General features: G+C 54.2%; 50 protein-coding genes and 1 riboswitch (2 of these 51 only partly in view). Of the genes, 17 read left to right on the top strand and 33 right to left on the bottom strand.

Going from position 1 to position 57,671, the window contains the following annotated elements; translation table 11 throughout:
* The 3 genes from ACMYSO_RS15605 to soxR all read right to left on the bottom strand — a co-directional run.
* Window positions 1–1,299, bottom strand: the 5' portion of a protein-coding gene (locus ACMYSO_RS15605; protein WP_434665751.1) for an NCS2 family permease. Its footprint begins 51 nt before the window's first position; only the first 1,299 of its 1,350 coding nucleotides appear in the window; its start codon is at window positions 1,297–1,299; the stop codon falls past the left edge of the window.
* 388 nt (window positions 1,300–1,687) lie between these two features.
* Window positions 1,688–2,353 (bottom strand): glutathione S-transferase family protein, encoded by a 666-nt coding sequence (locus ACMYSO_RS15600; RefSeq protein ID WP_434665749.1) that lies wholly within the window; start codon window positions 2,351–2,353, stop codon window positions 1,688–1,690.
* A 258-nt stretch (window positions 2,354–2,611) separates the two neighbouring features.
* On the bottom strand, window positions 2,612–3,073 hold the full coding sequence (gene soxR, locus ACMYSO_RS15595; RefSeq protein ID WP_123757765.1) for a redox-sensitive transcriptional activator SoxR: 462 nt from the start codon (window positions 3,071–3,073) through the stop codon (window positions 2,612–2,614).
* Window positions 3,074–3,157: 84 nt separating this feature from the next.
* Between soxR and soxS the strand changes: the two genes are divergently transcribed.
* The gene (gene soxS, locus ACMYSO_RS15590; protein ID WP_123757764.1) at window positions 3,158–3,487 is read left to right on the top strand and encodes a superoxide response transcriptional regulator SoxS; all 330 of its coding nucleotides are present in this window, start codon (window positions 3,158–3,160) and stop codon (window positions 3,485–3,487) included.
* A 4-nt stretch (window positions 3,488–3,491) separates the two neighbouring features.
* Here the strand turns inward: soxS and ACMYSO_RS15585 are convergent, their stop codons facing one another.
* On the bottom strand, window positions 3,492–5,075 hold the full coding sequence (locus ACMYSO_RS15585; RefSeq protein ID WP_434665747.1) for an EAL domain-containing protein: 1,584 nt from the start codon (window positions 5,073–5,075) through the stop codon (window positions 3,492–3,494).
* Window positions 5,076–5,562: 487 nt separating this feature from the next.
* Here ACMYSO_RS15585 and ACMYSO_RS15580 point away from each other — a divergent pair, with 487 nt between their 5' ends.
* Complete coding sequence (locus tag ACMYSO_RS15580; protein WP_123757762.1) at window positions 5,563–5,844, top strand: YjcB family protein; 282 nt, start codon at window positions 5,563–5,565, stop codon at window positions 5,842–5,844.
* A 35-nt stretch (window positions 5,845–5,879) separates the two neighbouring features.
* Here ACMYSO_RS15580 and ACMYSO_RS15575 read toward each other — a convergent pair whose 3' ends face one another.
* From ACMYSO_RS15575 to ACMYSO_RS15550, 6 genes are all read right to left on the bottom strand, one after another.
* A complete protein-coding gene (locus ACMYSO_RS15575) occupies window positions 5,880–6,578 on the bottom strand; it encodes a fimbria/pilus periplasmic chaperone (protein WP_434665744.1) in 699 nt (232 codons plus the stop codon).
* On the bottom strand, window positions 6,547–8,190 hold the full coding sequence (gene ecpD, locus ACMYSO_RS15570; RefSeq protein WP_434665741.1) for a fimbrial adhesin EcpD: 1,644 nt from the start codon (window positions 8,188–8,190) through the stop codon (window positions 6,547–6,549). Before ecpD ends, ACMYSO_RS15575 begins: the two co-directional genes overlap by 32 nt.
* Window positions 8,180–10,705 carry a CS1-pili formation C-terminal domain-containing protein gene (locus ACMYSO_RS15565; protein WP_434665738.1) on the bottom strand — a complete coding sequence of 842 codons (2,526 nt, stop codon included), beginning with the start codon at window positions 10,703–10,705 and terminating at the stop codon, window positions 8,180–8,182. The genes ecpD and ACMYSO_RS15565 overlap by 11 nt, the downstream gene beginning before the upstream one ends.
* A 24-nt stretch (window positions 10,706–10,729) precedes the next feature.
* The gene (locus ACMYSO_RS15560; protein ID WP_434665737.1) at window positions 10,730–11,398 is read right to left on the bottom strand and encodes a hypothetical protein; all 669 of its coding nucleotides are present in this window, start codon (window positions 11,396–11,398) and stop codon (window positions 10,730–10,732) included.
* Between the two features lie 58 nt (window positions 11,399–11,456).
* Window positions 11,457–12,041 (bottom strand): common pilus major fimbrillin subunit EcpA, encoded by a 585-nt coding sequence (gene ecpA, locus ACMYSO_RS15555; protein ID WP_434665735.1) that lies wholly within the window; start codon window positions 12,039–12,041, stop codon window positions 11,457–11,459.
* Between the two features lie 174 nt (window positions 12,042–12,215).
* On the bottom strand, window positions 12,216–12,791 hold the full coding sequence (locus ACMYSO_RS15550) for a LuxR C-terminal-related transcriptional regulator (protein ID WP_434665732.1): 576 nt from the start codon (window positions 12,789–12,791) through the stop codon (window positions 12,216–12,218).
* A gap of 455 nt (window positions 12,792–13,246) precedes the next feature.
* Here ACMYSO_RS15550 and ACMYSO_RS15545 point away from each other — a divergent pair, with 455 nt between their 5' ends.
* Together ACMYSO_RS15545 and ACMYSO_RS15540 are read left to right on the top strand one after the other, a co-directional pair.
* Window positions 13,247–14,086 (top strand): winged helix-turn-helix domain-containing protein, encoded by an 840-nt coding sequence (locus ACMYSO_RS15545; protein ID WP_434665730.1) that lies wholly within the window; start codon window positions 13,247–13,249, stop codon window positions 14,084–14,086.
* A 6-nt stretch (window positions 14,087–14,092) separates the two neighbouring features.
* Window positions 14,093–14,575, top strand: a complete 483-nt coding sequence (locus tag ACMYSO_RS15540; RefSeq protein WP_434665728.1) for a hypothetical protein — start codon at window positions 14,093–14,095, stop codon at window positions 14,573–14,575.
* A 10-nt stretch (window positions 14,576–14,585) separates the two neighbouring features.
* Here the strand turns inward: ACMYSO_RS15540 and iraM are convergent, their stop codons facing one another.
* Entirely contained in the window at window positions 14,586–14,936 is a 351-nt protein-coding gene (iraM, locus tag ACMYSO_RS15535; protein ID WP_434665725.1) for an anti-adapter protein IraM, read from the bottom strand.
* A gap of 288 nt (window positions 14,937–15,224) precedes the next feature.
* Window positions 15,225–17,648: an outer membrane protein assembly factor BamA gene (gene bamA, locus ACMYSO_RS15530; protein WP_434665723.1), complete on the bottom strand. Its 2,424-nt coding sequence runs from the start codon at window positions 17,646–17,648 to the stop codon at window positions 15,225–15,227.
* A gap of 598 nt (window positions 17,649–18,246) precedes the next feature.
* Here bamA and ACMYSO_RS15525 point away from each other — a divergent pair.
* Window positions 18,247–18,597 (top strand): helix-turn-helix transcriptional regulator, encoded by a 351-nt coding sequence (locus ACMYSO_RS15525; RefSeq protein WP_434586780.1) that lies wholly within the window; start codon window positions 18,247–18,249, stop codon window positions 18,595–18,597.
* Between the two features lie 78 nt (window positions 18,598–18,675).
* Here ACMYSO_RS15525 and ACMYSO_RS15520 read toward each other — a convergent pair whose 3' ends face one another.
* On the bottom strand, window positions 18,676–20,943 hold the full coding sequence (locus ACMYSO_RS15520; protein WP_434665720.1) for a TonB-dependent siderophore receptor: 2,268 nt from the start codon (window positions 20,941–20,943) through the stop codon (window positions 18,676–18,678).
* 640 nt (window positions 20,944–21,583) lie between these two features.
* Between ACMYSO_RS15520 and ACMYSO_RS15515 the strand changes: the two genes are divergently transcribed.
* A complete protein-coding gene (locus tag ACMYSO_RS15515) occupies window positions 21,584–23,170 on the top strand; it encodes a transglycosylase SLT domain-containing protein (protein ID WP_434665718.1) in 1,587 nt (528 codons plus the stop codon).
* Window positions 23,171–23,261: 91 nt separating this feature from the next.
* Here the strand turns inward: ACMYSO_RS15515 and ssb1 are convergent, their stop codons facing one another.
* Window positions 23,262–23,789, bottom strand: coding sequence for a single-stranded DNA-binding protein SSB1 (ssb1, locus tag ACMYSO_RS15510; RefSeq protein WP_434665715.1), 528 nt, complete (start codon window positions 23,787–23,789; stop codon window positions 23,262–23,264).
* Between the two features lie 246 nt (window positions 23,790–24,035).
* Between ssb1 and uvrA the strand changes: the two genes are divergently transcribed.
* Window positions 24,036–26,861, top strand: coding sequence for an excinuclease ABC subunit UvrA (gene uvrA / locus ACMYSO_RS15505; protein WP_434665712.1), 2,826 nt, complete (start codon window positions 24,036–24,038; stop codon window positions 26,859–26,861).
* On the opposite strand, the gene ACMYSO_RS15500 is transcribed toward uvrA, so the two are convergent.
* The 5 genes from ACMYSO_RS15500 to dnaB all read right to left on the bottom strand — a co-directional run bounded on the left by ACMYSO_RS15500 (window position 26,862) and on the right by dnaB (window position 32,421).
* The gene (locus ACMYSO_RS15500; protein WP_123757750.1) at window positions 26,862–27,218 is read right to left on the bottom strand and encodes an MmcQ/YjbR family DNA-binding protein; all 357 of its coding nucleotides are present in this window, start codon (window positions 27,216–27,218) and stop codon (window positions 26,862–26,864) included.
* Between the two features lie 302 nt (window positions 27,219–27,520).
* Window positions 27,521–28,234, bottom strand: coding sequence for an acid phosphatase AphA (gene aphA, locus ACMYSO_RS15495; protein ID WP_434665709.1), 714 nt, complete (start codon window positions 28,232–28,234; stop codon window positions 27,521–27,523).
* 276 nt (window positions 28,235–28,510) lie between these two features.
* Window positions 28,511–29,704 (bottom strand): aromatic amino acid transaminase, encoded by a 1,194-nt coding sequence (gene tyrB / locus ACMYSO_RS15490; protein ID WP_434586787.1) that lies wholly within the window; start codon window positions 29,702–29,704, stop codon window positions 28,511–28,513.
* A gap of 205 nt (window positions 29,705–29,909) precedes the next feature.
* Window positions 29,910–30,989 (bottom strand): alanine racemase, encoded by a 1,080-nt coding sequence (gene alr, locus ACMYSO_RS15485; RefSeq protein WP_434665707.1) that lies wholly within the window; start codon window positions 30,987–30,989, stop codon window positions 29,910–29,912.
* 16 nt (window positions 30,990–31,005) lie between these two features.
* Complete coding sequence (gene dnaB / locus ACMYSO_RS15480; protein ID WP_434586790.1) at window positions 31,006–32,421, bottom strand: replicative DNA helicase; 1,416 nt, start codon at window positions 32,419–32,421, stop codon at window positions 31,006–31,008.
* Window positions 32,422–32,487: 66 nt separating this feature from the next.
* Between dnaB and ACMYSO_RS15475 the strand changes: the two genes are divergently transcribed.
* Window positions 32,488–33,471, top strand: coding sequence for a quinone oxidoreductase (locus ACMYSO_RS15475; protein ID WP_434665704.1), 984 nt, complete (start codon window positions 32,488–32,490; stop codon window positions 33,469–33,471).
* Between the two features lie 468 nt (window positions 33,472–33,939).
* Here the strand turns inward: ACMYSO_RS15475 and pspG are convergent, their stop codons facing one another.
* The 3 genes from pspG to ACMYSO_RS15460 form a co-directional block, all read right to left on the bottom strand.
* Entirely contained in the window at window positions 33,940–34,182 is a 243-nt protein-coding gene (pspG, locus tag ACMYSO_RS15470) for an envelope stress response protein PspG (protein ID WP_434665701.1), read from the bottom strand.
* A 142-nt stretch (window positions 34,183–34,324) separates the two neighbouring features.
* Window positions 34,325–35,323 (bottom strand): tRNA dihydrouridine(20/20a) synthase DusA, encoded by a 999-nt coding sequence (gene dusA, locus ACMYSO_RS15465; RefSeq protein ID WP_434665700.1) that lies wholly within the window; start codon window positions 35,321–35,323, stop codon window positions 34,325–34,327.
* Between the two features lie 103 nt (window positions 35,324–35,426).
* Window positions 35,427–35,915, bottom strand: coding sequence for a cupin domain-containing protein (locus ACMYSO_RS15460; protein WP_123757741.1), 489 nt, complete (start codon window positions 35,913–35,915; stop codon window positions 35,427–35,429).
* A 114-nt stretch (window positions 35,916–36,029) separates the two neighbouring features.
* Between ACMYSO_RS15460 and zur the strand changes: the two genes are divergently transcribed.
* The gene (gene zur / locus ACMYSO_RS15455; protein WP_123757740.1) at window positions 36,030–36,545 is read left to right on the top strand and encodes a zinc uptake transcriptional repressor Zur; all 516 of its coding nucleotides are present in this window, start codon (window positions 36,030–36,032) and stop codon (window positions 36,543–36,545) included.
* A gap of 92 nt (window positions 36,546–36,637) precedes the next feature.
* Here zur and ACMYSO_RS15450 read toward each other — a convergent pair whose 3' ends face one another.
* From ACMYSO_RS15450 to ACMYSO_RS15435, 4 genes are all read right to left on the bottom strand, one after another.
* Window positions 36,638–36,847 carry a CsbD family protein gene (locus tag ACMYSO_RS15450; RefSeq protein WP_434670821.1) on the bottom strand — a complete coding sequence of 70 codons (210 nt, stop codon included), beginning with the start codon at window positions 36,845–36,847 and terminating at the stop codon, window positions 36,638–36,640.
* 136 nt (window positions 36,848–36,983) lie between these two features.
* Window positions 36,984–38,300 (bottom strand): MATE family efflux transporter DinF, encoded by a 1,317-nt coding sequence (gene dinF, locus ACMYSO_RS15445; protein WP_434665699.1) that lies wholly within the window; start codon window positions 38,298–38,300, stop codon window positions 36,984–36,986.
* Between the two features lie 68 nt (window positions 38,301–38,368).
* Window positions 38,369–38,977 carry a transcriptional repressor LexA gene (gene lexA, locus ACMYSO_RS15440; RefSeq protein WP_004856448.1) on the bottom strand — a complete coding sequence of 203 codons (609 nt, stop codon included), beginning with the start codon at window positions 38,975–38,977 and terminating at the stop codon, window positions 38,369–38,371.
* Window positions 38,978–39,115: 138 nt separating this feature from the next.
* Window positions 39,116–39,484 (bottom strand): diacylglycerol kinase, encoded by a 369-nt coding sequence (locus ACMYSO_RS15435; protein ID WP_434586794.1) that lies wholly within the window; start codon window positions 39,482–39,484, stop codon window positions 39,116–39,118.
* Window positions 39,485–39,613: 129 nt separating this feature from the next.
* Here ACMYSO_RS15435 and plsB point away from each other — a divergent pair, with 129 nt between their 5' ends.
* Window positions 39,614–42,037, top strand: a complete 2,424-nt coding sequence (plsB, locus tag ACMYSO_RS15430; RefSeq protein ID WP_434665698.1) for a glycerol-3-phosphate 1-O-acyltransferase PlsB — start codon at window positions 39,614–39,616, stop codon at window positions 42,035–42,037.
* A gap of 86 nt (window positions 42,038–42,123) precedes the next feature.
* Here plsB and ubiA read toward each other — a convergent pair whose 3' ends face one another.
* The 5 genes from ubiA to malK all read right to left on the bottom strand — a co-directional run bounded on the left by ubiA (window position 42,124) and on the right by malK (window position 47,251).
* A complete protein-coding gene (gene ubiA, locus ACMYSO_RS15425) occupies window positions 42,124–42,993 on the bottom strand; it encodes a 4-hydroxybenzoate octaprenyltransferase (protein ID WP_434665697.1) in 870 nt (289 codons plus the stop codon).
* A gap of 12 nt (window positions 42,994–43,005) precedes the next feature.
* Window positions 43,006–43,503: a chorismate lyase gene (ubiC, locus tag ACMYSO_RS15420; protein WP_434665694.1), complete on the bottom strand. Its 498-nt coding sequence runs from the start codon at window positions 43,501–43,503 to the stop codon at window positions 43,006–43,008.
* 189 nt (window positions 43,504–43,692) lie between these two features.
* Window positions 43,693–44,649, bottom strand: a complete 957-nt coding sequence (malM, locus tag ACMYSO_RS15415) for a maltose operon protein MalM (RefSeq protein ID WP_123757734.1) — start codon at window positions 44,647–44,649, stop codon at window positions 43,693–43,695.
* Window positions 44,650–44,757: 108 nt separating this feature from the next.
* Entirely contained in the window at window positions 44,758–46,041 is a 1,284-nt protein-coding gene (locus ACMYSO_RS15410) for a maltoporin (protein ID WP_434665692.1), read from the bottom strand.
* Between the two features lie 100 nt (window positions 46,042–46,141).
* On the bottom strand, window positions 46,142–47,251 hold the full coding sequence (malK, locus tag ACMYSO_RS15405; RefSeq protein WP_123757732.1) for a maltose/maltodextrin ABC transporter ATP-binding protein MalK: 1,110 nt from the start codon (window positions 47,249–47,251) through the stop codon (window positions 46,142–46,144).
* Between the two features lie 369 nt (window positions 47,252–47,620).
* Here malK and malE point away from each other — a divergent pair, with 369 nt between their 5' ends.
* From malE to malG, 3 genes are all read left to right on the top strand, one after another.
* Complete coding sequence (malE, locus tag ACMYSO_RS15400; protein WP_434665690.1) at window positions 47,621–48,811, top strand: maltose/maltodextrin ABC transporter substrate-binding protein MalE; 1,191 nt, start codon at window positions 47,621–47,623, stop codon at window positions 48,809–48,811.
* A gap of 186 nt (window positions 48,812–48,997) precedes the next feature.
* Entirely contained in the window at window positions 48,998–50,542 is a 1,545-nt protein-coding gene (malF, locus tag ACMYSO_RS15395) for a maltose ABC transporter permease MalF (protein ID WP_434665687.1), read from the top strand.
* 85 nt (window positions 50,543–50,627) lie between these two features.
* Window positions 50,628–51,518 carry a maltose ABC transporter permease MalG gene (malG, locus tag ACMYSO_RS15390; RefSeq protein WP_434665684.1) on the top strand — a complete coding sequence of 297 codons (891 nt, stop codon included), beginning with the start codon at window positions 50,628–50,630 and terminating at the stop codon, window positions 51,516–51,518.
* A 204-nt stretch (window positions 51,519–51,722) separates the two neighbouring features.
* On the opposite strand, the gene psiE is transcribed toward malG, so the two are convergent.
* A complete protein-coding gene (gene psiE / locus ACMYSO_RS15385) occupies window positions 51,723–52,133 on the bottom strand; it encodes a phosphate-starvation-inducible protein PsiE (RefSeq protein ID WP_434586803.1) in 411 nt (136 codons plus the stop codon).
* A gap of 144 nt (window positions 52,134–52,277) precedes the next feature.
* On the opposite strand from psiE, the gene ACMYSO_RS15380 reads away from it, so the two are divergent.
* Complete coding sequence (locus tag ACMYSO_RS15380) at window positions 52,278–52,787, top strand: GNAT family N-acetyltransferase (protein WP_434665681.1); 510 nt, start codon at window positions 52,278–52,280, stop codon at window positions 52,785–52,787.
* Between the two features lie 8 nt (window positions 52,788–52,795).
* A complete protein-coding gene (locus ACMYSO_RS15375) occupies window positions 52,796–53,251 on the top strand; it encodes an acyltransferase (RefSeq protein WP_434586807.1) in 456 nt (151 codons plus the stop codon).
* Window positions 53,252–53,297: 46 nt separating this feature from the next.
* On the opposite strand, the gene pgi is transcribed toward ACMYSO_RS15375, so the two are convergent.
* Complete coding sequence (pgi, locus tag ACMYSO_RS15370; RefSeq protein WP_434665678.1) at window positions 53,298–54,947, bottom strand: glucose-6-phosphate isomerase; 1,650 nt, start codon at window positions 54,945–54,947, stop codon at window positions 53,298–53,300.
* 473 nt (window positions 54,948–55,420) lie between these two features.
* Window positions 55,421–55,653: riboswitch (Lysine riboswitch) on the top strand.
* Window positions 55,654–55,825: 172 nt separating this feature from the next.
* Here pgi and lysC point away from each other — a divergent pair.
* Together lysC and panS are read left to right on the top strand one after the other, a co-directional pair.
* Window positions 55,826–57,175: a lysine-sensitive aspartokinase 3 gene (gene lysC / locus ACMYSO_RS15365; RefSeq protein WP_434665675.1), complete on the top strand. Its 1,350-nt coding sequence runs from the start codon at window positions 55,826–55,828 to the stop codon at window positions 57,173–57,175.
* Window positions 57,176–57,342: 167 nt separating this feature from the next.
* Window positions 57,343–57,671, top strand: partial view of a ketopantoate/pantoate/pantothenate transporter PanS gene (panS, locus tag ACMYSO_RS15360; RefSeq protein WP_123757724.1) — the start only. Its footprint extends 601 nt past the window's final position; the window shows 329 of its 930 coding nt (coding positions 1–329); it begins with the start codon at window positions 57,343–57,345; its stop codon lies beyond the right edge, outside the window.

Below are 57,671 nucleotides of genomic sequence, written 5' to 3'. Positions count from 1 at the left end.
GACGGTACCCAGGTTCAGCTTACGCCATTCGCCAGAGACCAGACGGCCAATCACCAGGGTGGCAAAACCGATCATAATGCCGGTCACGATGTTACAGGTCAGCACGATAAAGACCGCGGTGATCAGACCCGCCATCGCATCGACGAAATCATTAAAGTCGATTTTGGCAACGTTGCTCAGCATCAGCAGGCCGACATACATCAGCGCCGGTGCCGTGGCATACGCCGGGACCAGATATGAGAGCGGAGAGAGGAACAGGATCAGCAGGAACAGCACGCCAACGGTCACCGCAGTCAGGCCGGTTTTGCCGCCCGCCGCAGTACCCGCCGCCGATTCGATATATACGGCTGCCGGTGCAGCCCCGACCACGCCGGAGAACACGCTGCTCAGGGAGTCTGTGGTCAGCGCTTTGCCGCCGTTAATAATCTGCCCGTCTTTATCCAGCAGGTTTGCCTGACCCGCCACCGCACGAATGGTGCCGGTCGCATCAAACACCGCGGTCATCACCAGCGCCAGCACGCTAGGCAGTACCACCGGATTCAGCGCGCCCATAATGTCCAGGCTGCCAATCAATGAGTTGCCTTTGTCATCGCTCAGCGAAGGCATCGCGAAAATACCGGAGAAGTGGACGTTCGGATCAAAAATCAGGCCGACAATCGAGACGCCGATAATCGTCAGCAGGATACCGCCCGGGACTTTCATTTTTTCCAGGCCAATGATCACCGCCAGGCCAATCAAGGACATGATCACCGGGAAGCTGTCGAAGTTACCCAGCGCGACCGGCAGGCCGTCCAGCGGGTTTTTAATGACCAGGCCCACGCCGTTAGCGGCGATCAGCAGCAGAAACAGGCCGATACCAATCCCGGTACCGTGCGCAACGCCCTGCGGTAAATTGCGCAGGATCCAGCTACGAATGCCGGTGGCGGAAATCACCGTAAACAGTACACCCATAAGGAATACGGCGCCCAGCGCCACCGGGATACTGATGTGCTGTCCCAGCACCAGGCTGAAGGCAGTAAAAGCGGTCAGCGAGATAGCACAACCGATTGCCAACGGCAGGTTCGCCCACAGCCCCATCACCAGAGAGCCGACGCCTGCGACCAGACAGGTGGAAACAAACACCGCGGCCGGAGGGAACCCGGCTTTCCCCAGCATACCTGGGACAACAATAACCGAGTACACCATCGCCAGAAACGTGGTTAGACCGGCGACAATCTCCTGACGAACGGAGCTGCCACGAGCTGAAATTTTAAACCAGGCGTCAAGTGAACCGCCGGCACGCGCTGAAGGCGTAGACATAGAAAACGTCCCCTGAAAATTTTTATCGTTTGTCTGCATACGTGGTGGACCATCCACTGCCAGTTAAACGCGATCTCCTTGTGCTACTTCGCAGCGCCAGGGGGCTGCAAAAAGCAAACGTTTAACTCCGCGCATGCAATACGGTGGTCAGAATGAATTTGCTCCCCCCAGAACAGAGGTAAATAGCGAGCAAAATAAAAAAGCAAACGATTATCCAGCCATTAGATGGGCCTTTTCAACAGATGTTTACGCTAATTCGCTAAATTTTGCTTATGATGCTCACGAAATAATCAGCCGATGCGCAAACGTTGTCGTCCATGCGCAATCCGGTAACATTTTTGTATTGCGCTGATAGCAATTTCTCGCGGTCATCACAAAAATCACTACTTCACTCCGGCAAGGTGAACGGACCGCCGCGCTCAATTGCCCGTTGCCAGGCCGGACGCTGTTCCACCTGCTGCACCCAACGCCTGATGTGCGGCAAATCGCCGATGCCACCGCGGGCCAACAGCGCCATCACCGGAAAACTGAGCTGGATATCGGCCATGCTCAGCGCTGCCCCCGCAAACCACGGCTGGCTGGCGAGATGGTCTTCTATATAGTGGGCGTGCGTGGCAATTTGTCGGTCCAGCCAGGCTTTCTGTACGCCCTTGCCCAGCACGTTACCCAGCGTTCGCATGCCGAGAGGGATCGGCGGTTTGCCGAGGCTGGCAAAAACCAGCTTCATCAGCAACAGCGGCATCAGCGAGCCCTCGGCATAATGCAGCCAGAAACGATATTGCAGTTTGTCGGCGGTCTCCTGCGGCCTGAACTGCTGTTCGCTATCGTAGGTTTCCTGCAAATATTCCAGAATGGCGCCCGACTCCGCCAGCACGTAGCCGTTATCTTCCACCACCGGCGATTTGCCAAGCGGGTGGATCTTTTTCAATTCCGGGGGCGCCAGCATGTTCTTTTGCCGCTGGTAGCTAACCATGCGATAAGGCAGCTGGAGTTCTTCAAGCGCCCACAGCACCCGCTGCGATCGCGATTGATTGAGGTGATGTACCGTCAGCATGGAGACTCTCCCGTCAGTTGTTCGAATTAACTATAGGAACTGACGGCGATTGGCGGAAAAATTTCGGCGAAATAAACCGGTGAAATGGCGGGGCTGTGCCACAATTAAATTGTCGACGCAATCCGGAACCTCCATCAACATCTTGCGCAATACTGAGGGGAGTCGACGTCGGGGGAAACCCTCCTGCGAACCAGTAGGATAGAATCAAAGACAAAGACCGGAAAACAACTAAAGCGCCCTGTTGTGGCGCTTTAGTTTTTATACGTCATCTTCCAGCAGTCGCGCCCCAGTCCCCTCTTCACCCAGTTTATCTCCCGGGTTACGCAACGGGCAGTCGCGCCGTGACAGGCAACCGCAACCAATACAGCCGTCCAGTTGATCGCGCAGCGCCGTGAGGGTATGGATGCGGCGGTCCAGCTCTTCCCGCCACTGCGACGAGAGCTGCTTCCACTCTTTGGCGCTCAGGTTATGCCCCTCAGGCAATACGCCAAACGCATCGCCGATGGTCGCCAGCGGGATCCCGATACGCTGGGCAATTTTAATGATCGCCACCGCGCGCAGCACATCACGTCGATAGCGCCGCTGATTGCCGGTATTACGCTGGCTGTGAATCAGCCCTTTGCTTTCGTAGAAATGCAGAGCCGAGACAGCAACACCGGTACGTTTTGCCACCTCGCCTGGGGTCAGCAGCATTTTAATGCGGGTCGATTTCTTTTCCATAAAGCGCTTTACCTCAAGTTAACTTGAGGAATTATACTCGCCCACAGACAAAACGACGAATCGAGAATTGAGAGAGGCCGCTTTATGTCCCATCAGGATATTATCCAAACGCTTATTGAATGGATTGATGAACATATCGATCAACCACTTAACATTGATGTAGTCGCCAGAAAATCGGGTTACTCGAAATGGTATCTTCAGCGGATGTTCCGTGCCGTGATGCATCAAACGCTGGGTGATTACATCCGCCAGCGCCGGCTGCTGATGGCCGCGGAAGCGCTCAGAACGACGCAGCGGCCGATCTTTGATATTGCGATGGACCTCGGGTATGTGTCGCAGCAGACCTTCTCACGGGTGTTCCGCCGGGAGTTCGATCGTACCCCTAGCGACTACCGCCATCAGATCTCTGCCTGACCGTTCAGACGCAGGGGCAGAGCCGGCTGGGGGCGTTCGCCAGCCACAGCCTGAACTCCTGCGGCGGCATCGCTTTGGCAAAGTGCCAGCCCTGGCAATACTGCACGCCACGCTGTCGTAGCCAGTTCACCTGCTCTATCGTTTCCACCCCTTCGGCAACGGTTTTTAAATGCAGGCTGCGCGCCATTTCAATAATATGCTCGACGATCATGTAGCTGGTGCTGTTGGTCGTCAGCGTATCGATAAACGACTTATCGATCTTGAGGATATCCACGTTCAGCAGGTGGAGATTGTGCAGGTTTGAATAACCGGTGCCAAAATCATCAATGGCAATTTCATACCCGGCGTCACGGAAGGCCTGGATCACCGGCATGGATTTGTGCACGTCGATAAACCCGCGCTCGGTCACTTCAATTTTAATCTGGTCGATACTCACCGCGTAGCTGCTGGCCTTTTCACTGATTCTGGCAATGAGCCTTGATGAGTAAAAATCCGTGGCCGACAGGTTAATGGCGATATACAAATGGGGATGCCGGGAGAGAAACTCGCCCAGCTCGGCAAACAGTTCATCCACCACATAGTCGGTAATCTGGGCGATCATCCCTTCGCTTTCCGCCAGTGGAATAAACTCCGCCGGACTCATTACCGGCCCCTCACATCCCGGCCAGCGCAGCAGCGCTTCGGCCCCCACGCAGCGGTTATGTTGAATATCGATGATTGGCTGATAGTGCAGGCGCAACTGCCGGTGATTTAGCGCCCGCTGCAGCATATTGCGCGGTGAATCGTATTGCTTACGGGTTCGTGACCAGACCAGTAAAATCAGGACGCTGCAAATGAAGCCCAGCGGTAGCGTGACGGTAAGCTGATCAAAAAAGACCTGGTAATAGCTGGCGTACGAGGTGGACATGATCACCGCGATGGGGCGAATGGTGGAGCGCGCCACGGTATAAACCCGGTTATCCTGGCGGAATAAGGTCCCGTCGTGTCCCACCAGGCTGTGCAACAACTCGGCATCAGCATTTTTGCTGGTAGAAAAAAAGAGGTTGGTTTTGGTATCGAACAAGCCATAGGCTAAATCTTTATCGCTGGATATTAGGGAGCTGTAGGACAGGGGATTAATAACCGCGACGTAGTGCCCTTTTTGCATATAGGTCATGGCAAAACCAGGGTAGAAAGGCGTATCCCGATAATAGTAAATGGCGACATCGGGCGCTTTTGTATAATTTGCCGCCGGTGTTCGCCACGGTTTTTTCGGATGAACCGAGGTTGAACAATCAAACTGCGTCCCGTCAGCGTAAATTAAATCATCGACATAAAGCAGACTGCGCACAATGCCCAGCATATATTGCTGATGCTCGGGAGAACACAGTGTCCCCGTATACTGCAAGGCTTTTTTACGTGCCAGCTCCACTTCATCAACGACCAGCTCCGTTTTTTGCAGCGCCAGCTGTGAGAACGAACGAAGTCGATCGCCGGTTTCCGCTTTCGCTCTCAGTTGAGCAAACCACAGCGCCAGAACGATGGGCAGTAAGACCACCAGGGCGAGACCCAATATTCGCAAAGGCTTGCGCAGCGTGCGACGATTCATTTCCGTTGTGTATCCATGCGATATGCCTTAATCACGGTAAAAGATCACACCCATTGTTTACAGCAGTGACTATTTTTAGCAATCAGCCAGTTGGGGTAAAAACCCCATCGTCAATAATGATGAATAATACTAAGTTCACGGGCAATCGAGAAACTTTCTCGGCATTATGCGAGCACGACCACTCAGTAATTCGGTTTATTCGTATTATTGGCGAGAATAAATCATAAAAACCGCAGATAACGTTTATCAATAAGCAGCCAGAGACCCCACTAATAACCACATCAATAATACGGCTTAAAAACAGATAAAAAAACGCGCATTTTGGACTGGTGAATAAAACAGCAAATGTGATATAGTTCACACAACTTAATGAAACAAGAACACCGTTTCATTACTCCCCTGATTGCCTAAAGATAGCCAGAGCGCCACGTCATCGTCAGTCTCGCCAGGTTGTCAAAGGCACCCGATTTTTTTGAGGATGAGGTTGATGGCTTCCATTACTACCAGTGTCATACTGTTGCGCTGGCCGCTAGTGAGCGCGGTTTTGATGTTTTTGGCCAGCTCGATGAACATTCAGCTACGTAAAAGTGACTATGCCGGTTTAGCGGTCATTTGCAGCTGTCTTGGCCTGGCTGCGGCCTGCTGGTTCGCCACCGGCCTGCTGGGTATCACACTGCTGGATGTCGCTAAAATCTGGGGCAATATCAAAGACGTGATGATTGACGTCATGAGCCAAACGCCGCCGCAATGGCCGATGGTCATGACTTGATTTTCAGGCCATCTTACGGCAAGCGCTGACGCTGCTTACTCGCAATCCTTTGATATCTTAATAAATTTATCGTTGTAGATAATATATTTATTGCCAGGCTGGCGCAGTGCCGCCTGGCGAAGCACATCTCCAGGCCGCAAATACCAGGCCTCTCCCTCTTCTTCCGTTGAGTCGCAACCGGGTTTAATCAACAGCTTAAACCAGGTATTGCCGCTGTTGCTGAGACTCCCTGCCTTGCGATCGAAGGCCCAGCGAAACTGCACCTGCCGTGGACGCACCACCAGGATAGTCTCCATCACCACCACCGGATCGATACCGACCATTCCTCCCGCCGCATTGCGCGCGACGCGATTACGCGTTGGGATTTCACGAAATGAAACCCGGTAGTAACGTTCGCGGTTATCCTGCGGGCCATGATAATAAAATTTAAAATACTCACCCTGCCCGGCCTGTAACGTCAGCTGGCGCGGAGCAAACAGCAGCTCGCCATCTGCGGGGCGGGAACGCACTTCATTGCCGCCAGGACGGTCGATGCCAACCACCGAAACCTGATACAGCCGCGCGCTCTTATTGTTATTCAGGACCCGTTTAGCAACAAATTGCTCCTCAGCCCCCAGCGAAAAGGTCAGATTGCCGACGGAAATCGCCTGGCTCGCCATCGGCAGCCCCAGCAGCAGTAACCACCCGACGACCCTGAGCCGCTTAATTAATATTGCGCCACGTCGCCTGAACATGAATTTCTCCTGAAGCACTGACTTCACCAAACCAGCCCTCGTCATTAATGGTTCTTAATGAGATAGCATCGTTCATCGGGATGGAAAACTTAACCGTCGTCTTGTTCATCACGCCGACATCGCCGGACGCATCCGTCCACGGCGTCGTGAGCCATAGCGCATCCGTCATATCGTTCCAGCGACTATCGCAGCCTGCATCGTACGTTTTGACCGCGCCGCTCTGGGTGGTCAGCGAGAGCTGCGCCGGGAAAGGCACCTTTGCCGTGCCATCTGCCGAACTAAAAAGGCAGTACGAACGACCGGCAATGGACTGCGCCGGGCCATCCACTTTAATCAGGACTTCATCGGCGGCGGTTTTGCCGCTGGTGGTCACGATATAGCCAAAATCAAGCGCCGGTTCCCCTGCCCCGACATTGCCTTCTCGCGTTGGCGAGCTGGTGTACTCATCCGAAATAATGCTGATGCTGAAATCACGCGGCTTGATAATCAGCGAATTGGAGGTGGAAAACTCATACCAGCCAGACTCCGGTGAAGTGGTGTTCTGGAAGCGAAAGTTAAACAGGTCCTGAGTGTTGATATCGCTGATCCCCTGCGCCACCATCTGCTTAAAGAAGTTGCTGGAAAAGAAGATGTAGACCGAATCCGAGGCCTTCATCTCATTAAAGGTGTAGTAGTAGGCGGTACCGCTGACCGGCTTCCAGCTGTTGCCGTTGAGGCTGAACTGCATATCGTAACTCCCCACCGCCGAGGCCAGCGAGGAGTTGCTAATCGCCGGGAAGATATGGATCGAGGTATTGCTCAGCCCGTTATGCTGCAACGTGTAATTGACCATCTTGCAGCTCAGGCCGCTGCGGGTACCGATGGTCTGCTCCTGACAATTGCTGTTCCCCTCACCCAGCGTCGGGATCCCATCGCTGTTAATAAACACTTCAGTCAAGGAATGTGTATTGATGAGTTTTAAGCTCGCCGCTTTGGTATGGGTGACTTTACGCACATACCAGGCACCGGATGCCTGGTCCTTACAGCGGGCACCGCTGCTGGCATCGTAGGCGACAGAGGTCTGACAGGCATTAATGGTCATCGACATGCTGCCGCCCACCGGCATCTGCTGGAGATACTGATAGAACGAGTCCGACATCATGCCATGCATCCATTTTTGCCCGCCAGAGGTGACTTTCGCGCCATAAAAACCATTGGCGTCGGTGACCTGCGGCAAAATCAGGCTGGTTCCCATATCGCAACCGGCATACCAGTTAATGCAGCGCAGCCCGCTCAGGGGATACGATACTGGCGCGTTTTCCAGCCACATATCGAACTGCCAGTTGGCGTTAAGGCCGGTGTTATAGCCATTGTCGATATAGCCCAGACTTTGCTGATAGATGGTGCCGCTACCGGTATATTTCAGCCCGGTCCAGCGGCTGGCACCGGTCATACGCGGATCCAGCACGCCGCCCGGCGTAACGAAAAAGTTATCATCCGAGTTATTTTCCACGAACACATACTGCACTGCCGCCGCATCCGCCCAGGTGGTTTTCGATACTGCTGCCCCGGCTCGCGAAGCATATAGCGCCACCAGCCCCAGGGCTAGCAACGCGAATCCTTTAACTTTCATGTCCTTCTCCTGCCTGCGACACGCTGGCGTAAGTTTTCAGGCCAGCGCACACCACATCGCCCACCCAAACCGCACCGCGCGCCTGACTGATGTTCAGCCCGACTTCACAGCTCTGGTTGTTACCGTAGGTGAAATCTATCGTCGGATATTTTTTATCCACATCCATCACGAATCCGCCGCTGCTATCGGTGCGCGTACGGCCAATGTGGTTATTGATATGCGCATTCGCCAGCAGGGTGCCGTCTTCAGCGCGAATACGTCCAGAAACGGTCACCATCTGTTTCACTTCCGGCTCGATCACCGCCACGTTCCCCGGATAGAGCGTCAGACGGCTCTTGCGGTTGCTGACGATGTCGTAGCTGTCGAGTGAGTTCTTGCTGTTCTGCAGCTCAACGTCGTAGCGGCTGTAAGGAGAAAGCGGCAGATAGTTGCGCTTACCGCTCAGCTGATACACCCGCCCGTTAACCTTCGCGCTCAGCTTGCCGTCGTCATCGAGGCCGGTGTTGAAAATCACACCCGCGTTGCCGTCGGTACGCCCGCTGGCAGCAATATTGCGCCCCTGCCAGCCGACGCTACCGTTGGCGGTGAGGTTGGTGTTTACATAGCCGTCGGCCCCGCTGTTAATATTCAGCGTGCCGTTGGCATAGCGTGTATCAAACTGGGCATAAGCGCCTCCGCTCAGCGTTTTGTCATCACCGGTATCACCGGAAATCGCCCGGGAAATATTGGCGCCGAGGGTGCGCACAACTCCCTCATCAAACTGTTTTCGCGCGGCGAGGTTGGCCATGGTGTAGCCGTTCTGGTGGGTCATGCCGGCGCTGAACCAGTTGCCCAGTGGCAGTGAAAAGTCGAGCGCGACGTATTTTCCGGTACTGCTACTGCTGTTGCCGTTATTGAAGCGCTGAATACCTGCACGCAGGCCCAGCGAGCCGAAAGCACCGCTAAAGAGGGTCTGGTAATAATCAGCGGTGTAGTAATGGCTGCGGTAGCGGCGGTCATCGTTGTAGCTGAGGCTAAACGTCCCCAGTTTCGACCATAGCGGGTTCAGGTTAAGCGTCCCGCCAATGGCCCGGTTATCGGCATCGCTGCGGCGCAGTTTATCGCCGATAACGGTCTTTTCCTGATTCACCCAGATCGTGCTAAACCCGCCGGGCAACGAGGCGCTGATGCTGCCGATGCTGCTCCAGGAGCTATCGCTGGCCAGCATATTTTGCAGGTTAACGTTGATTGATTCCGTCAACGGCATCGTCAGACGCGTCTCGGCGACCGCGTTGTTATCGTAGCCGTAGCCGGTTGCCGCCCAGCTGAAGGTCCCGACGGCCCCGGAAGAGGAAGCCCCCGCCAGCCAGCTCTCTTTCGCGGGTTTGCTCTTTTTGCCGCTCTCTGACCAGCGATCCATATGAAAACTGCCGCCCCAGAGCTGCCAGGCCAATGGTGCCCCCGCCCCGCGCCCGCGGCTAAATAATTTATTCACCCGCTGCGTGCGTTTACCCACCACCCGGCCATTCACAATGACTTCAACGTCAACATCGTAAATTCCGTAAGGCAGTCCCCGGGTATCCACTTCATGGTTGCCCATCATAAAGTTCTGCACGCTCAACAGGCGCCCTTCACGCGACAAATGCACTTCACCCGCCGCCGGTAAGAACGCGACGATCGGCGTGGCCGACTGGGAATTATCAAACACCGTAGAGCTGGCCTGGTTTCCCCACGAGGCGCCATAGATTTTGCCGGCGGAAATAGCGGTCATGGGTCCCAGAGATTGTAAATTCCACGTATCCAGCATCCCGCCGGCAAAACGATGCCCGGCGAAATCGCGCTCGTACATGGCCTTATAAATTTCGCTATCCTGGCTGCTGGTGCCGGCCCCGTACAGCGAGCCATCCAGCACGATATGGTGTTCACGCAGCGAGCTCACGTTATTCAATGACAGATAGCTGGACGTGCTGTTGTCGCCGTTGCGCATCTGATTGTTATAGACGCCGAGGTTGTAGGTCAGGCTGCTGCTGATTTGGTTAACGCTTGACTGGCCGATGTCTTCGCTACGCGACTGGAGTACGGTTCCCAGTGCGGCGCGTTTCACCACCAGCTGCAGCAGCAGCTGGCGCAAACTGAGCTGCAGCTGAGCATCAGCCGTGAGCGTAATATGCAGGTCGCCGTCGAAGGATTCATTCGCCAGGGTGGTCAACATTTTCCGGGTGGATTCGTTGACGCTGGCGTTGTCTTCGCGCTCTTCCAGCTGAATATGGCGAATGCGCAGCGCACCGTTGTCCAGCCAGATAAACGCGCTACCAAGCCGCTGATCGTTCTGGGTCCCCAGGCTGCCTTCCAGGTGTAGAAACAGCGGGATGCTCATCCCGTCCTGTAACGCCTGACGGAATGCCTGTGGGATCACCACGCCACCAATTTGCGGCACCTGCTGAGGGGCGGCATTCACGCTAAACGGAACAAAAAGAATGGCCATACCATAGGCAACGAGCATTTTCAGCTCAGGGGAAATCCGTCGTAAAGGCATAACCTTATCCCGCCAGCACAATTGTTATTTTACAGGAACAAACTGCTCGCCCTGCCAGAGGGCAACCCGTCCTTTTTTATCGGCAACATTCACGCGGGTGAAACGGCGCTCTTTACCGGGCATGAGGTAATAGTTTTCTTTGCATTCTTTGCCATCCGCCGCCTTCAGGCAGGGGCCATAGGCCAGGATGCGCAGCGTGGCATTGCCGGTATTCACCAGCGTTCCATTGGCATACTGATGCTGAAAATTCACTTTTCGCGGCGCAACGACCAGGATGGTTCCGATACGCGCTGAAGCCGTGGCGACCGCGCTGCGGGTGGTACTGTCACGTTGCGCATCGCTTAACGCCTGATCGAACCAGACGATGCGGTAGTAACGTTCTTTATCATCTGCCGGTCCCTTGTAGAAAAAGCGGATGGCATCGCTGCTCTGTGCAGGCAACAGCAGGCTGGCCGGAGTGAGTAACACTTCGTCCTGAGTATCCATCGGGATCACGCTGGCCCCTTCAAGCGGCGAGGAGAGGCGTTCAATATGGATATTGATGAGACGCCCGCTCTCGGTGGTGTTTTTAATCTCTTTGCTGAGCACGCTGCTGCCGCTGTTCATAAAGGAGGAGATATCGCCGACATCCAGCGCCAGAGCCGGCATGATGGCGCAAAAATAGAGGCTGAGAGCCAGAATGCGGTTTTTCATAGGAATTCAGTCCGTGAAATAAGCAGGGGGAACCCCCCTGCCCGGTGTGACAGAGAAATCAGCTGGTCCAGGTCGCGTCGAACTGAACGCTAACATCCCCGCTCCAGATCCCTTCTGGCAGCGTGCTGTAATCGGTGACGGCAGTGGTACCATCGGTGGTGCCGCTGATGATAGAGAAGTTAAAACCATCCTGGGCAGTCGCACGGCCAGCCTGGTTGTAACCGTTAGCCAGCGCGCTGAGGTTGCCACCCAGCACACCGTTGGCGGTGTCAATCATGATGGTATCGCCGGATTTCTCAACGGCAGCACCGTTGTAATCAACGCCGACGTTCAGCGTAGAACCAGAGGTATCCAGCTGGGTCAGAGTGTTGGTAATCAGACGAGAAGTCAGTTTAAATGCCGTCGCCGTGGCATCGCCTTCAATCGCGACATCAAACAGCCCTTTCTGCGAGTTAAAGCCTTTGATCCCTTCGGCATACTGGAACGCCAGGCTACCCAAAGGAGTCACAACCAGCTTGCTGGTGGTATCTTTCTTCGCCGTTGCCGACCAGGTTGCCACAGCCTGAGCCGTAACATCTGCAGCCTGAACCGCACCCACACAAAAAGTCGTAACCAGCGCTGCTGCTAACATTTTCAATTTCATATTCATCACCTGATAATAATAAAAGGCGTTTTATCGCCCGTACTGTTCCATCGTACTTTATGGAATATTTCCTCTTAAGAACCTGACGTTCTCAAGCACAGAGGTTCAATTAATTCGAAACACATATTGGCCTGTTGATGGAATACAATAACCGCACCACCAGCAGGGTTACATTCAAATAAAAGCCATATTGCGCCCTGATGCTGGCAATATAAAACGCATTAACGCTAAAATCGTTACCGTATTATTATTTAACAATCCAACTTTATTGCTGGTGTTGCTTTTGTGTAAGCTCACCGTTTTAATGCTCAGACCGAGAATTTCAGAAACGTCATGAGTCACATTTCCGGTGAGCATCAGTGCCATTATTTTTTCTTCACGCTCGGTGAGATTTCTTTTTCTGGCTCTAAACTTGTTAAGATTAAGGATGCTGTCAACCGTTTTAACACTCGCATCTGCCGATAAAAAACAGATGTTATTAATGTCAGAAACATCGCTGACAAATTTCGCATCGGGCGCCACGATGACTTTTGCCGGGCTGTTCGATAAATAGAACCGATACGCACAGAGCATTTTGTCTATCTGCGAAAAATGGATAATGACATAGTCATCCGCACTCAACCTTTGACACTGGAGCCGTGCAAACTCGCTATCAACATTGTCGATCCAGTCAATAAAACAGTCATCATTGGCAATATTCAACAGCCCCTGCAAATAGAAATAGTTATCGGTTACGATCAATGCAGCCATAATGACAGTGCCTCTATTCCTTTGAGTACGGTAATAATCCGTTGAACAATCCATCTGAGAACTATTCGCCCAGGAGAGCAAATACTCATGTCCGTATGTTTACTTTTCTTTTATAAACGGTGACAAAACATCACCATTAATTTTGGTACGGTAGGGCCGTTAGCTCTGATACACAAATAGTAAACGCAACGCTAAAATTTTATTACTCATAAAATTATGAAGTGCATAAAATTCACATCTGTTGTATTTTTGTAAAATCATAACTTATTGATTATAATAAATAAATACCACAAAAATTAACATTTAATAGCATTTCCATAACATACCTATTGCTGGATTAAGAATATTCTTAGTCATGGACGAATGTCAGATCTACTCTTTGGTGCTAGTATCGCTGGCATCAAACACCGGATAAATGACACAGTGGTAACTATTCTCACAATAAGAAAATATATATGGATACTATCTACGTTATCGATAACGTGCTGAAATTTAATCCAGCAGCACATACTCTCCACGCGATAAAGACCGATAAACATATCACTCTGGCAATACCCGCAAGTCTTTGCTTTTATTTATTAATTAAAAATAAGGGTAGAATTGTCACCCAGGCCGAGCTACTGCAAAATGCCTGGGGAGAAAGGGGGATGAACGTTACACCAAATACCCTACACCAAAATATATCTTTGCTGCGTAAATCGTTAAATCGTCTCGAGGTGAATGGTACGCTGATTCAAACCATTCCCAAGCGGGGATTTATGATTGCTGACGAGGCCAGTATTTTGGTTCAGGAGGAGGTGAATAGTGATAAAACTGATAGCGATACATCGCAGGACACGCAGGCGCTGATAACGGCACATAATAGTCACGATGAGATCGCCCCCACATCGATTCCTGCACCCGCGAGTGACAACACCAAACCTGTCGCAATGCTCGCGGTTCTCAACAAACCGCTGATGAATAAAAAAGTTCGTTGGATCTTTGCCGGGATAATATCGTTACTGATTGTGTTATTACATATCGACTTCGATCAATACGCCACGGGCGATGCACCTTTCACCGCATACACCCTGATCAGTACGGCGAATAACTGTAAGATCTACCGTAATGAAGATTTGCGGTTTGATGCGTTCTATCTCGATTTTCTTAAAGCGCATCAGATTACGTGCTCAGATGGCCAGGTTTTTTATATGACCAATCACTATCCTTCGAGCAGAACCTCGGTGATCTCCTGTCGATACCCCATCGCATCTAACAAAAAATCGTTCTGCATCTCCGACTACTACTTAAAATAACAGACCATGAAAACACGAAAAATAATAAAAATCATCAGCAGTGGCGTTATCATCATGGCAATAAGTATTGCCTGCTACTACCTGTATTCTCCTGACAACGATGACACCATTAACTGTACATCCGCCCTGTCCATTATCAATGGCAATGAGAAATTCGCCTTCTCGGTCACTTTCTTTGCCAGCAAGGGCGATGGTTTGATGACCTTCACAGGAAAAAATGGTGATGTAATAGATAACATCAGTATCAGAAAACATATCTCTTACACCAAGGATAAAAATGACATCTACATTTTTAAGAACAGGGGTGAGGACATTCGCTCACAAATACCATTAGCCGATCATAAATTCGATGAGATCTTGCCACCATTCTTTACTGGAATAAAGAATGAAGATAGCTTTATCATCAGGATTATTAAAATAAAAAATGGCTCATGGTTGTTTATGTCAACCAATACGCCCTATTTTATCTGCGAGACCCCGAACCGCTAATATTACCCTGTTACCACTGTGGCTGATATTTTAAACTTCCCGGGCATCGTTTGACCGCACAATGTTGTTGATAGCAACAGCCATCACGCATCATCGCCCCGAATTCATAGGGGCAAGATGGCCGTTCACGCAGCGTTTCCCACTGTGCATGGCTATAGGTTGAGATATTATAAATATTGATATAGTGATATTTATCATTAACTAACACCTTCGATGAATACAGTTTCATGGATTCACCCGGTAGCAATAAAATATCCGCTTCATACCATATGATGAATTTTAAAAAGCGTAGGCCAGAGATACTCGAGAATGCCACGCCAGAATGTGGGCAGATGATCGTGTTCTGAACCGTCCATTTCATATTGCATCCTTAGGTTGCTATTGTAAACAGCATAACAATAGTGATAGCAAACATGATATTTAACCGCAAGTGTGCGGGTCATTATTGTGATGGGGAACAAGTGACCATAAACTAATCTACTCAATGCGGGGTAAGCGTTCTAATATAAAATACGTAGAGGCGAAGGGGATATAGACATAATAAGACAAACTACCAGGTATATATTTACAAATAAGGTTCTGTCAGCACGTGTCGCCAATGAGAGTAGACGACGGGTCTTCCCTGACCCACCGTGTCACCGGTACCTCTTTACCAGGTTTTCCCGATGTTAAACTGAAATTGCTCGGTCTCATCACCACTGTATTTTTTGAAGGGTTCAGCCCACGAGAATACTAACGGGCCTAATGGTGACATCCACTGCACCGCAATACCCGCAGACATCCGGATATGCATCGGATCGCTATAATCCCCGAGTCCGGCCGCCTCTGTCTGGGCGGTATTTTTCCACGTCGTACTCCATACCGTGCCCGCATCGACAAACAGCGAGGTGCGTAAGCTGTCGGCATATTTATCGTTGATAAACGGTGTTGGAACAATAAACTCACTGTTCAGTACGACCATGGCATTACCGCCCACGGCATCAGAAGAGCTGTCCAACGGGCAGTTGCTATAGCTGCTTTCCGTACCATTACAGCGATAGTAAGCCGCTTTCGGGCCAATGGTGTTGGAAGAGAAGCCACGCACCGAGGTCGAACCACCGGCGTAGAAGCTGTCGTAAAACGGCACCGTCTTCCCGTTCAGGCCGCCGGCATATCCCGCTTTCAGATGCTCCATCCAGACCCAGTTTTTCCCCTCATCAAATGGTACATACTGTGTGCTATCGAGGGTGATTTTGTAATAGCTGTTATCGGAGCCCGGCACGGTAACTTTTCCGCTCAGGCTGCTTTTATTCCCGGAGCGCGGGAAGAAGCCGCGGTCGAGATCGTTATAACTCCAGCCCAGGCTGGCAAAGAAGTCGTTGGCGCTATACTCGGCACCGCTGTTGCCGTCTTTGGTCACGACATCCGGATAAATACCGCGTGAATTCAGGTAATTCCACGTCGTCAGCTCCGGCTCCATATTGGTCAGCTTGTTATGGACATAGTCCAGGCCGAGGCTTAGCGAGTTATTTTCGCTGATGGGGAAGCCAAGATTGCCGCCCAGCCCATAGCTTTGCTGGTTATAACTCCCGGTATCCGCATCGGACGCATCATAGCTGTTGTAGAAAACTTTACCGCCGAGACTCACGCCATCCACGGTAAAGTAGGGATCGGTCATACCCAGTTCAAGATAGGACTGATAGCTGCTGCGCGTCCCGTTAAACGTGACGCTGTTGCCGGTGCCCAGCCAGTTATCCTGAGTCACTCCAAGCTGATAGCTGATACCGCTGTCGGTGCCGTAACCCAGACCAACGTTAAACGAACCGGTATTGCGCTCCTTCACTTTATAGACCACGTCAACCTGATCCGGACTGCCGGAAACCGGTACAATGTCTTTCTCTACCGTCTCAAAGTAGCCCGTGCGATCCAGCCGCTCTTTCCCCTGCTGGACTTTCTCGTCGTTCAACCATGAGCCTTCCATTTGCCGCATCTCACGACGCAGGACGGCATCGCGAGAGGTGTCATTCCCAGTGAAACGGATCTGGCGTACGGAATAGCGGCGCCCGGCATCCACATTAATGTGCAGGATCACGCTCTTTTGGGCATCATCGATTTCCGGACGGGTCGTCACCTGCGGCCAGGCATAGCCGTATTTGCCAAAGCGTTTTTTGATACTATTTTCAACGCCGGTAATACCTGCCCCGCTATACCATGTGCCGGACAAAGGCTGCACTAACGCTTCGATTTCCTGACCATGGGTGGCCATCTCACCACTGACGACGGTGCGAGTGACCTTATAGCGTTCGCCTTCGGAAATATTGATCGTGAGGTACAGTGATTTTTTATCCGGGGTGATGCTGACCTGGCTGGAATTAATGGTAAAGCGTGCATAGCCGCGATCGAGATAATAGCTGCGCAGGGCTTCGAGATCGGCTTCCATTTTTTGCTTCTGGTATTTCTTGTCGCCGACCACGTTCCACCATGGAATATGGTCCCGCAACTGAAGGTGGTCCAGCAGCGTCTCCTCAGAGAACGCGTTGTTGCCAATGATATTAATCTGGGCAATCGTCGCGGAGATCCCTTCCTGAAAGACAAATTTTAAATCGACACGATTACGCGGCAGTGGCGTGACGACCGCATGGACCTGAGCGCTGTATTTCCCGACGCTGTAGTAGAAATCCTGCAGTCCTTTTTCTATTTCGCTGATCGCGTTGCGATCCAGCGCGCTGCCCTCGGTAATGCCGCTGGCTGACAGGTTGTCTTTCAGGGCGTCATCTTTTACCGATTTGTTTCCTGAAAAGCTGAGTTTCGCAATCGTCGGTCGCTCCTTCAGCTGCACCACCAGCGTGCTGCCATCGCGCAGGATCTGCACATTCTCAAAGTTACCGCTGGCATATAACGCACGCACCGACTCGCTAATATCATCATTAGACACCGGTTCCCCGGTATGGATCGGCATGCTTAAGAGCGCTGCACCGACAGTAACGCGCTGCAACCCCTCAAAACGAATATCATCAACGGTGTAGGTGGTTGATGCGTAAAGCGTAAATGGCGAAAGTAATAACCCGACAATAATATTAGTTTTCTTTAGCATGGACGTTTTGTCTAAGAGATATTTGGCGATAGCAGAATTCTGCTGGGATTTGCGTAAGCACGGCGCAGAATTACACTTCATTATGGTGAAACAATGGAGAAAAAATGGATGTTAGTGAATGGTGAAAAAAATTAAATTTAACGGAACTTCGTTCTACTGAAGCAGTCAGAGCAACATCTTGCAGACAGAATAAATATCACTATGACTTTTGTAATTTATAAAATAAAAAGCCCCCTTTCAAATTGGGATGAAAGGGGGAAAAGATCTTGTTAGGAATGATGCCCTCTGGAATAAACCAGGAACAGGGGCAATTTACCCTGAAAAACCGAAATTAAAATGAAGAGATCTTGAATAAATTATGCAGAAGCCATGGCGGTACCCACAGTATATAAAAGAGATGATTGGTATGAATCCTTCATATTTTCCTCAAATTCACAGAATAGAGTGTCAGAGGCTAATGGGAGCATCACAACAAGCCAATTGTTGTATCTAATAGAAAAGTAGTGGCGCCTTACCAGGGAAGGTGAGGCATTTACCAGGCTACCTGCCGTCGCTTACCGTGTGGCGCAGGGGCCGCACTCCCGAATGAGCATGCATCATGCGTAAAAATGAGATCCAGCAGTCCGTACTGAACGAGCTTGTACGCTGGATAAAAAACAACCTCGAGAAAAAACTCACCGTGAACGCGCTAAGCGCATTTTCCGGGTACTCAGAGTGGCACCTTTTCCGCCTGTTCCGTCATCACTTTAACATGTCGCCGATGGAGTATATTCGGCAGCAGCGGATGTTGTTATGCCGAGATTTATTACAAAGACAACCTGCTTTCCGTATTGTGGATATTTGCATCATGTCCGGATATGAAGACCTTAGTGCATTTAACCGGACATTTAAAAAGTATTATTCGGTGACCCCGACACAATTTCGCCGGCATATTTGTATGCAATCCTGATGTCACCTGCGGATGAAGCATTCGAGGATGAAAATAACAGGCCGGGAGCTGTCACACTCCCGGCCTGTCGCTCAACGATTAGAAATGGGTATTTACGCTGACATAGAACGTTCGTCCGGACTCATTATAAGTCTCGGCACCGGCACCGTATAAATAGGCTCCGGTGGTAGAATTTCCGGTGGTTTGCGCATTCCCGGCACGATAGTGGCGAATATCAAAGAGGTTATCGATACCGCTGGTCAGACTGAGGTTTTTGTTCACATCCCAGGTCCCGCTCAGCCCAACGATACTGTACGGGCTCAGCTCGTTCAGCTCGCTACCCGACACCGCTTCGCCTTTATAATTGAAGCGTTTTGGTTTCTGGCGTCCGTACCAGGTAAAGGTGCTTTGCAGCGAGAAGTCCTCGCGGACCTGCCAGCTCAGCGTCGAGTTAAGGGTAAACTCCGGGATCACCGACAGTCGGTCACCGGTGGTTTTGTTCTTGCTTTGCAGCATCCAGGTCAGGTTGTTGCTCCAGTTGACCGTTTCGCCTACCGGCACGTTCAGCGACCCTTCCAGCCCTTCTACCAGCGCTTTAGGAACGTTCTCCCACTGGTAGATATTGGTTGTCCCGTTGCTGGCCGTACCGACGGCCGAATACCCGGACTCAATTTTATTGTGGTAGTCGTTACGGAACCAGGTGATCCCGGCCTGATAGCCTTCGTGCTTGTACTCAATACCGATCTCTTTGTTGACGCTGGTCTCGGCCTTCAGGTCGCTGTTACCCATCAGATAGCAGGCAGAACTACTGGCGTAGCACCCCTGGCCGTTGCTGTACAGAATGTAGTTAGGGTTGAGCTGATAGAGGTTTGGTGCTTTATAGGCGCGAGCAATACCCAGTTTCAGGGTCCAGTCATCACTCAGCCCCTGCGACAAGTTCAGCGATGGGCTCCAGTTATTGCCGACGATGCTGTGGTGGTCGAAGCGCAGGGCCGGCGTCAGCATGGTGCTATCGGTCAGCGCGATATTGTCTTCGGTAAACAGCGAGAAAATTTCAGCGCTGCTGTAAGGCGTACGGCCGGACGTCGAAATGCCGTCGATTGAGCCGTAAGAGAGCGACTGCGACGTCGAGGTGCCATCTTTCATACGCTGCTGGTTCCATTCAGTACCCAGCGTCAGGTTCTGCTCGAACCCCAGCGTAAACGGTATGTTGACCTCGCTGTGCAACAGGACATCCGCGAGATCGATATCCGAGAATTCGTTACTGGAGAAGATCCCTTCGGTGCCCCCCGCCAGCCCTTCATTCATTCGCGAGTTGCGGGTGTGTTCGTACTGCGCATAGCTGTTACTGGTCACGCCGTTATCCCAACCGCCGGTCCAGGTGATGCCATAGGTCTGCCGGTAAATCCGGTTGGTCTCTTTACCGTACATGCTTTTCACCAGGGTGCTGGTATTGGTGTTTTGCGTATCCCCCGCATAGAGGTTGCCCTGGCGGCTGTAGCCGGTTTCGAATTCCAGCGCCTGCATCGGCGCAAATTCCCAGCGCACCTTACCGTGGATATCCTTATTAACCACCCCTTCGCGTCCGGCCGGGTAAGAACCGGCATAACTACCGGTACGATCGGCCTCATGACCAGAGTTAATATCCTGGGCATCGGCCTGGGTCTTACTCAAGTTGCCCCATAAATTAAAACTGACGCTGTCCGACATCGGTCCTTCAAGGCTGAAGTTGGTGCGTTTGGTCGACCCCTCTTTACGATGCTGAGGCGCGTTCATGTAGGTGTTCCAGGAACCATGCCATTCGTTATTCACCGGTTTGGTGATGATATTCACCACCCCACCCATGGCGCCGTTGCCATAGCGTGCCGCTGCAGGGCCGCGCACGACGTCAATGTGATCGATCATCTCCGCCGGCACCCAGCCGGTATCGCCGCGGGTATCCCGATCGCCACGCCAGCCATAGCGCACCGAGTTGCGGCTGGTGACCGGCTTACCGTCGATCAGAATTAAGGTATTTTCAGGCCCCATGCCGCGAATATCGATTTGTCGGTTGTTACCACGCTGGCCGCTGGTTGAGTTACCGGTGAGGTTCACCCCTGGCTGGGTACGAATAAGTTCTGAAATATCGCGGGCTGGCGGGTGTTTGCGGATCTCATCGGCGGTCAGCGTTGATACGCCAGGGGCCTGTAAGGTTTGTTTGGCGGCGGTGACCACCATGGTCTCTTCGTTCTCTTGCGCAGCGGTGGAGGTACTGGCGGTTTTCGTCTCTTTTGAGGTGCTGCTATCGGCGGCTTGCGCAGGTAACACCACTCCCCAGATAGCCGCGTGAATGAGCACGGCCAACGAGTAGTTCGAGTATTGTTTCATGAAATATGCCCTGTTTTCTTTGTTGCTGCCGGGGCGCGGCACTTCCATCATTCAGATAAATAACGGTCATCATTTCCATGCGTAGCACTGACTGCCTGGTTCTGGCGTAGAGAAGCCCCTCCCGGTCAATGAACGGGATAGCAATAGCCTGCGGCCAGAATATAAATTTTCGCCTTATCAAAAATGAAGAAATACGCGTTCCGCACTATTCTTAGATAGCGTTTTCCGATCAGCCCTGAATATGATTATTGTGCTCCATCACGTTATTAGAAATGAGATTCATTATCAAGTTGATAATATTAAATAATCCTGCCATTTTTAGATTAACGCGGTAAAACAACAGGATAGAAAAAACGAAAAATAAATTAACAGGTAACTAACTTAATAAAATGAATAACACAATCACAAAATAAACATTATTTACTCATATTATCTTCACAATGGTTAATGGCTATTTATATGCTTATCCCATATTTAATGGTCATAGGTATCGTATATTGTTGGTGGAAAATATTTCCCAGCGCAGCGGGAAATAGGTCAGGGATAGCCTGGAGATCTCTCACATTTTATCCGGTAAAGGAACGGGCTAACGGCGTAGAGTTGGCTAAAATAAAAGGATGCATCTGCGGAGCGTCACTCCATGAACATCCTCTCGTTTTCCCGATACGCTATCGTCTGCTTTGCCTGCCTTGCGACCCTGCAGTTCACCGCCGTGGCTTCTGCGGCGTCCACAGAAAAGAAACCGCCGTCCGATGAGGAACGAGAGACGCTGGAAGTCCATACGGAAGAGATGCTGAAGCCCTGGAAAGGCGATCTACCCGGCATGCTCGACCGGCGGGTGATCCGGGTATTAACTACCTACAGCAAGACCTTTTTCTTTATCGATAAAGGCACCCAGCGCGGAGCAACGCATGATATTTTTATCGAGTACGAACGCAGCCTTAACCAACAGCTGATGAAAGAGCAGAAGCTCAGGCATCGCCATCTGAAGGTGCGCATCGTCTTTGTTCCCGTAGCCCGCGACCGGCTCTTCAGCGAGCTCGAAGCTGGCAGAGGCGATATTATCGCCGCCAACCTCACCTTGACCGATGAGCGTAAACAGCTGGCGGACTTCACCGCGCCGGTCTACGCCAACGTCCAGGAGCTGCTGCTGAGCGCCCCGGGAACCCCGGCGGTAAGCAGTCTCGAGCAGCTTTCTGGTAAGAAAGTCTATGTGCGCCAGTCCTCCAGCTATTACCAGAGTCTGCTAGCCCTCAATGCACGCCTGGCCAAAGCTTCGCAGCCACCGGTAATTATCGAAACCGTTCCGGAATCGCTCGAGGATGAAGATCTGATTGAAATGCTGAACGCCGGCCTGATCCCACTGACCGTCGTTGACCGCCATATCGCGTTGTTCTGGCAGCAGGTTTTCCCCAAAATTCAGGTCCACAAGGATATTGTGCTACGCGACGATGCCAGCATCGGCTGGGCAGTACGTAAGAACAGCCCACAGCTTCTCGCCTCGCTGAATAGCTTTATCAAAGCCAACGGTCAGGGCAGCAAGCTGGGCAATACTATTCTGCTTCGCTACCTGAAAGACGCGAAATATGTCAAAAATGCCGCCGCCCAGAAGGAGCGACGCAAATTTTTAACCATGGTGGATATTTTCCGTAAATATGGCGATGAGTATGATGTCGACTGGCTGTTAATGGCGGCGCAGGGCTATCAGGAATCACGCCTTAATCAATCGGTTCGCAGCCACGTCGGCGCCATCGGGGTGATGCAGGTGATGCCACGGACCGGCAAAGAGCTCAAAGTCGGAGATATCAACAAGCTGGATCCGAATATTCATGCCGGGGTGAAATACATGCGCTGGATGATCGATCGCTACTATGGTGACGAGCCGATGACGAAACTCGATAAGGCGCTCTTTTCATTCGCCTCTTATAACGCCGGCCCGGCGCGGATCGCCCGTTTACGTACAGAGACCCAAAAACGCGGTTTTGACCCTAATATCTGGTTTGGCAACGTTGAGTACCTGGCCGCAGAAAAGATCGGTTCCGAGACGGTGACCTACGTCAGCAATATCTATAAGTACTACATCGCCTACCGGCTGATCATCGATGAGATGGCGCGTAAGCAGCAGGCTACCGCAGACGCCAGCTCGACGGGCACAGACGCGAAGAGCCAGGCTACACCTGCCACACCTGCCACACCTGCCACACCTGCCACACCTGCCACGCAGTAAGTTGAGACAGATGAGCGATCGACAGGCATAAAAAAAGCCCCGATAAACGGGGCTTTTTATCATTTGCTAACAACCGCGACTAAGGCTGGCCTCAGAACGGGATATCGTCATCGAAATCGATCGGCGGTTCGTTAGACGGTGCGGCCGGAGCCTGCTGCTGCGGACGAGACTGCGCGCCGCCGCTGAACTGGTTGCTGCCACCCTGCGGCTGCTGAGGCTGACCCCAACCGCCCTGCTGCTGGCCACCCGCTGCCGGAGCGCCACCGCCCTGACGGCCGCCCAGCATCTGCATGGTGCCACCGACGTTGACCACGATCTCCGTGGTGTATTTTTCTGCACCGGACTGATCGGTCCATTTACGGGTACGCAGCTGGCCTTCAATGTAAACCTGCGAGCCTTTACGCAGGTATTCACCAGCGACTTCAGCCAGTTTGCCGAACAGCACAACGCGGTGCCATTCAGTCTGCTCTTTCATCTCACCGGTCGCTTTATCACGCCAGGATTCGGAAGTAGCCAGCGTAATGTTGGCAACTGCGCCACCACTCGGCATGTAGCGTACTTCCGGGTCCTGGCCCAGATTACCGACGAGAATCACCTTGTTTACGCCTCTGCTGGCCATGTTTGTGTCTCCTGAATGCGTTTCTTAATAGTGTAAACGCGCGAGTGTACCATTTCCAGGTGGTCTTTTGATAGCTGCGAAGAAGCTTCCAGATATCTCTCGCGGTCTGACATTTTTGCATATCCCATCGGAAAATGCATTCCAATACTGTATATTCAAACAGGTTAAATTGTGTCATAATTAGCCGTTTCTGCCGTTTGTCCTTCTAACAAACCAGGCAATCCGCGTATCTACCGGGAAAGGTGAATGGATAAGATCGAAGTTCGGGGCGCCCGCACCCATAATCTCAAAAACATCAACCTCGTCATCCCACGCGACAAACTAATTGTCGTCACCGGGCTGTCAGGATCAGGCAAATCATCACTGGCTTTCGACACGCTGTATGCCGAAGGACAGCGCCGTTACGTTGAATCGCTTTCTGCCTATGCGCGCCAGTTTCTGTCGCTGATGGAGAAACCGGACGTCGATCATATTGAAGGACTGTCGCCTGCGATTTCCATCGAACAGAAATCAACGTCCCATAACCCGCGTTCCACCGTCGGCACCATCACCGAAATTCACGACTATCTGCGTCTGCTCTACGCGCGCGTCGGTGAGCCGCGTTGCCCGGATCACGATGTCCCTCTGGCGGCACAAACCGTCAGCCAGATGGTCGACAACGTACTCTCTCAGCCAGAAGGCCAACGCCTGATGCTGCTGGCACCAATTATTAAAGAGCGTAAAGGTGAGCACACCAAAACGCTGGAAAACCTCGCCAGTCAGGGCTATATCCGCGCGAGGATCGACGGCGAAGTCTGCGATCTCTCGGATCCACCTAAGCTGGAGCTGCAAAAGAAGCACACCATCGAAGTGGTTATCGACCGCTTTAAAGTGCGCGACGATCTGTCACAACGTCTGGCCGAATCTTTCGAAACCGCTCTCGATCTCTCCGGCGGTACCGCCATTGTCGCCAATATGGACGACGCCAAAGCGGAAGAGCTGCTGTTCTCTGCCAACTTCGCCTGTCCGATTTGCGGCTACAGCATGCGTGAGCTGGAACCTCGCCTGTTTTCATTCAACAACCCGGCGGGGGCCTGCCCAACCTGTGACGGCCTGGGCGTCCAGCAGTACTTCGATCCTGAACGCGTGATTCAGAACGTCGAACTGTCGCTGGCAGGCGGCGCGATCCGCGGCTGGGATCGGCGTAACTTTTACTATTTCCAGATGCTGAAATCGCTGGCAGAACACTATAAATTCGATATCGAAGCCCCCTGGGGAACCCTCAGTGCCGACGTGCAAAAGGTCATTTTGTATGGTTCAGGCAAAGAGAATATTGAATTTAAATACATGAACGACCGGGGCGACACCTCGGTACGCCGCCATCCGTTCGAAGGCGTGCTGCATAACATGGAGCGCCGCTACAAAGAGACCGAATCCAGCGCGGTGCGTGAAGAGCTGGCGAAGTTCATCAGCAATCGTCCGTGCACCAGCTGTAACGGTACCCGTCTGCGTCGCGAAGCCCGTCATGTGTTCGTCGAGAACACGCCGCTGCCGACCATTTCCGATATGAGCATTGGCCATGCGATGGATTTCTTCACTAACCTGAAGCTCTCCGGCCAGCGGGCGCAAATCGCCGAAAAAGTGCTGAAAGAGATCGGCGACCGCCTGAAGTTCCTCGTTAACGTCGGCCTGAACTACCTGACGCTCTCGCGTTCGGCAGAAACGCTCTCCGGCGGTGAAGCCCAACGTATTCGCCTGGCCAGCCAGATTGGTGCCGGGTTGGTTGGCGTGATGTACGTCCTGGATGAGCCTTCCATCGGCCTGCATCAGCGTGACAACGAGCGTCTGCTCGGGACGCTGGTTCATCTGCGTAACCTCGGGAATACGGTGATTGTCGTCGAGCATGACGAAGACGCCATCCGCGCCGCGGACCACGTGATCGATATCGGCCCTGGCGCCGGGGTTCACGGCGGCCAGGTGGTAGCGGAAGGGACGCTGGAAGCAATCATGGCGGTCCCGGAATCCCTGACCGGCCAGTACATGAGCGGCAAACGCAAAATTGAAGTGCCGAAGCAGCGCGTGCCGGCCGACCCGGAAAAAGTGCTGAAACTTACCGGCGCCCGCGGCAACAACCTGAAAGACGTGACCCTGACGCTGCCGGTAGGGCTGTTTACCTGTATTACCGGAGTCTCCGGCTCGGGTAAATCGACGCTGATCAACGACACCCTGTTCCCGATTGCCCAGCGCCAGCTTAACGGCGCGACCATTGTCGAACCGGCGCCCTATCGCGATGTGCAGGGCCTGGAACACTTCGATAAGGTCATCGATATCGACCAAAGCCCGATTGGCCGGACGCCGCGTTCGAACCCGGCCACCTACACCGGGGTCTTCACGCCGGTTCGTGAACTGTTCGCCGGCGTGCCGGAATCACGCTCACGCGGCTACACGCCGGGGCGCTTCAGCTTTAACGTTCGCGGCGGGCGCTGCGAAGCCTGCCAGGGCGATGGCGTGATTAAAGTCGAAATGCACTTCCTGCCGGATATTTACGTGCCGTGCGACCAGTGCAAAGGCAAGCGCTATAACCGTGAAACGCTGGAGATTAAGTACAAAGGCAAGACCATCCACGAAGTGCTGGATATGACTATTGAAGAAGCTCGTGAGTTCTTTGATGCCGTACCGGCGCTGGCGCGTAAGCTGCAAACGCTGATGGACGTCGGCCTGACCTATATCCGCCTTGGCCAGTCGGCCACTACGCTCTCCGGTGGCGAAGCCCAGCGCGTGAAGCTGGCGCGCGAGCTGTCCAAACGCGGCACGGGTCAGACGCTGTATATTCTCGATGAGCCCACCACCGGCCTGCACTTTGCGGATATCCAACAGCTGTTGGAGGTGCTGCATCAGCTGCGCGATCAGGGCAACACCATCGTGGTGATTGAGCACAACCTGGATGTCATCAAAACCGCGGACTGGATCGTTGACCTCGGTCCTGAAGGCGGTAGCGGCGGTGGCGAAATCCTCGTCTCCGGAACGCCAGAGACCGTGGCCGGGTGCGAGGCTTCGCACACGGCACGCTTCCTTAAACCTTTACTGGGTTAATCAGCGTGAAAGCTGCTGTCGGGTCGGTTCCGACAGCAGCCGGACTGCCTGCTGGTATGAGGCATCGACCAGATAGTAGATTTGTGAGTCCGGCAGTGCGCCATCAAGAAACACCGTACTCCAGTGGGCTTTATTCAGATGTCTGCTGGGGCGGATATCGACGTGCTGCTCTCGCAACAGTTCGGCAAGTTCAGGGCTGGCTTTCAGCGAGACAGCCGGTCGCTTATCTTCCACCTCTTTCACCAGCGCAAACAGCACGTCCGACACCTTAATCTGCGTGGCCTTCCAGTCGCTGTGCACGCTTTGCTCCGCGCCCGGTTTCGCCATGCAGTACAGCAATAAATCCGAAATTGTCATCTGTTATTCCCCCGTTGGCGTCGCGACATTCTGCCGCTAAGCGCCGTGAATACGATGTTCCCCTGGTCTGGCAATGGCGTGCTGGCGCAGCAGAGGCAGTGTGTCAGGTGACGCGTGGAGATGTTGAGCCTGACGTCAGCATTGACGGATGCGACCCCAATGATTCTTGTCGCGAATGAGTCCTTCTAAGTGTGCAGCAATAAGTGAAAAGGTAAAACCTCCCCACCCGCTTTTTTGTACAAAAAAACGGCAGCTTATGCGCTGCCGTATTCTGTGCTATCTGCTGTTACCGAATCCGCCCGTCAGTACTCGGAATTGACCACCACTTCTTCGCCCAGCACCCCGGCCATCGGCAACGGTTTATACGAAGAGTTTGACGCGCGCAGTACGCGAATGCCGCGGGCCCCCGCCTCACGCGCGGCTGAGATATCATTATCGGAATCGCCGTAGAAGACCTTGATGTTCTTCTCTTTCAGCCATTGCGTTTTGGTATTCTGGCCCGGCTTGTCGCCGGCAAAGATCACCGGGTTCATGTTGGCCGCCGGGATCAGGAAATCATCCTGCAGCGTTTTTGAGACGGTTTCGGTTTTGGTCTGGCTGCGTCCGGTGACGAAGTAAATGCGATCGCCGCGTTTCACATGCATCGCAATGAGATGGCGCGCCACTTCTTTCGGCATACTGAACTCATCCCAGCCATTGTTCATTTTTTCCCAGAACTCAGGGTTTTTCAGGTAATCATCGTTGCCAGGCGAAAAGGTTTTCTGCCCGCGCCAGAACCCCGGACTGGAAAAGAGGACGGTATCGTCAATATCAAACCCGACGGCAAACGGCTCACGGCCTAACAGGCTGTTTTCAATTTGCGCCACGGAGACCCAATGGATGGGAGCTTGTTCAGCGAGTTTAGCGACGTTAGTGCCGGTTGACAGCGGCTGGGGCGTTGAGGCCTGAGCCATAACGCTGCCGTTCAGCGTGAACAGTAAGCAGATGGCCGACAAGGCCAGAGTCATCTTGCGCATAGTTATTATCCCTTCAGGCGTCATCCTTCAAGCGACCGCTATGCGGTTTACCGGGTTCCGACCACGGCATGACTTGAATGACAGTGTGTCAAAACAGCCTAATCGTTATAGTTTTCAATCATGTGGCTGCTTAGCAATAGGCTATGACCTTAACCCCGACATCTATTGATGCAAAGGATTATCTGCTTATATGTCATAGAAAAAGAGAATGATCACACTTCATGAAGGGCATTGCCCCTTCCATCAGGCCGGAAAGGGCAATGAACTGGCGGGGCGTTAAATCACGGCGGAGAACGCTTTCGCCACGCGCTGCACGTTGCGTGAGTTGAGACCCGCGACGCACATACGGCCGCTGGAAATCAGATACACGCCAAACTCTTCGCGCAGACGGTCAACCTGTGCTGCGCTCAGGCCGGTATAGCTGAACATCCCACGCTGCTTCAGCAGGTAGTCGAAATTCACATCCGGCACCGCCTCTTTCAGAACGTTCACCAGCTCCTGACGCATCGCCAGAATACGAGTACGCATCGCTTCGACTTCGGCCAGCCAGCTGGCTTTCAGCGCGGCGTCATTCAGCACCATCGCAACCACCTGGGCGCCAAAGTTTGGCGGGCTGGAGTAGTTGCGACGCACGGTCGCCTTCAGCTGTCCCAGTACGCGGTTAGCGGTATCGGAATCTTCACAAACCACCGACAGCCCACCAACGCGCTCACCGTACAGCGAGAAAATTTTCGAGAAGGAGTTGCTGACCAGCATCGGCATGCCGGTGCTGGCAATCGTGCGGATCGCGTAGGCATCATCGTCCATGCCAGCGCCAAAGCCCTGATAGGCGATGTCGAGGAACGGAATCAGGTTGCGCGCCTTCAGCACGTCCGCGATCTGATCCCACTGCGCATGGTTCAAATCAGCGCCGGTCGGGTTATGACAGCACGGATGCAGCAGCACAATGTCACGTTCTGGCAGCGTCTGCAGTTTTTCCAGCAGCGCGTCAAAACGCACGCCGTTGGTTTCGCTATCAAACCAAGGGTAAGTACTTACTTCGAAGCCAGCCCCTTCAAATATGGCAATGTGGTTTTCCCAGGTCGGGTCACTGACCCATACACGGGAGCCCGGGAAGTAGCGTTTCAGGAAATCGGCGCCAACTTTCAATGCGCCGGAACCGCCCAGCGTCTGGATGGAAGCAACGCGCTGCTGTTGCAGTACCGGATGTTCCGCGCCAAACAGCAGCGGAGCGATGGCATTGCGATAGGCATTCAGCCCTTCCATCGGCAGGTACAACGAGGCGCCATGCGGCTGCGCGTTCAGGCGCGCTTCCGCTTCAGCAACCGCCTGTAGCTGCGGGATAATCCCGTCTTCGTTGTAATACAAGCCGATGCTCAGGTTTACTTTGTCACTACGTGGATCTTCTTTGAAACGCTCCATTAAGGAGAGAATGGGATCGCCAGCGTAGGCGTCAACTTTTTGAAACACGCGATGTTTCTCCGGGTTTACGAGAGGCAGGAAATAACACAATAAACCGGAAGCAGAAGAAGATCGAGAGGATGTTGGCCAATAGTCGACGGCGAGCGAGTGCGGTACGGACGGTCAGTTTCCCCGGCTTGCGGCGTAAACGCCTTAGCCGGGCTAGCGGATCGCCCGCCTTCAGAGCCATAAAACCCTAAGCGCAGCGGCGGGTTTAATCCACGAACGTCATCGAGACTCTGGAAGTCAGCCGCGTAATAAGTTCGTAAGCACTCACTTTCGTGAGCGCAGCGATGCGCTCAACCGGCAGGCCTTCGCCCCACAGCACCACCGGATCGCCGGATTTGTCCTGTGCCGCAGGGCCCAGGTCGACGCAAATCATGTCCATCGCTACACGCCCGACAATCGGCACTTCGCGACCGTTTACCAGCACCGGTGTGCCGGAGGCCGCCGCCCGCGGGTAACCGTCGCCATAGCCCATCGCCACCACACCAAGACGTGTGTCTCGTTCGCTGACCCAGGTGCCACCGTAACCTACCGGCTCACCCGCTTTATGGTCACGCACGGCAATCAGGCTTGAGGTCAGCGACATCACCGGCTGACAGCCAAAATCAGCGCCGGTAGACGGGCTATCCAGCGGCGAGACACCGTATAAAATAATGCCCGGGCGCACCCAGTCGAAATGCGACTGTGGCCACAGCAGGATCCCACCCGACGCCGCAATGGAGCGCAGGCCAGGCTTGCCTTCAGTGAAAGTGGTGAAAATATCCAGCTGACGTTCTGTGGCGCCGCACTCAGGTTCGTCGGCGCGCGCAAAGTGGCTCACCACATTGACCGGCTGACGCACGTTTTTACATTGGCTCAGACGCTGCCAGAACGCTTGTGCTTGTTCCGGCAATACGCCCAGGCGATGCATCCCGGTATCCAGTTTCATCCAGACGGTGACCGGTTCAGGCAGTTCGGCCTGCTCCAGTGCTTCCAGCTGTTCCAGGCTGTGTACCGCCGTTTGTAACTGTTGTGCGGAAATCACCGGCAGATCGGCGGCATCAAAAAAACCTTCCAGCAGCAGGACCGGCTGGGTGATACCACCGGCGCGCAGGCGCAGAGCCTCTTCGAGACGGGCGACGCCAAAAGCATCGGCATCAGGGAGCGTTCGCGCGGTCTCAAGAAGACCGTGTCCGTAAGCGTTCGCTTTCACGACTGCAACCAGCTTGCTGGCGGGCGCCAGCTCACGTAGACGTTGCAGGTTGTGTCGCAGAGCGCGGCGGTTAATGACTACAGTTGCCGCTTGCATTTAAATTCCTTAGAAATTATTCATCATCATACTGGGGTCCTGCGTAATTATCGAAACGCGACCACTGACCATTAAACGTCAAACGTACTGTCCCGATGGGGCCGTTACGCTGTTTACCAATAATAATTTCCGCGATGCCTTTCAAATCGCTGTTCTCGTGATAGACCTCATCACGGTAGATAAACATGATTAAGTCGGCATCCTGCTCGATGGAACCTGATTCACGCAAATCGGAGTTAACCGGGCGCTTATCCGCACGTTGCTCCAGCGATCGGTTAAGCTGCGACAGCGCCACCACCGGCACCTGCAACTCTTTCGCCAGCGCCTTCAGTGAACGGGAAATTTCCGCGATTTCCAGGGTACGGTTATCGGAGAGCGACGGCACGCGCATCAGCTGCAGGTAGTCGATCATGATCAGGCCGATACCACCGTGTTCACGGGCGATGCGTCGCGCACGGGAGCGCACTTCCGTCGGCGTCAGGCCGGAGGAGTCGTCGATATAAATATTGCGTTTTTCCAGCAGAATACCCAGCGTGCCGGAGATACGCGCCCAGTCTTCATCATCCAGTTGGCCGGTACGAATGCGGGTCTGATCGACCCGCGACAGCGACGCCAGAGAACGCATCATGATCTGTTCCGATGGCATCTCCAGGCTGAAAATAAGTACTGGTTTATCCTGCAACATCGCCGCATTTTCAACGAGGTTCATCGCAAATGTCGTCTTACCCATTGAAGGACGGGCAGCGACGATAATCAGATCCGACGGCTGCAGGCCGGCGGTTTTTTTGTTCAGGTCGTCATAGCCGGTATTCACCCCAGTGACGCCGTCATGCGGCTGCTGGAACAGTTGCTCAATACGCGCTACGGTCGCATCAAGGACATCGGCGATATTTTTCGGGCCTTCGTCTTTGTTGGCACGGCTTTCCGCAATCTTGAATACCCGGGATTCCGCCAGGTCGAGCAGGTCTTCACTGGTGCGGCCCTGCGGATCGAAACCCGCCTCAGCGATTTCATTAGCGACCGAGATCATCTCTCGGACAACCGCACGTTCACGTACGATATCCGCATAGGCGCTGATATTCGCCGCACTTGGTGTGTTTTTCGACAGCTCAGCCAGATAGGCAAAGCCCCCGACGCTGTCCAGTTGCCCCTGACGCTCCAGCGATTCCGCCAGCGTAATCAGGTCAATTGGGCTGCCCGTTTCCTGCAGGCGCGCCATCTCAACAAAGATATGGCGGTGTGGGCGAGTGTAGAAATCTTCCGCCACCACACGCTCGGCAACGTCGTCCCAGCGCTCGTTGTCCAGCATTAAACCGCCCAACACCGACTGTTCCGCTTCAATCGAGTGCGGCGGTACTTTCAACCCGGCGACCTGATAATCGCGCTCACGGGGTTCAGTCTGTGGTTTGTTGAAGGGTTTATTTCCTGCCATAGTGAATGGAGTTACCGAGATAAAGAGTGGGTCGAAAGATTACCATATTTTTCTTATGGAGGGAGCATGGCAACGCGTATTGAATTCCACAAACATGGTGGCCCGGAAGTGCTTAACGCGGTGGAATATATCCCCGCGGAACCCGGTGAAAACGAAATCCAGGTAGAAAACAAAGCCATCGGTATTAACTATATCGACACCTATATTCGCAGCGGTCTCTATCCGCCGCCGTCCCTGCCGAGCGGACTGGGAACCGAAGCCGCAGGCGTGGTGACCAAAGTGGGTCGCGCCGTGCCCCATATCCAGCAGGGCGACCGCGTGGTCTACGCACAATCGTCCCTCGGCGCCTACAGCTCTGTACACAACGTCCTGGCGGACAAAGCGGCCCTGTTACCGGATGAAATCTCCTTTGAGCAGGCCGCCGCCTCGTTTTTGAAAGGGCTAACGGTCTATTATCTGCTGCGTAAAACCTACGAAATCAAACCCGGAGAGCCGTTCTTGTTCCACGCTGCCGCCGGTGGCGTCGGGCTGATTGCCTGCCAGTGGGCGAAGGCGCTGGGCGCAAAACTGATCGGTACCGTCGGCAGCGCACAGAAAGCACAGCGGGCGAAGCAGGCCGGCGCCTGGCAGGTGATTAACTACCGCGAAGAGAATATCGTTGAGCGCCTGAAGGAGATAACCGAAGGGAAAAAAGTCCATGTGGTCTACGATTCCGTGGGCAAAGATACCTGGGAAGCGTCTCTTGATTGTCTGCAACGTCGGGGGCTGATGGTCAGCTTTGGCAACTCCTCTGGCCCGGTCACCGGCGTAAACCTGGGGATCCTTAACCAGAAAGGTTCGCTGTTTGTCACTCGCCCTTCTCTGCAAGGTTATATCACCAACCGTGATGAGCTGGAGCAAGCCAGCCGCGAGCTGTTTTCATTGATTGCCAGTGGGGCAATTAACGTTGACGTAGCGGACAGCCAGAAATATGCCCTGACCGATGCCCGACGCGCGCATGAGGTGCTGGAAAGTCGTGTAACCGAGGGCTCGAGCCTTCTGCTGCCGTAATCCTTCACTTCAGTAGTTTGTCGTTCGAAGGCATATGACGGGTGGCTCTCCCTAAATAATTCGGGCTACAGGCAGGCGGCAAGAGAACGAATCCCCGGGAGCTGACAGGAGTCAGTGACTGGGGTAAGTGAGCGTAGCCAACGCCCCTGTAGTCTGAAGTATGACGGGTGGCTCTCCCTAAATAATTCGGGCTACAGGCAGGCGGCAAGAGAACGAATCCCCGGGAGCTGACAGTAGTCAGTGACTGGGGTAAGTGAGCGTAGCCAACGCCCCTGTAGTCTGAAGTATGACGGGAGAGGGAGAAAAGTTTAGGGCTTCCACCTGGGAAGCCCTTACTTTTTTTTGTTCGGCTGTATGTAGGGTACAGCGCGATGAATTCATTAACGCGCTAATAGTGACAGATTTAATAAGCAAAGCCTACGCTGTTTTATGCAAATATCTTCAGGTTGTGATGCACCGCTCAATACCTTAGTAACGCCAACGGTTATTCCCACGATAACGGTTGTCAACAGGCGATTTTATCGCCCGAACCACCCATACCACGACAACTGCCAGCAGTAGCCACGGCAGCAGTTTAATCATTAATGCAAACAGCCCGCCCACGAACATCAGTGCGGTCGCGACCACGATGGCGGCGATAATACCCAGTAACGACACGCCGGTAACCAACAGCATGACAAAAAAGCCTATAACGAATAAGAGTTCCAGCATCGTCTTCTCCCCAAAGAAATGTCTATGCAACTTCTTTGGATATTACAAAAATCATGCCAAACATAAAGCATTGAATATAAAGAAAAATGCCCCGCATGATTTATGCAGGGCATGGTGAATTTGACCAGGTTTTAGTGAAAAATTAACGTTTATCCGCAACCAGTTTCAGCGCGTGTTCCAGCACGTTAATATCGGCACCGGCTTTATGCGCATTCTCGCTCAGGTAGCGACGCCACTGGCGTGCACCCGGGATCCCCTGGAACAGGCCCAGCATATGGCGGGTAATATGGCCCAGGTAAGTACCGTTGCTCAACTCACGTTCGATATACGGGTACATTGCGCGTACCACCGCAACCGGATCGGCATCGGCGCCATCACAGCCAAAAATTTCGCGATCGACTGACGCCAGGATCCCTGGGTTCTGATAGGCCTCACGCCCTACCATCACGCCATCCATATGCGCCAGGTGCAATTTCGCCTCTTCCAGCGATTTAATACCGCCGTTGATCGCCATGGTCAGATGAGGAAAGTCACGCTTAAGCTGATATACACGCGGGTAATCCAGCGGCGGGATCTCACGGTTTTCTTTCGGGCTCAGGCCAGAGAGCCACGCTTTACGGGCATGGATGATAAACATCTCGCACTCGCCCTTCCCGGAAACGGTATTGATGAAATCACACAGGAACTCATAGCTGTCCTGATCATCAATGCCGATACGCGTTTTTACCGTCACCGGAATCGACACCACATCGCGCATCGCTTTAATACAGTCGGCGACTAGTTGGGCATTACCCATCAGGCAGGCGCCAAACATGCCATTCTGGACACGGTCGGACGGGCAGCCAACGTTCAGGTTGATCTCATTGTAGCCGCGAGCTTCCGCCAGTTTCGCACACTGCGCCAGCGCCGCCGGATCGCTACCACCCAGCTGCAGTGCTAGCGGATGCTCCTCTTCGCTATAGGCCAGGTAGTCGCCTTTGCCGTGAATAATCGCCCCGGTGGTGACCATTTCGGTATACAGCAGCGTTTGCCGCGACAGCAGACGCAGGAAGTAACGGCAGTGCCTGTCTGTCCAGTCGAGCATTGGCGCAATGGAAAAACGGTGGGCGGCAAAAGCGTGAGAAGTTGATTCTGGCATCATGGCGAATAAACAGGCATCCGGGTAAAAAGGGGCGCTACTATAGCACAAAGATACAGCACAGGCGCATAGCGCCGGCGCGGGCGCTTTGCACCTGATACACGGGCTATCGCCTGCGCGGTTTGCCGTCGTGCGGGCCGAAAAATTGCGGCGGATGGTCGACCCAGCGATCCTGACGCGTCGCGGCATACTCCGGGTTAAGCGGATAATAGATGCGATTGAATTTTTTGTTCGCCTCGCCCACCACCAACAGGCGCACCTCCTGTTCAGTGTTATTCAGGAAGGTGTGGCATACGCCGGTGCCGGCGGGAAATCCAACGCTATCACCAGGCTCCAGCTTCCACAGATAGCCGTTAATCCAGACTTCAGGGTACCCCTCCAGCACGTAGATAAACTCTTCTTCATCACTTTCAGCGTGGGGATAAGAAGTCCGACGGCCCGGCGGTAAACGCTCATGATGGATCCCCAACCGGTTCAGCCGTAACCCACGCGCCAACGGCGCGCCGATGGAAAAGCGCTCTGGGTTATTGGGGTAAGTAGCGTCATCGGGCCCTTCGAGTTCATGCCAATGTCGAATGCAATCAGGTCGTTTCATCGTTTTCTCCCGAAAATGAGATGCATCAGGTATAGCACAAGCTGCCGGTTCTCGGCGTTTTGCCTGGATCGTGATAAAGTAACAACTTCACACTCGGGCGGCCAGAGGATGCTCATGAATAAGACCACTTCGCAAGAATTGTTAGCGCATGCTGAAAAGCTCTGTGCACAGCGCGGCGTGCGCCTGACTCCCCAGCGCCTGGAAGTATTGCGCCTGATGAGCCTGCAGCAAGGGGCGATTAGCGCCTACGATCTGCTCGACCTGCTCCGCGATAAAGAGCCGCAGGCTAAGCCCCCTACGGTCTATCGTGCGCTGGAGTTTCTGCTTGAGCAGGGGTTCGTACATAAGGTGGAATCAACCAACAGCTACGTGCTGTGCCATCTGATCGATCAGCCGACCCATACCTCCGCGATGTTTATCTGCGATCGCTGCGGCGTGGTGAAAGAAGAGTGTGCCGAAGGGCTGGAAGATATTATGCATACCCTGGCTGCCAGAATGGGCTTCGCGCTGCGTCATAACGTGATTGAAGCACATGGCCTGTGTGCCGGCTGCGTCGAAGTCGAAGCCTGTAGTACGCCGGGGCACTGCCAGCATGACCACACGATTCTGATTAAAAAGAAAGCCCGCTGAGGCTTGCGCCAGAGCGGGAATCAGGGTTGTCGGTACCTCCGTGTACCGCACGGGCAGGCAATAACAAAGGGTCAGAACACTGATGTGCTCCGCTACCAGCGGTGGTCGTTTTTACGTTCCCACTCAGACACTTCTTTCTCGGCCTGATCTTTGGCAAATCCGTAACGTTCCTGGATTTTACCCACCAGCTGGTCACGCTTACCCTCAATGACCGTCATGTCATCATCGGTAAGCTTACCCCATTGTTCTTTCGCTTTACCTTTCAACTGTTTCCAGTTACCGCCGATTTCGTCTTTGTTCATCATTCAGTCCTCATCGTTCGGTGGGTTAACAGCCCGCTGCGTGCCGGACATAACGTTAACTATAGTTAAGAATTCTGGGTTTAATTTATTATTCGGAATCTTTAACCATTCACACGATAAAAACCGCGACAAACCATTATGAAAACCAGGTGCCGTGCTGCCAGTGTCGCCGCCAGATCAGCGCCAGCGACAGGCCGCGCAGCGCAAGGAAGACCGCCAGCGCCAGCCACAGTCCGTGGTTACCGAGAACCGGTAGCGTCAACAGCGTCAGCGCAAACCCAGCCGCCGCCACCGCCATGCTGTTACGCATCTCGGCTCCCCGCGTTGCACCGATAAACATGCCATCCAGCAAATAGCACCACACGCCAATTACCGGCAGAACCACCTGCCAGATCAGATAGCGGTCGGCCAGCTGCTGCAGTGAGGGGATCGAGGTTAACAGCGCGATAATGTACGGCCCCGCCACGGCGTAGATCGCCGCAAATATCAGCGCCACCATCCCCGACTGACGGCAGGCTGCCCGCCAGACCTCAAGCAGCTGACTGCCATCGCGCGCGCCATAGGCCTGCCCGGAATGGGCTTCGACGGCGTAGGCAAAGCCATCCAGCGCATAGGCGGTGAAGGTCAGCATCGTCATCAGGAGGGCATTAACGGCGACGATATCGCCCCCGAGACGGGCCCCGAAAACGGTCACCGCCCCGAAGCACAGCTGCAGCAGTAGGGAGCGCAGCATAATATCGCGGTTTAATGCCAGCAGTCGCCGCACATCCCCACGCCAGGCATTCTTCAGCATGCTGAATGACACACCACGCAGCACCAGCACGTGCCTTGCCATCAATAGCCCGATGATAAAGGTGACGTATTCAGCGGTCACCGTCGCCAGCGCAGCCCCCTGTACGTTCATGTGCAGGCCCATCACCAACCAAAGGTCGAGGACAATATTCAAGAGGTTGCCGACCACCAGCAGGATCACCGGTGCGCGGGCATACTGCACGCCCAGCAGCCAGCCAAGCAGCACCAGATTTGCCAGCGAGGCCGGCGCGCTCAGCCAGCGAATATCCAGGAAGCGTTGCGCCTGTTCCAGTACCGCCTCATTGCCGCCAACGATATGCAACGCCAGGTCAATCAGCGGTGCCCGGAACAGGACAATCAGCAGACCGGCCCCTAAAGCCAGTCCCAGCGGCTGCACCAGCGCCCGCGCCAGACGGAGAGGGTCTTTTGCGCCAAAGGCCTGAGCCGTCAGACCGGTGGTGCTCATCCGCAGGAAAAGCAGCAGCATGAAAAGGAAACTGGTGGCCGTGGCACCCACCGCAACGCCGCCGAGATAAACCGGGCTGTCGAGGTGGCCGATAACGGCGGTATCAACCAGCCCCAGCAGCGGGACGGTGATATTGGAGAAAATCATGGGTAGCGCCAGGCGCCACAGGGCTTTATCAGCGGCGTGAAAGAGCATAGGAAAGAGCCTGACTAAGAGAAGACAGCGCAGCATCATCCATCAGACGATGCTGCGTGGTGAAGGTGTTACAGCCACTCTCCGTTGCGGATCACGCCAACGGCCAGCCCTTCGATAGTGAAATTTTGTTCGCGCAGATTCACCACGATCGGCGAAAATTCGCTGTTTTCTGGCAGGAGTTCGACGATGTTACCCTGCTTTTTAAGGCGTTTAACCGTCACTTCTTCGTCGATACGCGCTACGACAACCTGGCCGTTACGCACATCCTGTGTTTTATGCACAGCCAGCAGATCGCCGTCCAGGATACCGATGTCTTTCATCGACATACCGCTAACACGCAGCAGGAAATCAGCATTCGGCTTGAACATCGCCGGGTCCACCTGGAAATGGCCTTCGATATGCTGCTGAGCCAGCAGCGGCTCACCGGCGGCCACGCGGCCGATTAACGGCAGACCGGGTTCTTCTTCCGTCAGCAGACGAATACCGCGGGAGGCACCAGAGATAATCTCAATTGCGCCTTTACGCGCCAGCGCTTTCAGGTGCTCTTCCGCCGCGTTTGGAGAACGGAACCCCAAGCGCTGAGCAATTTCCGCACGCGTCGGCGGCATGCCCGTCTGGCTGATATGATCCCGAATGAGATCAAACACCTCTTGCTGCCTGGTCGTTAACGCTTTCATCCCGCCCCCTGGGTGTATATACAGTTATGCTGTGAGTATATACAGTTAACGGTGATTTTGGAATCAAATTTCACACAAAAATCAGGAGCTACCTTCCATTTTTTACACAGCTGCTCACCCATCACAGCTGACGGCGAATTAATGGTAATGCGCCCACAGCAAAAGCCCCCAGGTGATCAGCGCGATCGCGATGGCCAGCAGTACCGCCGCGGACCCCATATCTTTCGCACGCCCTGACAGTTCGTGGTGTTCCGGGCCAATACGGTCTACCACCGCCTCAATCGCGCTATTAATAATTTCGACTATCATCACTATCAGGACCGAGCCTATCAGCAGCACACGGGTGATAGCGTCAACGTCCAGCCAGCAGGCGATCGCCACGGCAATAATGGCGGCGACGCCTTCCTGACGAAAGGCGGCCTCATTTATCCATGCCGCACGGAACCCTTTCCAGGAATAACCTGCCGCTTTAATAATTCGGGTTAACCCAGTGGTATTATTGGCCATCAAAAGAACCTTTTTATGTAAATGACGTCAATGAGTGTACGCGTTTGCCGTGTGGCAACGGAAATTTTGCGCGCTTTCTGTTATTCTTGCCGCGCATTTGCATGATTAACCAGAGGCTTCACATCGTTTATGTCCGGCTGGCAACGAATTTACTATAAATTACTGAATTTACCATTACGGGTGCTGGTAAAAAGCAAGTCTATTCCCGCAGAACCTGCTCAGGAATTAGGGCTGGATACCTCGCGTCCTATTATGTATGTCCTGCCTTATAACTCGAAGGCAGACCTGCTGACGCTGCGCGCCCAGTGCCTCGAGCATGATTTACCAGACCCGCTCGAACCGCTGGAAATCGACGGCGCTCTGCTGCCGCGCTACGTCTTTATCCACGGCGGCCCGCGTGTTTTCACCTATTACACGCCGAAAGAAGAGTCCATCAAGCTGTTCCACGACTACCTGGACCTGCACCGTAACCATCCTGACCTGGACGTGCAAATGGTGCCGGTGTCGGTGATGTTCGGCCGCGCGCCAGGACGTGAGAAAGGCGAAGTGAACCCGCCGCTGCGTATGCTGAACGGCATTCAGAAGTTCTTCGCCGTGCTGTGGTTGGGACGTGACAGTTTTGTCCGCTTCTCCCCGCCGGTGTCGCTGCGCAGAATGGCTACTGAACACGGTACCGATAAAATTATCGCCCAGAAACTGGCGCGTGTCGCACGTATGCACTTCGCCCGTCAGCGTCTGGCGGCCGTCGGCCCGCGTCTGCCCGCGCGCCAGGACCTGTTCAACAAGCTGCTGGCCTCCAAAGCCATCGCCCGCGCGGTGGAAGATGAAGCGCGCAGCAAGAAAATCTCCCACGAGAAAGCACAGCAGAACGCCGTCGCGCTGATGGAAGAGATCGCGGCTAACTTCTCCTACGAGATGATTCGCCTGACCGACCGCGTGCTCGGGTTTACCTGGAACCGTCTGTATCAGGGGATCAATGTCCATAACGCCGAGCGCGTACGTCAACTGGCCCATGAAGGGCACGAAATTGTCTACGTGCCGTGCCACCGTAGCCATATGGACTATCTGCTGCTCTCCTACGTGCTCTATCACCAGGGTCTGGTGCCGCCGCATATCGCCGCCGGTATCAACCTGAACTTCTGGCCAGCTGGTCCGATTTTCCGTCGTGGTGGCGCCTTCTTTATTCGCCGTACCTTTAAGGGCAATAAGCTCTATTCCACGGTGTTCCGCGAATATCTCGGCGAGCTGTTCAGCCGCGGTTACTCCGTAGAGTACTTCGTGGAAGGCGGGCGTTCGCGTACCGGCCGTCTGCTGGATCCGAAGACCGGCACCCTGTCGATGACCATCCAGGCCATGCTGCGCGGCGGGACACGTCCGATTACGCTGGTGCCGATCTACATCGGCTACGAGCACGTCATGGAAGTGGGAACCTACGCCAAAGAGCTGCGCGGCGCGACCAAAGAAAAAGAGAGCCTGCCGCAGATGCTCCGTGGTCTGAGCAAGCTGCGTAACCTGGGTCAGGGCTATGTGAACTTCGGTGAACCGCTGCCGCTGATGACCTACCTGAACCAGCATGTTCCTGAATGGCGCGAATCCATCGACCCGATTGAGGCCGTGCGCCCATCGTGGCTGACGCCGACGGTGAACAACATTGCCTCCGATCTGATGGTGCGTATCAACAATGCCGGCGCGGCCAACGCCATGAACCTGTGCTGCACCGCGCTGCTGGCTTCGCGTCAGCGTTCACTGACCCGCGAACAGCTGACACAACAGCTGGAATGCTACCTCGATCTGCTGCGTAACGTCCCGTACTCCCCGGACGCGACCACGCCGGCGGCGACCGCCAGTGAGCTTATCGATCACGCGCTGAAGATGAACAAGTTCGAAGTCGAGAAAGACACCATCGGCGACATCATCATTCTGCCGCGCGAACAAGCAGTGCTGATGACCTACTACCGCAACAACATCGCGCATATGCTGATGCTGCCGTCACTGCTGGCGGCGATTATCACTCAGCATCGTCGCATCAGCCGTGCGGAAGTGCTGCGTCATGTTGAGATGTTCTATCCGCTGCTGAAGGCTGAACTGTTCCTGCGCTGGGAGAAATCCAAGCTGGCGGGCGTGCTTGATGCGCTGACGGCGGAAATGCAGCGTCAGGGGCTGATTGTCCTGAAAGACGATGAGATCAGTATCAACCCGTCTCACTCTCGTTCCCTGCAGCTGCTGGCCGCCGGCGCGCGTGAAACGCTCCAGCGTTATGCTATTACCTTCTGGCTGCTGAGCGCGAACCCGTCGATCAACCGCAGTTCGCTGGAGAAAGAAAGCCGGACCGTGGCGCAACGTCTGTCGGTACTGCACGGTATCAACGCACCGGAGTTCTTCGATAAAGCGGTATTCAGCACGCTGGTGCTGACGCTGCGTGACGAAGGCTATATCAGTGATACCGGTGATGCCGAGCCGGAAGAAACGCTGAAGGTCTACCAGATGCTGGCAGCGCTGATTACGTCGGACGTGCGTTTGACGATTGAAAGCGTTACCCAGGATGATGCGTAACGATTAAGCGTGGATGTTCCCTTCCCGGCTGGCGCTTCGCCTGGCCGGGCTTACCGCTGATGTGGTAGCCCGGCGCCGGGAAAATCCTATGCCAGATAGCTCATTGCCAGCCCAAGAAACAGCACCAGCCCAACATAGTTATTGTTCAGAAACGCTTTGAAGCAGCCGTCGCGTTCGCGCCGGGCAATCAGCTTCTGCTGCCAGAAAAACAGCCCTGCGGCGATAAACAGCGACCAGTAAAACTCCCACTGCAGCCCGTTCAGCCAGCCGACAGCGGCCATCAATACCAGCACGCCAATCTGCAAAATTCCGATAATAAGGCGGTCATGTTCACCAAACAGAATCGCCGTCGATTTAATGCCGATCTTGAGGTCATCGTCTCTGTCGACCATCGCGTACTGGGTGTCATAAGCCACGGCCCACAGAATATTGGCGAGGAACATCAGCCAGCAGCTCAGCGGCAACGCTTCGCTGACCGCCGAGAAGGCCATCGGGATGGACCAGCCGAACGCGGCTCCCAGCACCACCTGTGGCAGATGGGTGTAGCGCTTCATAAACGGATACACCCACGCCAGCGCCAGTCCTGCCACCGACAGCAGAATGGTCATGGTGTTTAAGGTCAGTACCAGCAGAAATGACAGCAGCACCAGCACAGCAAACAGTACCCGGGCCTCTTTTTCCGAGACATCGCCGCTGGGCAGCGGACGGTGGGCGGTGCGCTTAACGTGACCATCAAATTTGCGGTCGGCATAGTCGTTTACCACGCAGCCAGCGGCGCGCATCAGCCAGACGCCGGCGACAAAAACGGCCAGGATCCACAAAGGCGGGATCCCCGGCGTGGCGACCCACAACGCCCACAGCGTCGGCCACAGCAGCAGCAGCGCGCCAATCGGTTTGTCAGTACGCATCAGGCGATGAAACGCCAACAACTTGTTCTGCGTCAGACTCCACTCCATTTTCTCTTCCTCTTAATACAACGGCGACGCCGGCAGAAAAAGCTCGGTCAGCAGCAGCGGTTTGCCGCTCAGACGCAGGCGGGAACGACGCCCCCATAGCTCTGCATAACGCCCAATTTCAATAAAATCACGAGTTAATGTCGATGATGTGAACAGATAACGCCCCAGCGGCGTCTGGCCGAGCTGCTGTAAGGCCAGCTCGGGGCCGCACAGCGTCGACTCTGGCACAATGGTCCGCCCGGCTAGCCAGGGTTCGCCATCGGCACAAAGGATAATTTCCCGCAGCCAGTAGCGCGCCTCATCGGGCAACAGCGCCTCTTCACCCACTAGCGCCTCACGCCCGATGAAACCTTCGTTAACCATGCTCACACTGACTTTTTTCCCCTGCTGCTCAAAGCGTTTGGTCATTGAGTCTTCCAGCAGCAGCCAGTCGCGCAGATGCGGTTCCAGCGGGGGCATAGCGGCAAAATAGCGCAACGCACGCAATTGCGTAAGCGCAGGATGTGACATGCCTGATTCTCCGTTACAGAACGTAGCCGCATTGTATCGCAGAATAGGGCATTCGGGGCGGGCAAAGCGTCAAGATACGATCATCGGCGTAACAGCCATGCAACAGCAGCCACTACGCGATAAAAAAAGGTGCGCCCAGGCGGGCGCACCTAAAGGCTGTGCCTAAACATCAGCATTGTGGGGAGACGATCACCCCTTGCCTTTTACACTGCTGATAAAGGTGGAACGCGCTGATTTCGAGCCAAGACGCTCGGCTTCGTTCATCAATTTGAGGGCTTTATCGATATCACCTTTCGCAACAGCCTGTTTGATGCCGTTGTTAAAGTAAGTTTCGGTGTCGTCCAGCATCGGCTCGCTCTTCGCGGCTGGTGCGGCAACTGGCGCAACCACCGGTGCTACCGCTGGTGCGGCTGCCGGGGCGCTATAGACTGGCGCCGCTGTATTTCCTACGGTCACCGGGCCTGGGCCAGAGGAACCAAACAGCGGGCCAACCAGCACGCTGGAGCCAGAAGAGGTTTTCACCTTCAGGCTGACGGTACCGTCGGTTACGTGTCTGGCGATCGGATCCGGAATATCCGGTACCGCATTGCCGGTACCTTTAGCGTAGGCTTTCGCCGGATCGATTAATTTGGTGGTTTGCTGCAGGTCCTGCGGGGTGGTAAAGACCAGCACATAAATTTTCTGTTGTCCCAGCGCCGGCGTCAGACGCATCACCCCTTCCAGACGGTCGGAGCTCATGACACCCGGTTCAAGATAGGTGAAGTAGCTGCTGGGAAAGAATGCCGATGGGGTTAAATTCTGGTCAAGAATCAGGACGTTCGGTGCAAACACGCTGGTTTGCTTATTCACTTCGCTGGTTAACGTAATATTCAGCTCACCGATATTCGCCGGCACACTATAGGCAGCAACCGGGCCGGAAATACCAGGGACATTCAGCGGTTGTCCGGCAATGGCGAGCTTGGTGGTTTGTGTTTTTGATTGATCGACCGGGGTCCAGGTTAACTGCTGTAACGCGGAGGCCGGAATCGACGGCGCGGCAGAGGTGTTCTGCGGCACGAAATTGACATCAGCAAAACTGACTGCGGGTACGCTGGCAAGCAGGCCGGCGGACAGGCAGAGGGCAACGAGACTTTTCTTCATTTTCATTGTTATCACCTCAATTCCGATGGCCGAGCGGTAGCCAGGCAATAGCCCGCTGGGCCGAAAACAGAGGGGCTTACGCCCCTCTTTTTGGTCACTACAGGTTGGTTTCGATTACCACCAGATTTCCATCTGGGCACCGAAGGTCCACTCGTCGCTGTCGCCACGGCTGTAGGTTGTTGTGCTGGTGTCGTTGTACGCTACACCGTTGTCATAACCCCATTTCTCATCCCACTTGGCGTAGGTTGCGAACAGACGGATAGCCGGACGGGACCAGATGCTGTCGCCTGCCTGCCACTGTTGCGCCAGGGTCACTTTGTACTGGCTGTTACGATCGCCGGTACGCTGAGATTTGACGTTGTCGTAGCCGATTTCCATCAGGGTGCTCATGATCGGCGTCCATTTGTACATAGGACGTACACCGACGGTCCACCACTGGGTACCGTTGTTGTTGTCACGGTCGATATCCTGATACATACCGACGTACATCAGATCCCAATCGTCAGCCAGGGAAACCGCACCGTGGTCCAGCACACGCCACATGGAGCCATCGTTATCGATGCTGCCGCCCTGCGGAATACCTTTACCGTTGGAGGTCATAGCATCTGTTGCGTACTGCAGCACAAACTTGTTGTAGCCTTTCAGCATGCTTTGCGTGTGTTCAGCAGTCAGCATCCAGCCATCTTTCGAGGCGTCCGGCTGCAGGTAGTAGTCGTCTGGAATGTTGGTGTGACCGTAGTCAACACCCAGCTCCAGAGTACCGCCCGGGTTGATTTCCATACCGGCTAAACGCACGTCGAAGACGTCGTTCGGTACGATATTGTCGTAAATACGGTTACCCTGCGCATCACGATCTGCGAAGGTCGCGGAGCCGCCGGATTCAGAAGAACGGGTTGCTGCCAGGGAGAGTTTACCGAAGCCGACGTCAATGTTTTCAATACCAGCACCAGGACCAGAGATATCCCAGTAGTAGAAGTCGATCATGTGAACGTCATGACGCTGGTAGAAGCGCTTACCGGCCCAGATGGTGGAACCTGGCAGCCAGTCGATCAGGTTTTTACCCTGCACGTTGGCTTCACGGAATGCCGGGCTGGTGGATTCCCAGTCGTTTTGCTGCGATACGGAGTAGGCAACGTTAGTATCGAAGTAGAAGCTCTTATCACCTTCTTTCCATACTTCCTGGCCCAGTTTTAATTCCGCATAGGTTTCACATTCGTTACCCAGACGGTATTTACTTTGAGCACCGGTTGCCTGGAAGCACTGCTGTTCGCCGCCGCTACCGGTCCAACCGATACCAGAACGAGCATAACCGTGGAAATCGACAGCCAGCGCCTGAGCAGACATAACGCCTGCCGCGACGGCTACCGCCAGTGGAAGTTTGCGCAGAGTAATCATCATTCTATCTCCTGAGATCATTGCTTTTCTTTGAACACTTTGCCCATCGTGTTGCCGCGTAGTGGCAGCGCTCTGGGTTCGTGCTTTTTTTTAATGGGAAGCCTTACACGCCCGGCTCTTTATGCAACCGACGACACGCCGTACCATCCTCACGGAATAAATGGCAGCGCTCTGGTGGCAAACCGATAGCGAATGTGGCTCCCTCTTTTACCAACACCACGTCATTCTGGCGGTACACCAGGTTCTGACGGATGGCGGGGATCTGGATATGAATTTGTGTTTCGTGACCAAGCTGCTCAACCACCTGGACCACCCCTTCGAGGGTCACGTCGGCGATATCGCTGGGCAACAGATGTTCCGGACGGATACCTAAGGACATATTGGCGCCAACCTGCACGTGGGCGCTGTCCACCGGTAACCAGACTTGCTGACGGTTCGGCAGTTCTACCTGAACCTGTTCAATGGCGGTGGCGGTGACTTTCACCGGCAGGAAGTTCATCTTTGGCGAACCGATAAAGCCCGCAACAAAGCGATCGGCCGGGTAGTGATACAGCTCCAGCGGTTTCCCGACCTGGGCGACGCGACCGGCATCCAGCACCACAATCTTGTCCGCGAGGGTCATCGCTTCAACCTGATCGTGGGTAACGTAAATCATCGTGCGCTCAAGGCGCTTATGCAGACGGGAAATTTCGATACGCATCTGCACACGCAGTGCGGCATCAAGGTTAGAGAGCGGTTCGTCGAGCAGGAATACGCGCGGCTCGGCGACCAGGGTACGCCCGATTGCCACACGTTGACGCTGGCCACCGGACAACGCTTTTGGCTTACGCTCCAGCAGATGTGCCAGCTGCAGCACTTCAGCCACCTGAGTCACTCGTTGGTTAATCAGATCTTTTTTGGCACCGGCCAGCTTCAGGCCGAAAGACATGTTTTCCGCGACGGAAAGATGGGGGTAAAGCGCATAGGACTGGAACACCATTCCGATACCGCGTTCAGCGGGCGGGATGTCGTTCATTCGCGTATCGCCGATAAATAAATCACCGCTGGTTATGGTTTCCAGCCCGGCAATCATACGCAGCAGAGTGGATTTGCCGCAGCCCGATGGCCCGACAAACACCACGAACTCCCCTTCCTGGATGTCGAGATTAATATCTTTCGATACCACCACGTCACCCCAGGCTTTCGTTATATTTCGCAGCTGTACGCTCGCCATCCCCATCTCCCTTCGTTACAACCTGTCACTAAACGACATATTCAAGATGGGTTGACTATGCGGCATTCATTAATTGGGTGAATCCTCCACCCCTGCCTTTTTTATGGGGGAGGAGGCGGGAGGATGAGAGATTACCCCTCGCGGCAAGGGTGGGCCGGGCAAAGTCATTTTCGTGATGAAGGTTGCAAAAATGGCCGTGTTTTTATGTGCTCCAGGACCCATTACTGGCATTTCTGCAAGCCAGATCACACAAACCGCGGGTGGGGCGTAGACATAGGGAGGATGGAAAGGGGTTGTTAAAAAAGGAAACTCATCACCGTTAAGCCACCTAAGTGTATCCACGAGCACATCACCAAAAAGGACTGGTATATGAAAATCAAAACCGGCGCTCGCATCATCGCATTGTCTGCACTGACGACGATGATGTTTTCCGCCTCTGCCCTCGCCAAAATTGAAGAAGGTAAGCTGGTTATCTGGATTAACGGCGATAAAGGCTATAACGGTCTCGCCGAAGTGGGTAAGAAGTTTGAGAAAGACACCGGCATTAAGGTTTCCATCGAACACCCGGATAAGCTGGAAGAGAAATTCCCGCAGGTTGCCGCGACCGGCGACGGCCCGGACATCATCTTCTGGGCACATGACCGTTTCGGTGGCTATGCACAATCCGGCCTGCTGGCTGAGATCTCCCCGGACAAAGCTTTCCAGGACAAACTCTATCCGTTCACCTGGGACGCCGTACGCTATAACGGCAAACTGATCGCTTACCCAATCGCGGTTGAAGCGCTGTCGCTGATTTACAACAAAGATCTGGTCCCGAACCCACCGAAAACCTGGGAAGAAATTCCGGCGCTGGATAAAGAACTGAAAGCGAAAGGTAAGAGCGCGCTGATGTTCAACCTGCAAGAACCGTACTTCACCTGGCCGCTGATTGCTGCTGACGGTGGCTATGCGTTCAAATTTGAAAACGGCAAATATGACGTCAAAAACGTCGGCGTGGACAGCGCAGGTGCGAAAGCCGGTCTGACCTTCCTGGTTGACCTCATCAAGAACAAACACATGAACGCCGATACCGATTACTCCATCGCTGAAGCGGCCTTTAACAAAGGCGATACCGCGATGACCATCAACGGTCCGTGGGCGTGGTCGAACATCGATAAGAGCAAGGTTAACTACGGCGTGACTCTGCTGCCAACCTTCAAAGGCAAGCCGTCTAAACCGTTCGTTGGCGTACTGAGCGCCGGTATCAACGCCGCTAGCCCAAACAAAGAGCTGGCGAAAGAGTTCCTCGAAAACTACCTGCTGACCGACCAGGGTCTGGATGAAGTGAACAAGGACAAACCGCTGGGCGCAGTAGCACTGAAATCCTTCCAGGAAAAACTGGAAAAAGATCCGCGTATCGCTGCCACCATGGCGAACGCCCAGAAAGGCGAAATCATGCCGAACATCCCGCAGATGTCCGCCTTCTGGTATGCCGTACGCACTGCCGTTATCAACGCAGCTAGCGGTCGTCAGACTGTTGATGCCGCGCTGAAAGATGCACAGTCTCGTATCACCAAGTAATACGGTTTCCCTTATTTCTTAGGAAATACGGTTTATTGAATACGTTGTTACACGAAATCCTTCGCGCGACATCGCGGCGGTAAGGATGCAAATCCCCAGGAGCTTACATGAGTAAGTGACTGGGGGGCGCATCCGCAGCCAACAACGAGGTAGCGCGAAGGATAAAGTGTAAAGAGGATGATCCCCATGGATGTCGTGAAAAAGAAACACTGGTGGCAAAGCCCGCAGCTGACATGGTCTGTGATTGGCTTGCTGTGCCTGCTGGTGGGTTACCTTATCGTTTTGATGTATGCCCAGGGGGAGTACCTGTTTGCCATACTGACGCTGATTTTAAGCTCTGCTGGCCTGTATATTTTCACCAACCGTAAGGCCTACGCCTGGCGTTATGTTTACCCTGGCCTTGCCGGAATGGGGCTGTTCGTCCTGTTCCCACTGATTTGTACCATTGCCATCGCTTTCACTAACTACAGCAGCACCAACCAGCTGACCTTTGAGCGTGCCCAGCAGGTGCTGATGGACCGCTCCTTCCAGGCCGGTAAATCCTACAACTTCGCGCTTTACCCAGCGGGAGATGAGTGGAAACTGGCGCTGACCGACGGTGAAAGTGGCAAAAACTATCTGTCCGATGCCTTTAAATTCGGCGGCGAACAGAAGCTGGCTTTAAAAGAGGCTGACGCCCTGCCGGAAGGCGAACACGCGACGCTGCGTGTGATTACGCAAAACCGTACCGCCCTGAACCAACTGACCGCCGTGCTGCCAGACGACAGCAAAGTGATCATGAGTTCCCTGCGTCAGTTCTCCGGTACCCAGCCGCTGTATGCCCTGGCGAACGACGGTACCCTGACCAATAACCAGAGCGGCGTCAAATACCGTCCGAATAACGACGTCGGCTTCTATCAATCGATCAATGCCGACGGCAGCTGGGGTGCAGAGAAACTCAGCCCGGGCTACACCGTAAGCATCGGCTGGGATAACTTCACGCGCGTCTTTACCGATGAAGGGATCCAGAAACCGTTCTTCGCCATCTTCGTCTGGACCGTGGTCTTCTCGGTACTGACCGTGATTCTGACCGTGGCGGTCGGCATGATCCTCGCCTGCCTCGTCCAGTGGGAATCACTGAAGGGCAAAGCGGTCTACCGTGTCCTGCTGATTCTGCCTTATGCCGTACCGTCGTTTATCTCGATTCTGATTTTCAAAGGGTTGTTCAACCAGAGTTTTGGTGAGATCAACATGATGCTCAGTGCGCTATTCGGCATCAAACCAGCCTGGTTCAGCGACCCGACCACGGCACGGACGATGATCATTATCGTCAATACCTGGCTGGGCTATCCGTACATGATGATTCTGTGCATGGGCCTGCTGAAAGCGATCCCTGACGACCTGTATGAAGCCTCGGCGATGGACGGCGCGGGCCCGTTCCAGAACTTCTTTAAGATTACGCTGCCGCTGCTGATCAAGCCGCTTACGCCGCTGATGATCGCCAGCTTCGCCTTTAACTTTAACAACTTCGTCCTGATTCAGCTGTTGACCAACGGTGGTCCGGACCGCCTCGGCACCACCACACCGGCCGGCTATACCGACCTGCTGGTGAGCTATACCTACCGCATCGCCTTTGAGGGCGGCGGGGGTCAGGACTTCGGTCTGGCGGCTGCTATCGCCACGCTGATCTTCCTGCTGGTGGGCGTGCTGGCGATTGTGAACCTGAAAGCCACACGAATGAAATTTGATTAACTGGAATAGCCAGACGTCATGGGCTTGCCAGCCCAACACTGGCAAGCCAAATAGCCTGGATCGGCGTTAAGGAGTAGAAAATATTATGGCTATGGTACAACCCAAATCTCAGAAGCTGCGTCTGTTCACCACGCACCTCCTGCTACTGATTTTTATCGCGGCGATCATGTTCCCGCTGCTGATGGTTATCGCTATCTCCCTGCGCGAAGGTAACTTCGCCACCGGTAGCTTAATCCCGGATCAGATCTCCTGGGAGCACTGGCGGCTGGCGCTGGGCTTTAGCGTCGAACACGCTGACGGTCGCGTCACTCCGCCACCTTTCCCGGTTCTGCTGTGGCTGTGGAACTCGATAAAAGTGGCTGGTATCACCGCCATCGGGATCGTTGCACTCTCCACCACCTGCGCCTATGCCTTCGCCCGTATGCGCTTCCCGGGCAAAGCTACGCTGCTCAAAGGGATGCTGATTTTCCAGATGTTCCCTGCGGTACTGTCGCTGGTGGCGTTATACGCGTTGTTTGACCGTCTCGGCCAATATATCCCGTTTGTCGGCCTGAATACCCACGGCGGCGTGATCTTCGCCTATATGGGCGGTATCGCACTGCACGTCTGGACCATTAAAGGCTACTTCGAAACCATCGATGGCTCGCTGGAAGAAGCGGCCGCGCTGGATGGTGCAACACCGTGGCAGGCTTTCCGTCTGGTGCTGCTGCCGCTGTCGGTACCGATTCTGGCGGTGGTGTTTATTCTGTCGTTCATCGCTGCGATTACCGAAGTGCCGGTGGCCTCGCTGCTGCTGCGTGACGTCAACAGCTACACCCTGGCGGTCGGTATGCAACAGTATCTCAACCCGCAGAACTATCTGTGGGGCGACTTTGCCGCCGCGGCGGTGCTCTCCGCCATCCCGATTACCGTGGTCTTCCTGCTGGCACAGCGCTGGTTGGTTAATGGCCTGACGGCGGGTGGAGTGAAAGGTTAAGTTTCATCGTTATTGACCCTGAGAAATCATGGGTTACCCGCCCCAAATTTCAGAGGGGATGGACTGAGGTACACGACCCCAACCGGGTGCAGCAGTCCATCTCCCCCTGAAAAAGTAAGGCAAATGCCACTGCAATCCTCAACTGGACCCTACATAAATTCAATTTTGTGACTGTTGGTCAGCGGCCCTGGAGGCCGCTTTTTTTTATTCGCGTTTCAGCCGGTTGGAGTTACACAGCCACAGCGTAATCACCAGTATCAGGATCGCGCCGGAATAGATCAGCACCGCCATCGGCGACTCATGATCGACAATGATTAAACGCACAATCGCGGTGATGCCGATATAGACAAAATAGCGCAGCGGAAAGTGAAAGCCCGACTCAAAGTATTTCACAATCAGCGCGATAAACTCGAAATAGAGAAAATAGACCACCAGCCCTTCAACCAGCTTGTACTTGCTGACCGGCTCCGGGGTAAACAGCACGTGTGCCAGATGAAAGGTTTCTTTCCCCAGAAACACCACCAGAATGACGCCCAGACACAACAGCGCCAGATTCAGCACCGCCTGCATGGCAGTGGCAATAAAGCTCACCAACGGACGATAGACCGACGGCATAGGTACACCTCTTCATTATCATTTCTTGTGACCTGTATAACGCAAAAATGTGACCCAGATCGACATTATTCGTTAACTTTTTGCCACCGTCGGCGTAGATGTAACAATCACTTGCCAGACTGGCGGGTTAAAAAGGAAACAACCATGCTGAAAATCCGTACTGCACAACCGGAAGATGCGGCGTTGCTCAACGAAATGGGTAATGCCAGCTATCGCCACCACTTTGCTCACCTCTGGCATAGCACCGACGAGATGGAACACTACCTGCAACAAGAGTACTCCCTGCCCTCGCTGGAATGCAGTCTGGCCGATGCGCAGTGCTGCTGGTTGATTGCTGAAGCCGCACGCCCGATTGGCTTTGCGAAATACGCGTGCCGCCAGGAATTCAACCCCGACGGGCCGTCCGGTACGCTGCTGCATAAGCTCTATCTGCTGCCTGGCGCAACGGGGCACCGCTACGGCGAGCAGGTTTTTAACGCCGTCGAAACACGGGCAAAAGAGGCCGGTGAAAGCTGGTTATGGCTGGAGGTGCTCGCCGCGAATACCAACGCCCGTCGTTTTTATGAACGTCAGGGGATGCAGCACCTAAAAGATGTCGTATTTAATTCCGCCACCCAGCAGAGCATCTTACATATTCTGGCCAAACCGATCTGAGAGGCAGCATGCACACCCTTCGTGAAACCGGCATCCGCAACGTCACCAGCGGCGAGAACGTGACTATCTACCAGCCCGCCAACCTCTATGACTGCGAACTGGGCGACAACGTCTTTGTCGGCCCGTTCGTCGAAATTCAGGGCAATACGCGCATCGGCGCCGACAGCAAAATCCAGTCCCATACCTTTATCTGCGAGTACGTGACGATCGGTGAACGGTGCTTTATCGGCCACGGCGTGATGTTTGCCAATGATATGTTTCGTGACGGACGTCCCGACGCCAACCGGGAAAGCTGGGGGCGGATTACCATCGGTAACGATGTCGCTATCGGCAGCGGCGCGGCGATTCTGGCAGTCAGTATTTGTGACGGGGCGGTGATAGGTGCGGGGAGCGTGGTGACAAAATCCATCACCGAAAAAGGGGTGTGGGCGGGTAATCCGGCAAAGCTGCTGCGGAAGCTATAACAAAAATGCCGGCCACGTGGGCCGGCATGGCGATCCGTTGTCGCTATTATGCGCGCCAGGATTTATAACGGTTGATCAGGCCATTGGTAGAGCTGTCGTGGCTGCTGATTTCGTCATCCGCTTTCAGCTCTGGCAGGATACGGTTAGCCAGCTGTTTACCCAGCTCAACGCCCCACTGGTCAAAGGTGAAGATGTTCAGAATCACACCCTGAGTGAAGATCTTGTGCTCATACAGCGCAATCAACGCGCCCAGGCTGAACGGCGTGATTTCACGCAGCAGGATGGAGTTGGTCGGGCGGTTGCCTTCAAACACCTTGAACGGCACCACGTGATCGAGGGTCGCCGGATCTTTACCCTGGTCGCGATATTCTTGCTCAACCACATCACGGGATTTACCGAACGCCAGCGCTTCGGTCTGCGCGAAGAAGTTAGACAGCAGCTTCGGATGGTGATCGGAAAGTGGGTTATGGGTAATGGCTGGCGCGATGAAATCGCACGGTACCATTTTGGTGCCCTGGTGGATCAGCTGGTAGAACGCGTGCTGACCATTGGTGCCCGGCTCACCCCAGATAATCGGGCCAGTCTGGTAATCCACGGCGTTACCGTTACGGTCAACGTATTTGCCGTTGGATTCCATGTTGCCCTGCTGGAAGTAGGCGGCAAAGCGGTGCATATACTGGTCATACGGCAGAATCGCTTCGGTCTCTGCACCAAAGAAGTTGTTGTACCAGATACCGATCAGCGCCAGCAGCACCGGCAGGTTTTTCTCCGGGGCAGTGGTGGAGAAGTGCTTATCCATGGCGTGCGCACCGGACAGCAGCTCAACGAAGTTATCGAAGCCCACGGACAGGATGATGGACAGACCAATCGCTGACCACAGCGAGTAGCGACCGCCAACCCAATCCCAGAACTCAAACATGTTGGCGGTGTCGATCCCGAACTCGCCTACCGCTTTGCCGTTAGTCGACAGCGCCGCGAAGTGTTTCGCCACGTGTTTTTCATCACCGGCAGTGCTCAGGAACCAGTCGCGCGCGCTGTGGGCGTTGGTCATGGTTTCCTGAGTGGTGAAGGTTTTAGAGGCTACCAGGAACAGCGTGGTTTCTGGGTTCACGCCTTTCAGCACTTCCGCAATATGGGTGCCATCGACGTTAGACACAAAGTGCATGTTCAGGTGATTTTTGTACGGGCGCAGCGCTTCGGTCACCATGAACGGGCCGAGGTCGGAGCCGCCGATACCGATGTTTACGACGTCGGTGATCGCCTTACCGGTATAGCCTTTCCAGCTGCCGGAGATAATGGCTTCGGAGAAGGTTTTCATCTTCTCCAGCACCGCGTTCACTTCCGGCATCACATCTTTGCCATCAACGATGATCGGAGTATTGCTACGGTTACGCAGCGCGACGTGCAGCACCGCACGGTCTTCGGTACGGTTGATTTTCTCGCCAGAGAACATGGATTTGATGGCGCCCGCCAGATCGGTCTCTTTTGCCAGATCCTGCAGCTTTGCCAGCGTCTCTTCGGTGATGCGGTTTTTGGAAAAATCCACCAGCATCAAATCGTCGAACGTCGCGGAAAACTTAGAGAAACGGTCGCTATCCTGGGCGAAAAGCTCGCTGATAGTGACGTCTTTCATTGCATCAAAATGTGTCTGTAATGCCTGCCAGGCAGCGGTCTGCGTTGGGTTGATGTTTTTCATTAGCAATACTCTTCTGATTTGAGAATTTTGACTGCGGTCGATTGTAGCGCCGGCGGCAAAAAATTGTGATGATTTTTGTGTTATGCCGATGATCTGCGCCATGAACAGGGTTACATTGTGGTAAAAAGCCTCTACCAGTATATACCCGTCATACTTCAAGTTGCCTGGGTGTTGGCTGCATCCGTTCACCCCAGGAGCTTACTTCAGTAAGCTCCTGGGGTGAACGGCCTTGCCGCCTACAAGCAACTCGAATTATTTTGGGTATTGCCATCATAAGGCTTTTTTCTGTTAATCGCCGGTGCATGAAAAATCCGCATAACCACAGCGTTGACATACCTGCCCTGAAGCCTTTATATAGCTGCACAGCTTGCATCATTGCAGGTATGTATTGCTCGCGCATTTCACGCTACAGCGAAAGGGTATTGCGGGGGGAGCCTTCACTGGCGCTCCCGGCAAAGTGAAAGACGTCGGTAATTGCCAGAAGAGGTGCGTTGCCCAGGTAGCCGTATTGGAGGAACCAGTCCGGGGAAAATACGTGAGGGGGAGCAACGCCGAGGTGAAAAAGCGTCTGGTACGCTGCTCGCCGGCCACAGGGGCTGAATCCCCTGGGTTGTCACCAGAAACGTTCGCAGTCGGGCGTTTCATACTCAGGAACTAACGCAACGCGTTGGGGAATGGGTCTACAAGGTGGAGCACTTCTGGGTGACATCGTAGCTGTTTTTTGCTCTGCGCCCACCCTGTTTATCGCTCTTCCCTTGTGCCATGGCTGAATAATTTGGCCTGGCTTATTAAGACATTTTATTACTGTAAGTTTGAGTCCAGCCCAAACCCACTCAGGAATCGTTTTAATAAGTCAGGCCCCCTGACACGAGGTTGTTATGACAGATTTAGTTGTAGCCAAATTCGGCGGCACCAGCGTTGCCGATTTCGATGCTATGAACCGCAGCGTTGACGTTGCGCGACTCGATGAAAACACGGGCGTAGTGGTGCTGTCTGCCTCTGCGGGAGTGACCAATCTTCTGGTGGCGTTGGCTGAAGGGCTGGAACCCACCGCGCGTTTTGAAAAACTCGATTCCCTGCGCCAGATCCAATTCAATATCCTGGAGCGCCTGCGCTATCCCAACGTAATTCGCGAAGAGATTGAGCGCCTGCTGGAAAATATCACCAGCCTGGCAGAAGCCGCCGCGCTGGCAAGCTCCACCGCCCTGACCGATGAACTGGTCAGCCATGGCGAACTGATGTCTACCCTGCTGTTTGTCGAAATCCTCCGCGAGCGTGGAATTGCCGCGCAGTGGTTCGACGTGCGTAAAATTATGCGTACCAACGATCGCTTTGGTCGCGCCGAGCCGGATATTGCCGCCCTCGCCGAACTGACCCAACTGCAGCTGACCCCGCGTCTGGCAGAAGGCCTGGTGGTCACCCAGGGCTTTATCGGGAGCGAAGCAAAGGGCCGGACCACGACGCTGGGCCGCGGTGGCAGCGACTATACCGCCGCCCTGCTAGGTGAAGCACTGAACGCCAGCCGCGTGGATATCTGGACCGATGTCCCGGGCATCTACACCACCGACCCGCGCGTTGCGCCGGCGGCCAAACGTATTGACGTTATCGCCTTTGCCGAAGCCGCCGAGATGGCCACCTTCGGAGCAAAAGTGCTCCATCCTGCCACTTTACTGCCTGCGGTACGTAGCGATATTCCGGTCTTCGTCGGCTCCAGTAAAGAACCTACCGCCGGCGGTACGCTGGTGTGCAATAAAACCGAAAACCCGCCGCTGTTCCGGGCGCTGGCCCTGCGCCGTCGCCAGACGCTGCTGACGCTGCACAGCCTGAATATGCTGCACTCCCGCGGCTTCCTCGCGGAAGTGTTCGGGATCCTCGCGCGCCACAATATCTCCGTGGATCTGATCACCACGTCTGAAGTGAGCATCGCGCTGACCATGGATACCACCGGCTCAACGTCCGCCACCGATACCCTGTTAACCCAGGCGCTGCTGACCGAACTCTCCTCCCTGTGCCGGGTGGAAGTCGAGCAGGATCTGGCGCTGGTGGCGTTGATCGGTAACGATCTTTCCCGTGCCTGCGGCGTGGGCAAAGAGGTCTTTGGCGTGCTCGAGCCGTTCAATATTCGTATGATTTGCTACGGCGCATCCAGCCATAACCTCTGCTTCCTGGTTCCTGGCGCCGATGCCGAGAAAGTCGTGCAGAAGCTTCATCATAATTTGTTTGAATAATATCCCTTAGCACGATAAATATTACCTATAGCCGGGCTCGCACCCGGCTTTTTTATAACTATATCAACACAACATCCCTCATCGTTCAGGCTGCTGGCCGACGTGGCGCCCACGCAGGCACCACAGACGCACGCCCGGCATGAGGAGTCAATCGCAAGGAAAACACCATGCTCGCTATTCTGACGAGGCTGTTCCCGCTCTGGGCGCTGCTGCTCTCCGTTCTGGCCTATTACACCCCATCAACCTTTACGCCCATCGGTCCCTGGGTGACGACGCTGCTGATGCTCATTATGTTCGGGATGGGTGTGCACCTTAAACTCGACGATTTTAAACGCGTGCTGTCACGCCCGGCGCCGGTTGCCGCCGGGATCTTCCTGCATTATCTGGTGATGCCGCTCGCGGCCTGGGCACTGGCGCTGCTGTTCCATATGCCGCCGGAGCTTTCCGCTGGCATGGTGCTGGTCGGCAGCGTCGCCAGCGGGACGGCTTCAAACGT

Origin of the sequence: Klebsiella sp. B345, assembly GCF_051131735.1 — a bacterium.
Classification (GTDB): domain Bacteria; phylum Pseudomonadota; class Gammaproteobacteria; order Enterobacterales; family Enterobacteriaceae; genus Klebsiella.
This window is presented reverse-complemented; position numbering and strand designations above follow the sequence as displayed.

What these genes read in the sequence shown, in the direction of transcription:
- ACMYSO_RS15600 (WP_434665749.1), bottom strand. Translation starts at nt 2,353, where the DNA reads ATGCTGACGGTACATCACCTCAATCAATCGCGATCGCAGCGGGTGCTG.
- soxR (WP_123757765.1), bottom strand. Translation starts at nt 3,073, where the DNA reads ATGGAAAAGAAATCGACCCGCATTAAAATGCTGCTGACCCCAGGCGAG.
- soxS (WP_123757764.1), top strand. Translation starts at nt 3,158, where the DNA reads ATGTCCCATCAGGATATTATCCAAACGCTTATTGAATGGATTGATGAA.
- ACMYSO_RS15585 (WP_434665747.1), bottom strand. Translation starts at nt 5,075, where the DNA reads ATGAATCGTCGCACGCTGCGCAAGCCTTTGCGAATATTGGGTCTCGCC.
- ACMYSO_RS15580 (WP_123757762.1), top strand. Translation starts at nt 5,563, where the DNA reads ATGGCTTCCATTACTACCAGTGTCATACTGTTGCGCTGGCCGCTAGTG.
- ACMYSO_RS15575 (WP_434665744.1), bottom strand. Translation starts at nt 6,578, where the DNA reads ATGTTCAGGCGACGTGGCGCAATATTAATTAAGCGGCTCAGGGTCGTC.
- ecpD (WP_434665741.1), bottom strand. Translation starts at nt 8,190, where the DNA reads ATGAAAGTTAAAGGATTCGCGTTGCTAGCCCTGGGGCTGGTGGCGCTA.
- ACMYSO_RS15565 (WP_434665738.1), bottom strand. Translation starts at nt 10,705, where the DNA reads ATGCCTTTACGACGGATTTCCCCTGAGCTGAAAATGCTCGTTGCCTAT.
- ACMYSO_RS15560 (WP_434665737.1), bottom strand. Translation starts at nt 11,398, where the DNA reads ATGAAAAACCGCATTCTGGCTCTCAGCCTCTATTTTTGCGCCATCATG.
- ecpA (WP_434665735.1), bottom strand. Translation starts at nt 12,041, where the DNA reads ATGAAATTGAAAATGTTAGCAGCAGCGCTGGTTACGACTTTTTGTGTG.
- ACMYSO_RS15550 (WP_434665732.1), bottom strand. Translation starts at nt 12,791, where the DNA reads ATGGCTGCATTGATCGTAACCGATAACTATTTCTATTTGCAGGGGCTG.
- ACMYSO_RS15545 (WP_434665730.1), top strand. Translation starts at nt 13,247, where the DNA reads ATGGATACTATCTACGTTATCGATAACGTGCTGAAATTTAATCCAGCA.
- ACMYSO_RS15540 (WP_434665728.1), top strand. Translation starts at nt 14,093, where the DNA reads ATGAAAACACGAAAAATAATAAAAATCATCAGCAGTGGCGTTATCATC.
- iraM (WP_434665725.1), bottom strand. Translation starts at nt 14,936, where the DNA reads ATGAAATGGACGGTTCAGAACACGATCATCTGCCCACATTCTGGCGTG.
- bamA (WP_434665723.1), bottom strand. Translation starts at nt 17,648, where the DNA reads ATGCTAAAGAAAACTAATATTATTGTCGGGTTATTACTTTCGCCATTT.
- ACMYSO_RS15525 (WP_434586780.1), top strand. Translation starts at nt 18,247, where the DNA reads ATGCGTAAAAATGAGATCCAGCAGTCCGTACTGAACGAGCTTGTACGC.
- ACMYSO_RS15520 (WP_434665720.1), bottom strand. Translation starts at nt 20,943, where the DNA reads ATGAAACAATACTCGAACTACTCGTTGGCCGTGCTCATTCACGCGGCT.
- ACMYSO_RS15515 (WP_434665718.1), top strand. Translation starts at nt 21,584, where the DNA reads ATGAACATCCTCTCGTTTTCCCGATACGCTATCGTCTGCTTTGCCTGC.
- ssb1 (WP_434665715.1), bottom strand. Translation starts at nt 23,789, where the DNA reads ATGGCCAGCAGAGGCGTAAACAAGGTGATTCTCGTCGGTAATCTGGGC.
- uvrA (WP_434665712.1), top strand. Translation starts at nt 24,036, where the DNA reads ATGGATAAGATCGAAGTTCGGGGCGCCCGCACCCATAATCTCAAAAAC.
- ACMYSO_RS15500 (WP_123757750.1), bottom strand. Translation starts at nt 27,218, where the DNA reads ATGACAATTTCGGATTTATTGCTGTACTGCATGGCGAAACCGGGCGCG.
- aphA (WP_434665709.1), bottom strand. Translation starts at nt 28,234, where the DNA reads ATGCGCAAGATGACTCTGGCCTTGTCGGCCATCTGCTTACTGTTCACG.
- alr (WP_434665707.1), bottom strand. Translation starts at nt 30,989, where the DNA reads ATGCAAGCGGCAACTGTAGTCATTAACCGCCGCGCTCTGCGACACAAC.
- dnaB (WP_434586790.1), bottom strand. Translation starts at nt 32,421, where the DNA reads ATGGCAGGAAATAAACCCTTCAACAAACCACAGACTGAACCCCGTGAG.
- ACMYSO_RS15475 (WP_434665704.1), top strand. Translation starts at nt 32,488, where the DNA reads ATGGCAACGCGTATTGAATTCCACAAACATGGTGGCCCGGAAGTGCTT.
- pspG (WP_434665701.1), bottom strand. Translation starts at nt 34,182, where the DNA reads ATGCTGGAACTCTTATTCGTTATAGGCTTTTTTGTCATGCTGTTGGTT.
- dusA (WP_434665700.1), bottom strand. Translation starts at nt 35,323, where the DNA reads ATGATGCCAGAATCAACTTCTCACGCTTTTGCCGCCCACCGTTTTTCC.
- ACMYSO_RS15460 (WP_123757741.1), bottom strand. Translation starts at nt 35,915, where the DNA reads ATGAAACGACCTGATTGCATTCGACATTGGCATGAACTCGAAGGGCCC.
- zur (WP_123757740.1), top strand. Translation starts at nt 36,030, where the DNA reads ATGAATAAGACCACTTCGCAAGAATTGTTAGCGCATGCTGAAAAGCTC.
- ACMYSO_RS15450 (WP_434670821.1), bottom strand. Translation starts at nt 36,847, where the DNA reads ATGAACAAAGACGAAATCGGCGGTAACTGGAAACAGTTGAAAGGTAAA.
- dinF (WP_434665699.1), bottom strand. Translation starts at nt 38,300, where the DNA reads ATGCTCTTTCACGCCGCTGATAAAGCCCTGTGGCGCCTGGCGCTACCC.
- lexA (WP_004856448.1), bottom strand. Translation starts at nt 38,977, where the DNA reads ATGAAAGCGTTAACGACCAGGCAGCAAGAGGTGTTTGATCTCATTCGG.
- ACMYSO_RS15435 (WP_434586794.1), bottom strand. Translation starts at nt 39,484, where the DNA reads ATGGCCAATAATACCACTGGGTTAACCCGAATTATTAAAGCGGCAGGT.
- plsB (WP_434665698.1), top strand. Translation starts at nt 39,614, where the DNA reads ATGTCCGGCTGGCAACGAATTTACTATAAATTACTGAATTTACCATTA.
- ubiA (WP_434665697.1), bottom strand. Translation starts at nt 42,993, where the DNA reads ATGGAGTGGAGTCTGACGCAGAACAAGTTGTTGGCGTTTCATCGCCTG.
- ubiC (WP_434665694.1), bottom strand. Translation starts at nt 43,503, where the DNA reads ATGTCACATCCTGCGCTTACGCAATTGCGTGCGTTGCGCTATTTTGCC.
- malM (WP_123757734.1), bottom strand. Translation starts at nt 44,649, where the DNA reads ATGAAAATGAAGAAAAGTCTCGTTGCCCTCTGCCTGTCCGCCGGCCTG.
- ACMYSO_RS15410 (WP_434665692.1), bottom strand. Translation starts at nt 46,041, where the DNA reads ATGATGATTACTCTGCGCAAACTTCCACTGGCGGTAGCCGTCGCGGCA.
- malK (WP_123757732.1), bottom strand. Translation starts at nt 47,251, where the DNA reads ATGGCGAGCGTACAGCTGCGAAATATAACGAAAGCCTGGGGTGACGTG.
- malE (WP_434665690.1), top strand. Translation starts at nt 47,621, where the DNA reads ATGAAAATCAAAACCGGCGCTCGCATCATCGCATTGTCTGCACTGACG.
- malF (WP_434665687.1), top strand. Translation starts at nt 48,998, where the DNA reads ATGGATGTCGTGAAAAAGAAACACTGGTGGCAAAGCCCGCAGCTGACA.
- malG (WP_434665684.1), top strand. Translation starts at nt 50,628, where the DNA reads ATGGCTATGGTACAACCCAAATCTCAGAAGCTGCGTCTGTTCACCACG.
- psiE (WP_434586803.1), bottom strand. Translation starts at nt 52,133, where the DNA reads ATGCCGTCGGTCTATCGTCCGTTGGTGAGCTTTATTGCCACTGCCATG.
- ACMYSO_RS15380 (WP_434665681.1), top strand. Translation starts at nt 52,278, where the DNA reads ATGCTGAAAATCCGTACTGCACAACCGGAAGATGCGGCGTTGCTCAAC.
- ACMYSO_RS15375 (WP_434586807.1), top strand. Translation starts at nt 52,796, where the DNA reads ATGCACACCCTTCGTGAAACCGGCATCCGCAACGTCACCAGCGGCGAG.
- pgi (WP_434665678.1), bottom strand. Translation starts at nt 54,947, where the DNA reads ATGAAAAACATCAACCCAACGCAGACCGCTGCCTGGCAGGCATTACAG.
- lysC (WP_434665675.1), top strand. Translation starts at nt 55,826, where the DNA reads ATGACAGATTTAGTTGTAGCCAAATTCGGCGGCACCAGCGTTGCCGAT.